Consider the following 55,728-nt stretch of genomic DNA (forward strand, 5'->3'; position numbering starts at 1 on the left):
CGCGGTTCTCCCGCTCCAGCGCCTTCAGGCGTGCCCGTTCGTTATCCGACAACGCCGAGGCATCGTCCCGCTCGCGCTCCGCGCGGCGGACCCACAGCCGCAGCGTCTCGCCCGTGCAGCCAATCTTCGGTGCAATCGACTGGATCGCCGCATGCTGCGACGAATACTCCTCCTGGTGTTCCCACACCAGCCGCACCGCCCGTTCCCGGACCTCCGGGCTATACCGTGTCGTCTCACTCATCGCTCTATCCTCCCAAGGATCAGAGCCTCCGGAAAAGTCGGTACGGTTCAACTTCTTTGCACGAGCAAAGAAGTACCTCGCGGCGCGCTCGCGAGTGAGCGCATGGCAGGCGGTGGACCGAAGCCACCGTAAACTCCAGAGGATGAACCAGGACCAGCCACAAGCTGGCTAATAACCGAGGGTGGCAGCTTGTATATCGGCGCCCCGGCACGCCGGGCGATGAGGGGGAGCGCCGGATGGCGGGATTTGCGAGACTGACGTTATGGCGATGAAAAAGCGAATTACGGTTGGGCTGATCGTGCTGGCAGGGGTGGCCGCGCTGGTATGGGCGCTGCGCCCGCAGCCGGTGCCGGTGTCGCTGACCACGGTCGAGGCCGGCCCGTTCGAGGAGACCGTACGCGAGGAAGGCCGCACGCGGCTGCGCGACACCTTTACGGTGTCGGCGCCGATCGCCGGCTTTCTGCATCGCGTCGAGCTGGAAGAGGGGGACGCGGTCGAACTCGGCGACACATTGTTCCGCATGGAGCCCCTGCCGACCCCGGCGCTGGATGTGCGCTCGCGCGAGCAGGCGCGCGAGAACCTGGCGGCCGCGCGGTCGCGCCTGCAAAGCGCCGAGGCGAATCTCGAGAATCTGCGGGCCGAGGCTCGCTTCGCCGAATCCGAGTACCGCCGGCACCAGGAGCTGTTCGAGCGCGGGGCGGTCTCGGCCACCGAGGTGGAGCGTATGGAGACCGCGCGTGACCGCGCGCGCTCGGCGGTGCGCGCCGGCGAGTCCGCGGTAGAGGTCGCGCGCAGCGAGATCGAGGGGGCCCGGATCGTGCTGGAGATCGCCAGCGGCCAGATGCCGGAATCCGAGGCCGAGACCCTGTCCGTGCGCTCGCCAGCCACGGGTGTGGTGCTGGAGCGCCATCGCTGCTGCGAGGGCACGATCGGGGCCGGCGAGCCGGTGCTGGTCGTGGGCGATCTCGATGATCTCGAGGTGCAGGTGGATCTGCTGTCCATGGACGCGGTGCGCGTGGTGCCGGGCATGCGCGTGCGCCTGACCGACTGGGGCCGCGATGCCGAACTGGAGGGCACCGTACGCCGGGTACAACCGTTCGGCTTTACCAAGATCTCTGCGCTGGGCGTGGACGAGCAGCGCGTGCCGGTGATCGTCGACCTCGACGCGGTGGAGGCCCGCATGGCCGGGCTGGCAGTGGGCTACCGCGTGGAGGCCGAGTTCCTGCTGTGGGAAGGGGATGAGGTGCTGCAGGTCCCGACCAGTGCGCTGTTCCGGGACCGCGGCGAGTGGTCGGTGTTCGTGGTCGAGGACGGCCGTGCCGAGCCGCGCCGGGTCGAGGTGGGGCGTCGCTCGGGCTTCGCCACGCAGATCCTCGAGGGCCTGGAGGCGGGCGAGCGTGTCGTCACCCGCCCGGGGGACCGGGTGCGGGCCGGCACGCGGGTTACCGAGAACTGACCGCTGTAGATGGCCACAGAGTTGAATGAGGCGCCGCAGGCCCGGGCGCTGGAAGATCTGCTAACCCCCCTGGATGCCGCGCTGCAGACGCGCGGTGCCGCCGTGCTGGTGGCCGAACCCGGTGCCGGCAAGACCACCCGCGTCCCGCTGCATCTGGCCGCCTCCAGCCCCGAGGATCGCGTGATCGTGCTGCAGCCGCGCCGGCTGGCCGCCCGCATGGCGGCGACCTACATGGCCGGGCAGCTCGGTGAAGCGGCCGGGCAGACGGTCGGCTACCGCGTGCGCGACGAGCAGAAGGTCTCGGATCGCACCCGGGTGGAGCTGGTCACCGATGGCCTGTTCCTGCGGCGCATCCAGGGCGACCCGCTGCTGGAAGGTGTCGGCACCGTGGTCTTCGACGAATTCCACCTGCGCCGGCCCGAGGCCGAGCTGGCGCTGGCCTTTGCCTTGCAGGTGCGTCGGCTGCTGCGCCCGGAGCTGCGCATCGTGGTGATGTCGGCGACCCTCGACGACGAGGCCGTGGCGCGGCTGCTGGCCGGTCCGGAGGGGGATGCCGTGCCGGTGCTGCGCGCGCGCGGGCGGCAGTTTCCGGTCGAGGTCCGTTATGTCCCGACGGCGAAGGATGCGCCGCTGGCCGACGGCGTGGCGCAGGCGGTGCGGGACGCGCTGGCGGCGGAGACGGGCTCGATCCTGGTCTTCCTGCCCGGCGAGCGCGAGATCCGCGAGGTGGCCACGCGGCTGGGCGAGGAGATGGATACCCCTGCCGGCCCGGCGCAGATCGCGCCGCTGTTCGGCCGGCTGCCGGCGCAGGAGCAGGCCCGGGCCGTGCGCCCGGCGCCCGCGGGCGAGCGCAAGGTGGTGCTGGCGACCGACATCGCCGAGACCAGCCTGACCATCGAGGGCGTGCGCGTGGTGATCGACGCGGGGCTCTCCCGCGAGCCGCGCTTCGATGCGGCGACCGGGCTCTCGCGGCTGGTGACGCTCCCGGCCTCGAAGGCCGCCGCCGAACAGCGGGCCGGGCGTGCCGGTCGCACCGAGCCCGGCGTAGCGATCCGCCTGTGGTCGCGGGTCGACGAGGTCGCGCGCCCGGACTACGCGACCCCGGGGATGCAGCAGGTGGACCTGCTGCCGTTGGCCCTGGAGCTGGCCGGCTGGGGCGAGGCGGTGGCCGAGCTCGACTGGCTGGAGCCGCCGCCCGCGCAGGGCTTGGCCTCCGCGCAGGCCGTACTCGCGGAACTGGGTGCGGTGGATGCCGACGGGCGGATGACCGGGCACGGCCGTGCCCTGCTGCGCCTGCCGACGCACCCGCGCCTGGCCCACATGCTGTTGCGGGGCCGGGAGCGGGGGCTTGCGCGCCTGGCCTGCGAACTGGCGGTGGCCGTGGAAGAACCGGGTGTGGCCGGGCCGGAGGCGCCGCTGGAGCTGGGTGCGCGCCTGGAGCACGCGCGGCGCTCGGGTAGCCGGGTCTGGCAATCCGGCTTGCGGCGTCTGGAACAGGCGCTGGCACGAGTCGGGGAGCGCCCCGCGGGTACGGAGGCGGCACTGGACGAAAGCACGGCGCTGGGCGTGCTGGCGGCGCTGGCCTGGCCGGAGCGTATCGCGCGTCGCCGCGGCGAGGTGGCCGGGCGCTTCGTGATGGGGAACGGCCGCGGCGCGTGGCTGCCGGAGCGCGAGCGTCTGGCGCATGCCGACTACCTGGTCGCGGTGGATTGCACGGATGCCGACCGCGAGGCCCGCATCCGCTGTGCGGTGATGCTGGACCTGGCGGCACTGGAGCAGGAGGCCCCGGAGCTCTTCCACCGCGAGATGCGCTGCGACTGGGTGGAGGATGGCTCGCGGCTGGAAAACGCGCGGGTTCGGCGGATCGGCACGCTGGTGGTGGAGCGGCAGATGGTCGCGCTGGACGATCCCGCCGCCACCATCCCGCGCTGGTGCGAGCGGCTGCGCCGCGAGGGGCTTGCGCTGCTGCCCTGGGATGATGCGGCAACCCAGCTGCACGCCCGCATCCAGTTGCTGCACGAGACCCTGCCGGAGTCTGGCTTTCCGGATCTGCGCGACGCTGCGCTGCTGATGACCCTCGAGGAGTGGCTGGGGCCGTATCTGGCCGGGATCACGCGGCTCCGGGATCTCAAGCGGCTGGATCTGGCGGCGATCCTGCGCGCGCGACTGGACTGGGACCACCAGCAGCAACTGGAGCGGGAGGCACCGGCGCGGATCGAGGTCCCCTCCGGCTCCGCCCACCGGATTGATTACACGCAGGACCCGCCGGTGCTGGCGGTCAAGCTGCAGGAGCTGTTCGGCCTGGACGAGACACCCCGGGTGGCGGGCGGCCGCGTGGCGCTGGTGCTGCACCTGCTGTCGCCGGCGCGGCGTCCGGTGCAGGTCACCCAGGATCTCGCCAGCTTCTGGGAGAACGGCTATCCGGAGGTGCGCCGCGAGCTGAAGGGGCGCTATCCGAAGCACCCCTGGCCGGAGGATCCGTGGAATGCGCCGGCCACGCGGCATACGAAGCGGCGTGGGTAGCAGGCCCGGGTTTGGCGGGGGCTTCGCCTGCAAGCAGGCTCCCACAAGCGTTCTGCCCGCCAGGGTTGCGGGGCAAAGGCGCGGCCGTCATCAGAGAATGCGGAGGGTGGCGTTCTCGGGTAGTGTCGCGTTCAGTGCCGTCCGACGAGGAAGCGAACCGCGATGCTGAAGTTCCTGACCGTGATCCTGATCCTGCTGTTTGTCTGGTGGCGGGTGTCGCGCTGGATGGATGTGCGCCGCCGCCGCGCGCAGGGGGAGGATGTGTCCTACCAGGTGGACGTCAAGGGGTTTCGGCCGATCACGGTGCTCAGCATCATCTTTCTGATCCTCTACGGCGGCTACGTGATCTGGTTTGCCCTGACCGAGTGGGCGGATCTGCTGTAGCGGCGGACTGGTCGCGCCACCGTTACTCGATACCGAGTTTCTTCAGGCGGTAGCGCAGCTGGCGGAAGCTGAGGCCGAGCAGGCGCGCGGCGGCCGTACGGTTGCCGCCGGTCTGTTGCAGTGCGGTGGCGATGGCCTGGCGCTCCTGCGCGGCGAGCTGGTCGTCCAGTGCGCGGTCGGCCTCGTTGCGGGCGCTGTGGTCGGGGTCAGGCGGGCTGTCCGGGGCGCGGTCCATGACGGGTTCGGTGCCCAGGCCAGTGGCGGGAAGGTCGATGTTGTCGGCGTGGATCAGCCGACCCTCGCACAGGGTGGCGGCGCGCTCCAGGATGTTCTCCAGTTCGCGGACGTTGCCCGGGAAGCCGTGCCCCTGCAGGGCCGCGAGGGCATCGGGGGCCAGTTCCAGGTCGCCGGTCTCCCACTGCTCGCTGATGCGCCGCAGGATACGCGCGGCCAGGCGCTCGATGTCCCCGCGGCGGTTGCGCAGTGGGGGGACCTTCAGCTCGATCACGTTCAGTCGGTAGTAGAGGTCCTGGCGAAAGCGCCCCTCGCGTACGGCCTTCTCGAGGTCGTGATGGGTGGCGCTGAGGATGCGCACGTCCACCGGGATCTCGCGGGTGCCGCCGACCGGCTTGATCGCTCGCTCCTGGATGGCGCGCAGCAGCTTGACCTGCATCGGCAGTGGCAGGTCGGCAACCTCGTCGAGGAACAGCGTGCCGCCGTCGGCGGACTGGAACAGGCCGGTGTGGTCCTGGGTTGCCCCGGTAAAGGCGCCCTTGCGGTGGCCGAAGAACTCGCTCTCCATCAGCTCGCCGGGGATGGCGCCGCAGTTGACCGGGACGAACGGCCGCTCGGCGCGCGGCCCGAGGCGATGGATCTCGCGCGCGACCAGTTCCTTGCCGGAGCCGGATTCGCCGGAGATGAACACCGGCGCCTGGCTGCGGGCCAGCTTGTGGATGGTGGCTCGCAGGCGCTGCATGGGTTCGGAATGGCCCAGCAGGGGACTGTCGTCGGGGCGGGCCGGCGTGGTCGCGTCATCGGGCCCTTCTTCCGGCCCGGGGCCACGGGTCTCCAGGCGCAGCGCGGCATCGATCAGTTCGCGTAGCTGTTTCAGGTCCACCGGCTTGCTGACGAAGTCGAAGGCCCCCAGTTTCAGTGCCTGCACCGCCGTGTCCACGCTGCCGTGGGCGGTGATCACGGCCACCGGCAATTGCGGGCGTTCGCACTGGATGTGGCGGACCAGCTCGAGGCCGTCGCCATCGGGCAGGCGCATGTCGGTCAGGCAGAGGTCGAAGTCGCGTTCGGCGAGCAGGGCGCGGGCGGGTTCCAGGCGGGTGGCCGTGGTCGCTTCCAGGCCCATGCGTGCCAGGGTGATCTCGAGCAGTTCGCAGATGTCGGGCTCGTCGTCCACGACCAGCACGTGACGGATACTCATGCGCCTTGTTCCTTTGGCGATTCGTCTTCCAGGGGAGCGAACAGGATCCGGAAGCAGCCGCCGGTGGGCGTCCGGATGTACTCCAGCGAGGCCCCGTTGTTTTCGCACAGCATGCGCGAGATGTACAGGCCGAGCCCGGTTCCGCCGCTGCGACCGGAGACGAAGGGTTCGAACAGGTCCTTTTCCTGTTCCGTGGAGATCCCGGGGCCGGCATCGATGACATCCAGGCTGACCACGCGGGCGACCTGGCCGGCGCCCCCGCGCAACACGATGGGCGGACTGTCGGGTTCGTCGTGACCGCCGTGGATGCGTGCGTTGGTGCACAGGTTCCACAGGATCTGGTTGAGCTGCGAGCGATCGAACTGGATTTCGGAGTCGCCCGGTTCCACCCGGGCATGCAGGGTGGAGCGGGGCAGTTGCAGGGCCCCGCAGAACTCCTCGGCAAAGCGGTCCAGGGTCTCCTGCAGGTTCAGGCGTTCGCGCTCGCCGGTGTCCCGGCGTGACAGGCTGAGGACATTGGAGATCAGTTCGTTCACGCGCTTGCTCTGGTTGTTGATGATGTCGAGCAGGCGCTGGTCGTGAGGCGCGAGGTCCGGTGACTCGCCAAGCAGCTGAGCGCTGTGGCTGATCGCACCGAGCGGGTTGCGGATCTCGTGGGCGATGCTGGCGGTCAGCCGGCCCAGGGCCTGAAGCTTGCTGGCCTGGGCCTGGCGCTGGAGCTCGGCGGCATCCTCCAGGATCAGTAGCGTGCCCTGGTCGCCCCGGTCGCCCAGCGGGGCCAGGCGGATGCGCAGGGCCGGTTGATCGCGATCGCCCGGCAACTGCTGGCTGGTGTTGGGCCTGCCGCTGCGCTGCCACTCGCGGATGACGCGGGCCACCGAGGGCGACAGCGACGACAGGTGGCGCCCCGGCCGTGGCGGCAGCAGGCGGCGGGCGGCCTCGTTGATGGAGCGGATGTAGCCCTCCGGGTCCACCGCGATGACCCCGGCGCTCATGCGCGCGATGATCTGGGCATTCAGCTCGGCCAGATTCGCCAGGTCGGCCTCCTGGCGTTCCACCTGGGCGCGCGTCTCGCCGGCCCGGCGGGCGAAGTGGCGCGCCAGCAGGCCGGCCGCGAACAGGGTGGCGCCCAGCAGCCCGGCCTGGGTGATGGCGCTCTCGCCAGGATGGAGGAGCAGGGCGCTGACCGTCTCGGCCAGCAGCAGCGCCAGGGTGGCGATGGCCGCCAGACTCAGCGCGAAGCGCGCGCTGGATAGCAGTACCGTGGCGACCAGGGCGGGGACCAGCAGGAGGCCGATCCCGGTGCCGACCCCACCGGAGACGAGCAGCAGCCCGATCAGGCCGATGCCGTCCCCGGCGCCCCCGATCAGGGCGATGCGGCTGAGGCTGGTGGTGTTCGGGTTGTGGGTGCAACGCCAGGCGAAGCCGGCCGCGGCCAGCGCGAAGGCGAGGTAGGCCGTGGCGATCACCGCGTAGAACTGGGGGGCGACCGCATGCAGTCCCAGCGGGGTATCCGGGAACAGTCCCAGCAGCAGCAGAACCGCTGCGACAAAGACCCGGTAGAGCGCGAACAGCCAGGCGGAACGCCGGGTGTCGGCGTCGATCGGCGTGTGCGCCCCGTTCTGGCCGTCCATGCGCGCGGGGATCAGTCGTCTTCGCTGTGGGTGTCGGCGTCCGAGCGGCTGCGGTCGACCTCGGCGTGCTGGCGCGAGCAGTACAGGCGGTCCCCGTCGCGGTAGGCCTCGGCCTCCGGAACGTGCACGCCGCAGAAGGCGCAGCGGATCACCGCGCCACCTTCCTTGAGGCGTTCGGGGCGTTCCCCGCGGGAGACCTGCTTGCGGTTGCTGCTGGAGCGCACCAGGGTGCGCACCGCGAGGAACACGGCGACGATGGCAACGATCAGGAGCAGCAGGCGCATGACCGGATTCTAGGGGAAACGCTGGTCAATGTGCACATTGATCAGCGTTTCCCTGACGCGATGATGGTCGCGGACCATCGGACCGGCCAGCTCGCGCTCCCGTAAGGGTCAGCCGGTGTTGCGCATGCCGGCGGCGATGGCGTTGATCGAGCGCAGCAGGGGCGACAGCCAGGGATTGTCGGCGTCGTCTCCGGCCTCGGCGTCGAACTCGCGGGATTCGCGCAGCAGGTGGATCTGGATGCTGTTGAGCGGGTCCAGATACGGGTTGCGCCGTTGCAGCGAGCGCGCCAGCAGGGGGGTCTCGTCCATCAGGGCGTCCAGCTGGGCGACCCGCAACACCTCGGTCACGGTGCGGCTGTGCTCGTCGCGGACCCGGGCATAGATGCGTTCGGCCAGTTCCGGGTCGCTGCACAGGCGGGCGTACTCGGCCGCGGTGCGCATGTCGGCCTTGGTCAGCGCCATCTGGCAGTTGGACAGCAGCGAGCGGAAGAACGGCCACTCCTGGTACATGCGCTGGAGCTGGGCCAGGCGCTCGGGATCGTCGCCACGCCAGCGCTCCAGCGCGGTGCCGATGCCGTACCAGGCGGGCAGGGTGTGGCGCGCCTGGGCCCAGCCGAAGACCCAGGGGATCGCCCGGATCGAGCTCTTGGAACGATCGGTCTTGCGCCGGTGCGAGGGGCGCGAGCCGATGTTCAGGAAGCCGATCTCCTGCACCGGGGTGATCTCGTAGAAGTAGTCGAGCACACCGTCGGTGCGGTCGATCAGCTCGCGATAGGCATCCTCGCCGCATTGCGCGAGATCCTGCATGGTGGCGCGGTAGTCGTCGCGATCCTGGCGCGGTGGCCGGATCAGGCTGCGCGAGGCGAGCATGACACCGGTGGCGCCCATGCCCAGCTCATAGACCGCGGTCTCCACGTTGGAGTACTTGTACGACAGCACCTCGCCCTGTTCGGTGAACTTGATGCGCCCCTGCACGGTGGCCGGGGGCTGGGCGAGGATGGACTCATGGGTCGGGCCGCCGCCACGGCCGACGGTGCCGCCGCGGCCATGGAACAGCTGGCAGCGCACGCCAAAGCGGTCGGTGATGCCGACGATCTTCTTCTGCGCCTCGTAGAGGTTCCAGCTGGAGGCGAGGATGCCGCCGTCCTTGCAGGAATCCGAATAGCCGAGCATCACGTCCTGGATGTTGCCGGAGGCGGCCAGCAGGCGGGCGTAGACCGGGTTGGACAGCAGGCCCTCGAGGACGTCCTCGACATGCAGGAGGTCCTCGATGGTCTCGAACAGCGGCGAGATGCGCAGGTGGCAGAAGGGGTTGCCGTCTTCGTTGTCTCCGGCCAGCCCCGCGAGGCGCCCCAGCAGCAGGACCTCCAGCACATGCGAGGCCGCGTGGGTCATGGAGATCACGTAGGTCCCGATGCCATCCGGGCCGACCTCGCGGCGCATGCCCTGGATGACCTCGAACACGCGCAGGGTTTCGCGGGTGCCTTCGCCCAGGGCGTCGCGGTCCAGTTCCGGCAACTGTTCGGCGGCGATCAGGTCGCTCAGGGCCTGCTGGCGGCCGGTCTCGTCCAGGGCGGCGTAGTCGGTGTCCGGGGCCAGCTGGCCGAGGATCTCGGCGATCGCGTCGGTATGCACGGTGGATTCCTGGCGCACGTCCAGGTGGTGCAGGTGGAAGCCGAAGGTCTCGACCAGGCGGATCAGATCGGTCAGCGCGCCGCTGGCGATATTGCGGTCGCCGTGGCTGATCAGCGAGTCGCGGATCAGCTTCAGGTCGCTCAGGAAGGCCTGGGCGTCGGCATAGGCGCTGTTGGTCGGAAGCACCGCGGCCTCGCCATGTACCCGCCGGACCACCGTGTCCAGGGTTTCGCGCAGGCGATACCGCATGATGTAGAGCTTGCGCCGGTAGGGCTCGCTCTCGAAGCGGTCGGAGGCCCCCTGGAACACCGCGTTCGCGATGTTGGCGTCGGAGTCCAGGCTGTCGAGGAAGGCCTGCGACGGCTGGCACATGAACGACGAGTGGGTCAGCACGTTGCGCAGGTGGTTGACCCGCTTGATGTATTCGCGCAGGACCTGCTCCATCGCCAGGCGACAGGACAGTTCGGTGACCTCGGGGGTCACGTTCGGGTTGCCGTCGCGGTCCCCGCCGATCCAGGAACCGAAGTGCAGGAAGGCCGGGATCCGCACCGGCAGGCTGCCGTCCGGGTGGACGCCGTAGATGCGGCGGATGGCCTTTTCCAGGAAGCGGTAGGACTGCGGGATGGCCTCGAACAGGCTCTCCTCGAAGTAGAACAGACCGTACTTGATCTCGTCCTGGACCTGCGGCTTCTTTACCCGTACCTCGTTGGTGCGCCAGAGGATCTGGATCTGGGTTTCCAGTTCCTCGGTGATGAGGCGGCGTTCCTCCTCGCCCAGACCGGGCTGGTTCAGCCGATCGGCGGTCTCGAACACGCGGCGCTGGTTCTCCATCGTAGTCCGGCGACGGGCCTCGGTGGGGTGGGCGGTGAAGACCGGCTGGTAGTGCAGTTCGCTGAGCAGCCGTTCCAGCTCCTCGGCGGTGACCCCCTCGTCATGCAGCTGGCGCAGGGTCTGGTCGAAGGAGCCGGTCCACAGCGGTTCGCCGCTGGAGACCTGGGCCCGGCGCCAGCGGTAGAACAGGTCTTCCTCGGCAATGTTGACCAGGCTGAAGTAGATGCTGAAGGCGCGGATCACGCGCTCGGTGAGCGCGGCGTCGAAGTGGGTGATGTCCGCCATCAGCTGGCGGCGCAGGTCCGGGTCCTCGTTCTTGCGCAGGCTGACAAAGCCGCGGCGCAGCTTTTCGACCGCGTCGAATACCGCCTGGCCTTCCAGCTTGTGGATCACGTTGCCCAGGAGTTCCCCGAACAGCCGCACGCGGGCGCGCAGTTCCTTGTCCTTGGGCAGGAATCGGTCGTGTTGATCGCTTCGAGTCATATCGGGCCTGTGCGCGCAGGACGACGATCGCCGCTGCCTGGGCTTGCCGGTTGGGGTCGGGAGGTCGCGAAAAGGACGCGATTATAGCGCAGATGCGGCCTTCGCACGCCGGCTGCGGCGCGGGAGCTGTTCGCGGTACAGGGCGAGATAGGCGTCGGCGCTCGCGTTCCAGCCGAAGTCGCGGGCCATGCCGGTGCGCATCAGTTGTTCCCAGCGGCCGTCGCCGCGGGCGGCGTACAGCCCCAGGGCGCGCTCCAGCGCGCCGCCGAGGGCGGCCACGCTGTCCGGCGAGAAGCTGAATCCCGTGGCCGTGCCGGCGTCCAGATGATCGGGTGTGGCGTCGACCACGGTGTCCGCCAGGCCCCCGGTGGCGTGGACCACCGGCGGGGTGCCGTAGCGCAGGCTGTAGAGCTGGTTGAGACCGCAGGGTTCGAAGCGCGAGGGCATCAGGAACAGGTCGGCGCCGGCCTCGATCTGGTGGGCCAGGGGCTCGTCATAGCCGATGTGCACCCCGACCCGGCCGGGATAGGCGCGCGCCAGGGCGCCGGTGGCGTGTTCCAGGTCCTTCTGGCCGGAGCCGACCAGGGCCAGCTGGATGCGCCCGGCCTCCAGCAGCGGGGTGCAGGCGGCATGCAGCAGGTCTACCCCTTTCTGCTCGACCATGCGGCCCACGTGGCCCAGCAGCGGGATGTCCGGGTCCGGTTCCAGGCCCAGGCGGGTCTGTAGCGCGGCCTTGTTGGCGGCCTTGCCGGCGAGGTCGTCGGCGCTGTAGCGCGCGGCGATATGGCGGTCGCGCGCCGGGTCCCAGTCGCGGTAGTCGACCCCATTGAGGATGCCGTGCAGGTCCGCGGCGCGGGCGCGCAGCACGCCGTCCAGGCCCATGCCGGAGGCTGGCTCCTGGATCTCGCGGGCATAGGTCGGCGAGACCGTGGTGATGGCGTCGGCAAAGACCAGGGCCGCCTTCATGAACGACAGCTGGTCGTGAAACTCCAGCGCCTCCGGGTGCCACAGGTCCGCGGGCAGGTTCAGCTCCTGCAGGGTGCTGGCCGGGAATAGGCCCTGGTAGGCCAGGTTGTGAATGGTGAATACGGTCCGCGGGCGCTCGATGCCGGTGCGCTCCGGGTCCAGCAGCAGCGGCACCAGGCCGGTCTGCCAGTCGTTCAGGTGGATCAGCTCCGGGGTCCAGCCCAGCCCGGCCTCGTCGCGCGCGAGGGCGACGATGGCGCGGGCGAAACCGGCGAAGCGCTGGGCGTTGTCCGGCCAGTCCATGCCGTTGCTGGCGCTGTACGGATTGCCGGCGCGCTGGAAGTACTCCGGCCAGTCGATCAGGTAGACCGGCACGCGAGTGCCGGGCAGGCGGCCCTCGAGGAGCTGCCACGGGGCGTTGTCCGGACCCGGGCGCGGTGTGGCATCCACCAGGTTGCGGCAGGCCTCGGGATAACCGGGCAGGACCAGGCGCACATCCTGGCGTCGGCGGCGCAGGGCGGCGGGCAGGCTGGCACTGACATCGGCGAGCCCGCCGGTCTTGACCAGGCTGTAGGCCTCGCTGCTGGCGAACAGGATGCGCATGAAGAGTTCCCCGGGAACGGAACCGGCGGCGCCGGATGGTTTCTATGGATTGTAACGCAGGGGGCCGGGCGGCACTCTGGGGAACAGGACAAGCGGGGGCATGGAATGACGACAGGACGGGATACGGGGATGGAGAGTGCCCTGCGGGTCGAGGCCCGCCGGCTGGAGGGCGAGACCTTGCGCGATCTGTTCGCGCGCGATCCCGACCGGGTGCAGCGGGATGTGCAGGAAATCGCCGGCATGCGCCTGGACTGGACGCGTCAGCGCCTGGACGCCCCGGCCTGGGATGCGCTCTTCGAGCGGGCCGCGGCCTGCGAGGTGCCGGCGGCGCTGCGCGCGCTGTTCGCCGGCGAACGGGTCAACACCACCGAGGGCCGGGCGGCGCTGCACACCGCCCTGCGCCTGCCGCGCGAGGCGCGCTGCGAGGTGGATGGCCACGATGTCGTGCCCCAGGTGCATGCCCAGCTGGACCGGGTCGAGGCCTTCGTGCAACAGGTCCACGACGGTACCCACCGGGGCTACAGTGGACGTCCGATCCAGCGGGTGGTGAACATTGGCATCGGCGGTTCCGACCTCGGGCCGCGCATGGTCTGCCGGGCGCTGGCGCCGCATGCGCGGGCGACGGCCGAAGGCGCGCCGCTGGCGGTCCAGTTCGTCTCCAACGTGGACGGCGCGGCCCTCTCCGCCGTGCTGCGCGAGGCCGACCCGGAGACCACGCTGTTCATTGTCGCCTCCAAGACCTTCGGCACCCAGGAGACCCTGACCAACGCCCGCGCGGCCCGCGCCTGGCTGCTGCGCCATGCACCGGACGACTCGGCCGTGGCGCGCCACTTCGTGGCGGTGTCCACCGCGCGCGAGCGGGTGACCGAATTCGGCATCGACCCGGACAACATGTTCGGTTTCTGGGACTGGGTCGGCGGGCGCTACTCCGTGTGGTCCACCATCGGGCTGCCGGTGGCACTGCTGCTGGGCATGGACGGCTTTCGTGCCTTCCTCGGCGGCGCGCACGCCGTGGACGAGCACGTCCGGCGCGCGCCGATCGCGCAGAACGCCGCGGTGCGCATGGCGCTGGTGGATCTGTGGAACCAGAATCTGCTGGGCGCGCAGTCGCGCGCAGTGCTGCCCTACGACGAACGCCTGTCGCTGCTGCCCCCGTACCTGCAGCAGGCGGAGATGGAGAGCCTGGGCAAGCGCGTGGGGCTGGACGGCCAGGTGGTGACGGACGACACCGGCGCGGTGGTCTGGGGCGCGGTGGGGACCGACGGCCAGCATGCCTTCTTCCAGCTGCTGCATCAGGGCACGCGCTTCATCCCGGCCGAGTTCATCGGCGTGGCGCGCCCCGAGCACGACCTGCCGGCGCAGCATCCGTTGCTGATGGCCAACCTGGTCGCGCAGGCGGAGGCGCTGGCGACGGGCAAGGACGAGGACGTGGTGCGCGCGGAGATGGCAGCGGCGGGACAGACGCCGGAGGCGATCGACGCCCTGGCGCCGCACCGGAGCTTCCCCGGCAACCGGCCGAGCACGCTGATCCTGCTGGAACGCCTGGACCCGGCCACGCTGGGTGCGCTGATCGCGCTGTTCGAGCACAAGATCTACGTGCTGGCCACGCTGTGGGGCATCAACGCCTTCGACCAGTGGGGGGTGGAGCTGGGCAAGCAGTTGGCTGGCCAGATCCTCGCGGATCTGGAGCCGGGGGCGACACCCGCCGCACACGATCCCGCGACCACCGCCACGCTCGACTGGTTGCGCCCGCGGTTACCGCAGCGGGACTGATCCACGTCCGTTCCGACTTGGCTCAGACGGTCAGGGCGTCGTCGGACTCCTCGATAGCGGGGACGTCCGTGGGCAGGGTGATTGTCCGGGTGTCGCCGTCCAGCCAGAAGCGGATTTCGGCCTCCGCGCCATCGGCGGTAGCCGAGACCGCCTCGAGGAAGTCCATCGGGGTGGCGGGCACGCGGCCGTTCACCTCCAGGATCAGGGCCCCGTGGCTCAGTCCCGCGGTGGCGGCCCGCCCGGTCGCGCGGCTGACCAGAACGCCGGGTTCGTCGGGCAGTTGCAGGGCCTCGCGCAGGTCGTCGCGGGCCTCGACTACGGTGATGCCCAGGGCGGTGACGACCTCGTCCTCGCCCGGCGGCGTGTAGTCGAAGGGCACCTCCGCCTCAAGGATCTCCGGGGCGACGTGGATCGCCGCCCCGCTGCGAACGGCCAGGGCGAGCGCGTCGCTGGGGCGGGTGTCGATCATCCGCGGCTCGTCGTCGCCGGCCACACGCACCTCCAGCCAGCCGAGATAGGTGCCGTTTTCCAGGCCGTCGACGATCACCCGCTCCAGGCGGGCGTTCAGTTGCTCCAGCAGGTCGATCATCAGATCGTGGGTCTGCGGGCGCGACAGCGGGACCTCGTGCATCGCGAGCAGGATCGCGCGGGCCTGATCGGTGCCGATCACGATGGGGACCACCTCGCCGGAGGCCGGGTGGCGCAGCAACGCGATGGGGGCGCCGGAGTTGGCGTCCACCCCGACGGTGGCCAGCTCGACCGGCAGCAGGCGATCCGGATCAGTGGCCATCTCTCGCGCCAGGGCATCGCCGGCCAGAGCCAGCAGCAGGACGAGTACGAGGGGCAGGGATAACCGGGAGCGGGGCATCGGCAGGGTGCCTGGGAAAAGGTGTCTCCCGATCATGGCAGTGCGCTCGCGAGGCGTCCAGAATACCCGGCCTGCCTTTCCGGATGGATGGATACGATGGCCAGTGACAAGCCCTATGCCCCGGCGGCGGAACAGAACCGCGCGCCGATCCTGGAGGTGCTGCGCGAGCGCTTTCTTGCCCACGGTCGGGTGCTGGAGATCGGCGCTGGAACGGGGCAGCACGCGGTGCACTTCGCCGCGGCGCTTCCCCACCTGGACTGGCATCCCAGTGACGTTGCGGAGAATCTGCCCGGTGTAGAGGCCTGGCGGCGCGATGCCGCCGTGCCCAACCTGCGGCCGGCACGGCCACTGGACGTGCTGCGGGACCCCTGGCCGGAGGGGCCGTTCGAATACGTCTACAGCGCCAACACTGTGCACATCATGCACTGGCCGGCGGTCGAGGCGCTGTTCGCCGGCGTGGCACGGGTGCTGGCGCCGGACGGGTTGTTCGCCCTGTATGGCCCGTTCGCCCACGACGGGGCCCACACCGCCGAATCCAACGCGCGCTTCGACCAGATGCTGCGGGCGCAGGACCCGGGCATGGGCGTGCGCGACCGCGCCCACCTGGACGCGCTCGCCACCGCCGCCGGTCTCGCACCCGAGGCGGTCATTGACCTCCCCGCCAACAACCAGATCCTCCTCTGGCGTCGTGCCTGAAAAGCCGGGGTATGGTCATTACGGCGTCACGAAAGCCTTGGACAACATTAAGGGATATTCACAGGAAGACGGGAAGTTTGGAAGAAATGCCCTGGTGGGTCGTGGCCTGCCCCAGCCCACCAATCAGTCTTTCTTCCAGCCTTCTCATCTTCCTGTTAGCGCCTTTTAGGGCGCGTGACGAAAGCGGAGGTCAGCAGTCGCCGATGCGTTGGCCGCGCATTTCCATGCGCACGTTCATCGGGCCCATCGGGGTGTCCATCTCGCTGGTCATTTCGCCCTCGGCGCGATCGCCCATGAAGCGCATGCTGCCCTCCATCTGCATCTGGCCGCCCTGCGGGTCGGTGCAGCTCATGGTGTAGTCCATGCGGTCGGCGGTCATGTCCATCTGGTCCAGCGTGCAGCCCTCCGGCGCCTCGATGATGTTCTCGCCGCGATCGATCTCTTCCTGGGTGACGCACTCGGTCGTGGTCTCGGTCTGGTCCGGCATCCCGGCCATGCCTTCCATGATCATGGTGTTCTGGTTCTCCCACAGGCCCGGCTGGATGTTCGGGGTGTCGGCCTGGGCGGCCAGCGGCAGGGCCACGAGGGGCAGGGCGGCGAAAAGGATGCGCAGCATGACAGTCTCCTGAAACGGGGTAAGGCGATCGTTCAATGGTGCCTGCCCCGCCATGACGGGGCAAACGCTGGTCTCCGCGACCGCGCACTGGCACCTTAAGGAAACATTGATCAGTGGTTCTACAAGGGTTCACTCGGAGGGAACGCGATGGCATTGCCGTTGTGGCTGGTCGGGGGTGTCGGCGCGCTCGCGCTGGGGGGTGTGCTGTGGCAGGAGGGGCCGTTGCCGGGCTCGTCCGGCGGGCACGCGCACCTGGCCGCGCCGCGCTGCGAGGTGCCGGTCACCCTGCACCTGGCGGGCGTGGATCCGCGCTTCCGCCTGGAGCGCGACGCGGTGCAGACGGCCCTGGATGCGGCCGTCCGGATGTGGGACGGGCAGACGCCGGACGTGCTCTTCCGCCAGCGTGACGACGAGGGTATGCCGGTGCGGCTGGTGTTCGACGAGCGCCAGGCAGGAGCCGAGAGCCGGGACCGTGCCCGCGCGGAACTGGACCGCCTCCAGCGGGGGATCGCCGAGCGCGAGGAGCGCCTGGATCATCGCCACTCGGCGCTGGCGGCGGATGCCGCGGGCTATCAGCGTCATCTCGAGGATTTCCAGGCGCGCCAGCGTGAATACGAGCAGGCGGTGGCCGCCTGGAATGCCGGTCGCATGGCGCACAGCGCGGGGAACCGCGAACGTCTGGAGCGGCAGCGCCGGGCGCTGGACCGCGCCGGTGACGACCTCGATCAGCGCCGGCGCACGCTGGAACAGCGCCGTGACGAGCTCAACCGCGACATCCGGGCACTGGAGCGCGAGATCGATGGGTTCAACGAGCGGGTCGCGGGGCTCAACCGCGAGATCGGTACGACCGGGGCCTTCGACATGGCGGTGTACGAGCAGCACGGGGCGCGGCGCTCGATCACCGTGTTCAAGGCGAGTGACGCCGATGAGTTGCGCCTGACGCTGGCGCACGAGCTGGGTCATGCCCTGGGGATCGATCACGTGGACGACCCGGCGGCCGTGATGCATGCGATGCTGGGGGAGGCCAATGCCGGACGGCGCGACCTGAGCGAGGCCGACCGCCGCGCGCTGGCGGCGGCCTGCGACGTGGAGCTTGCGCGGTGAGCGCCAGGGTCGGGCGAATGCCCGGCCCCGGTATCGGTGGCGGTACTAGGGAGACGCTGATTGAATCGCACGTCCGCGTTGGTGCCCCCTGTTTTCCGAGACAAGGCGCGTCGTGCAGCGGGTAGTGGTTCTACCCGCAAACGGCGCAACGCAGGATCGGGAAACAGGGGGCACCAACCCCGCAACTCATTGAAAGCAGGGGCTCGGCCGCTTTTGCGCGCGCACGGCGTTGCGGTTCCCTTGTGCAGAATGACTGCACGGCAGTCACCGCGCCTTGTTCGCACGCAAAAGCGACTTGAGCGCGGACGTGCGATTCAATCAGCGTCTCCCTAGAAGTGGTAGCGCATGGCGGCCGACAGCACGTGGACGTGGCCCTTGGTGGTGCCCTGCATGTTGATTTCGGTCCCGTTGAAGCTGCGGGTGATGTCCAGATCCTCGCTGGCGATGTGGATGTAGCTGTAGCCGAGGTCGAAGGTCAGACGGTCGCTGCTGGCATAGCTGGCGCCGAAGGAGAACCAGGTGCGGTCGCCATCCGGAGTGCGTGTGCTGCGGCCGTCGGTCTGGGTCGGGGTCTGGTCATACTGGATGCCGCCGCGCAGGGTCCAGCGCGGGTTCATTTCGTACTCGGCTCCGACCGCCAGGGCGTAGCTGTTGCGGTAGTTCTGTTCCAGCACCTGTTCGTTGCCCTGCGGCAGCTGGATGCGGATCTCGTCGAAGTTCGACCAGTTGAACCAGGTGTACTGAGCCAGGCCGGTCCAGCGGTCATTGAAGCGGTGGCGGATGCCGATGGAGGCGATATCAGGCAGCTTCAGGTCGGCCTGCCCGGGCAGCACGGAGACAGGCCCGCCCGCGGGCTCGGTGATGGTCGCCGTGCCGCTCAGGGTGTGGGTTATGCCGTCGCGGTAATGGATGCCGAGGCGGGTGTCATCGCCCAGATCGAACAGCATCCCGATGTTGAAGCCGATATCCCAGTTGTCGCCCTCGAGCTTGAATTCGCCATCGCTGGCGGGCGTGGGCGGGAAGCCGCCGGGGATGGCGCTGCGCAGGGTCGCGTCGGCGTACTGCAGGTCGAGGCCGCCGCCGATGGAGATGCGGTCGGTCAGGTCGAAGGCGATGCTGGGCTGCAGGTTCAGCACCTGCAGGTCGGATTCCAGCGAGTCGTAGCGGGCGAAGAAGTCATCGTTGTATTCGTTCTTCAGGCCGAAGGGCGCGCTGAGGCCAAAGCCCAGCCAGACGCGTTCGGAGTACTGCTCTGCCCAGTACAGGTTGGGGATCGGGGTCGGGTCGTAGGGGTTGTTGCCGTCGCGGCCCTCGTACGGGGCTCCATTGATGGTGGAGCTGCTGCGCCTGACCTTGGCCTCGGGGGCCAGCAGATACACGCCTGCCTGCACCTCGTTGCGTTCCAGGCGGGTCATGCCGGCCGGGTTGAAGTAGATGGTGCTGGCATCGGAGGCGATGGCGGCCTCTCCGGCATAGGCGCGTCCGAGACCGGAGACCCCTTGCTCCTGCAGGTAAAAGCCCGCGGCCAGCAGGGTCGTGGGTGTGGCGAACAGGACGGTGCTGACTGTGGCGGCAAGCGCCAGACGGCGCGAAGGCTTCAAGGTCATGCGGTCTCCCCCTGGTTGTTTTGTTCTGGAGGGAGGCCGCGGTCGGTCTGGCGCGCGCGGCGCGGACTCCCCGCAGCGGACACTACCGATTCCGGGAAGATGATGCCAACCGCATCACGTTTTTGGGTCAGGTCACCAGGATCAGGCCCACCAGCGCGGCCATGCCGCCGCCGATCAGCAGCGCGAGGGTGCGCCGGGTAAAGCGGCCGAGGATCAGGCGTGCCGCGCGCTCGCGCATGCCGAAGGCATCCTGCAGGCCCACAATAGCGGCGATCAGGCCCCCGACCAGCAGGATGATTCCAAGGATCTGGGTCATCGGTCAGGCCTTGTGGATCAGCCGCAGCAGGCCCAGCAGAAGGACGGCGCCGACGGTGGCGGCGGCGAGGCTGCCGATCAGCCCGCCGGCCTGGACCCCGAGCTGGGTGAACAGCCAGCCGCCGAGGAAGGCCCCGATCACGCCGACCACGATGTTGAGCAGGATGCCCTGCCCGGAGCCGTGCACCAGCAGTCCGGCGAGCCAGCCAGCGATGCCGCCGATGAGCAGGAGGAGGAGAAGGGATTCGATGGCCATGATGTCGCGCTCCTTGCGGGTAACGGAGTGTTGGAGTGTGCCGAGGTCGCTGCGTTCCCCGAATCGCACGGTGACGGAGGCTTCGACTGTACAGGGCACGCGGCTGGGCCGCCCATCAGCGGTGGCCTCCGCAAGGGATGGCAACCCCTTCGTCGTGGGTATTTTTGAGAACCATTCCGCAAAACCCTAGTCTCTGTATCGGACATTCATGGATCCGTCATGGACGGGGTCAGCCAATCCGCGCGGCCTGTCGACGGGAAGGAAACCGGAATGCATGAACCGAATGATCGCGCCGCCGCGGGCTGGCGCCCGTCATCCCGCGGACAGGGCCGCGCGCTGCTGCCCGCCGCGCTGCTGGTGCTGCTCGCGGGTTGTGGCGCCGAGGAGGGGCAATCCGACTCGATGGTCTCGAACGCCAGCGCCAGCGAGCGGCTGGCGCCGGTGGAGGAGACAGGCACGCTGCGCGTGGTGACCCGCAATGCGCCCACCACCTGGTACTTTGACCAGCATCTGGAAGCGGCGGGCACGGAGCATGACCTGGTCGAGGGCTTTGCCCAGGCGCATGGCTGGCAGGTGGAGTGGGTCATGGCCGAATCGGTTTCCGGTGTGCTCGAGGCGCTGGCCTCCGGCGAGGCGCATATGGCCGCGGCGGGGCTGACCCATCTCACCTCGCGCGACGAGCGCTTCCGGCGCGGCCCTGAGTACATGGAGATCACCGAGCAGGTGGTCTGCCATCGCGACTTCGATGCCATGCCCGAATCGGCGGACGACCTGGGGTCGGTCGACCTGGTGGTCTCGGCCGGCAGCAGCTACGTGGAGACCCTTGAGCAGGCGCTTCCGGATTCGGCCGGGTTCGAGGTCCGCGAGATCGGTACCGAGCGGCTGATGGCGCAGGTCGCCCGGCAGGAGATTGACTGCACCGTGGCCGATTCGCATATCGTGCGCTACAACCGTCGCTCCTTCCCGCATCTCGACATCGCCTTCGACCTGTCCGACCCGCGCACCCTGGGCTGGTACGTACAGCCGGACCAGGTGGCGCTGGCTGAACTGGCGGGCGACTGGATGCAGGGTGATGGCGGCCGGGAACTGCGCGAACTCGTGGACGAGCGTTACTACGCCTACATCGATCAGTTCGATTTTGTCGACCTGCGGGCGCTCAACCGCCGCATCGAGGACCGCCTGCCGCAGTTCCAGTCGTATTTCGAGGAAGCGGCCGAACGCACCGATCTGCCGGCCGATCTGCTGGCGGCCCTGGCCTACCAGGAGTCGCACTGGGATCCGGAGGCGCGCAGCCCCACCGGTGTGCGCGGCCTGATGATGCTGACGCAGCGCACGGCCGAGTCCCTGGGAGTGGATCGCCTGGACCCGGTGCAGAGCATCGACGGCGGGGCGCGCTACCTGCAGCGCCAGCACGAACTGCTGCCCGACGATATTGACGAGCCGGATCGGACCTACCTGGCGCTGGCGGCCTACAACATCGGTCGCGGGCACCTGCTGGATGCGCGCCGGCTGGCGCGCGAGCTGGGGCGTGATCCGGATCGCTGGGCCGACATGCGCGAGACCCTGCCGCTGCTGACCGAAGAGCGCTACTACCAGAACCTGCGCTTCGGCTACGCCCGCGGCTACCAGCCGGTGTATTACGTGCAGCGCATTCGCAACTACCGCGACGTGATCCGCCCGGTCTTCGTGGCCGAGGACGAGGTCCCGTCCGACCGGATCGTGGTCAGGCGCGACTGATCCCGGGCCGGCGGACGTCGCCCGCGACCAGTGCATCCAGCGCCTGCTGCCAGCGCGGTTCCAGCCGAGCCGGCAGCCAGGCGCGCACGTCCGGTGCCGGCGGCGTTCCCTGTTGCAGCCAATGTCGCAGGCGCTCGGTCAGGGCCGCGCCATCGCCGGCGGGATAGCGGCAAGTGTCTGGATATTGCTCGCGGTAGGCCAGGGCATCCGGGACCAGTGGCGTCGCCCCGGCGGCCGTGGCCTCCAGTACCGCGAGTCCCTGGAACTCGTGCAGGGCGGTGCTGACGACGATGCCCGCGCGGCCCAGCAGGTCTTCGTATTCCCGGCGCGGCAGCTTGTCATCCGCCACGATGCGGTCCCCGAGGGCGGCGCGCAGTCGCTGCAGGGCCTCGGGGGGTTGCGCGGGCCGCGCCCCCAGCAGGGCGAGCCGGAAGTCCACGCCGGCCTCCCGCAGCCTTAGCAGCGCCTCGACGAACACCTCCGGCGCCTTGTCGTACTCCCAGCGGTGATTCCACAGGATCAGGCGCGGATCGCGCGGGTTGTCCGCCGCGGTGGGTGGCGCGACCGGGACGGGCAGGACCTCGCTGCGTGCCTGCAGCCGGGTGCGCAGGCCTTCAGGGACATGATCCGGCATCCGCGAGAGCAGGGCGTCCATGCCATCCAGGAACGAGGCGCGGTTGAAGGCGGAGTTGAAGGCCACGCGGTCCGCCGCCAGTGCCGCGTAGATCTGCACCATCTGGGGGTCCACGGAATCCACCTGGTCGCGGCCGACCGGGTAGGCGAACTGGTTTTCGTGCACGTAGTACAGCGTGGGTGGCCGGGCGAGTGACGGATGCAGGCCGCGCAAGGTGGCCAGGTCTACCATCGAGGTGGCGATGACCGCATCGGCCTCCACGCCCGCGAGCCGGTCCAGCCAGGAGACCGGGTTGCCGCGGATGCGCCAGCGGAAGTGCCGCCCGGGCAGTTCCAGCACCTCCCAGTCGAATTGACCGAAGGTCGTGGTCAGCCAGTCGACCCAGGCGGCGTGACTGTCGGCCCGGTAGGCGGAGAGCAGGAGGATGCGCGAGCGTGGCGGCATGCAGGCGGGCTGGCGGTCGGGAGAGAGGCCCTACCTTGCCGCTGCGCGGTGCATGCCGCAATCGCATCATCGGCTACGGCATGCGCGGTCAACGCGCGGTTGCGCTCCAGCGTTCGCTGGCCATGGGCGCGTCGACCGGGGTGCCGGCGATGTGGTTGGTGTAGTTGGACAGGGTCTTCAGGCCGATCGCCAGGATGACCTCCAGCATCTGCGCGGGAGTGTGCCCGGCGTCCAGAAAGGCTTGCTGGGTGGGCTCGTCAACCCAGCCGCGCTGTTCGAGCATGGCGCGGGTGAACTGGCGCAGGGCCTCCAGCTGAGGGTCGTCGATCACGCGGTCCTCGCGCAGCGCGGCGATGACGTCGTCGGGTACGCCGGTCATGCGACCGGTCATGCTGTGCGCGGCCATGCAGTAGTCGCATTCGTGGTAGCGGCTGACGGTCAGCAGCAGGACGCCCTGTTCGGTGGGGCTCAGCGACGTCTTCTGCAGCAGGTCGTGGAGCGCCAGGTAGGCCTCGGCCAGGGCCGGCGCGCTGGCCATCTTGCGGATCAGGTTGGGGACCATGCCGAAGGTCTGTTCGGCCCGGTCAAATACGGCTTGCGCCTCCGGGGCGCTGGCGGCGTCGTGCAGGGGGAAGCGTTCATCGCGCATGGGGTACCTCCGGGGGCGAGTGGGTCAGGAGTGTGACCAGCGCCGGGCCCAGGCGCAGGACCGTCGCCGGGTCCTGGTCGGCCTTGGCCATCACCAGGATCCCTTCCATCAGGGCCAGCCACTGTTCGGCCAGCGCCTCGGTGTTGGTATCGCCGGGTAGTTCGCCGTCCTGAACGGCCTCGTCCAATACGGAACGGAAATGGGCGGTGACGGCGTCCAGGTGCCCCCGAATCGCCCGGCGCAGGGGCGGGTTGTGGGTCCCCATCTCCACGGCCAGGTTGCCGAAGGGACAGCCGGGCAACTGGCCGGATTCCGCCTGCATGCGAGCCTCGAAGGCGTGGATCGCATGGACGAACGCCTCGATCCGGGCGTGCAGGCCGTTGGCGCCGGCGAGCCCCGGGATCAGCACCTCGCGCTCGAAGTCCGCGTAGAGGGCGTCCAGCATCGCCAGGGTAAGCGCCTCCTTGCCGGGGAAGAAGTGGTACAGGCTGCCCTTGCGCACGCCGGCATGGGCACAGATCTCGGCAATGCCGACGGCGCTGTAGCTGCGACCGACGATCAGTTCGCGCGCAGCCCTCAAGAGTGCGTCGCGGCTGTCGACGCGGGCCCGGTGGGTCGGGGTTGGGGTTGGGGGCGCTGTCATGCCTTTGCACACTAGTTGACCGGTCGGTAAAGTGCAAGGAGCAATCGTCCAGGAGGGCCCAAGCCGATGTCCCGAATTCCCGACATGCATGCAGCCACTGACGCCGCCGGCGTATCCATTCCCGCGGAGTACGCGGACATCTGGGAGGATGACTTTGGTGTGCGTGGCTGGAAGCTGGATCTGCCGGGGCGTGGCGCGGACGTCATCGCGGCGACCCCGTATACCGGCGAGCGTATCCCGACCTCGGTGTTCGTGCATGACATCGTCGACCATCACCTGTGCGGTTTCGCCCTGTCCGGTTATACCGACGAGGCGGGGGCGCTGATTCAGCTGGCGGAACGTACTGGCTCCGATCCGGTGCCGGACTTCGTGCAGATCATCGACGAGGACCTGCTGACGGGCGCCTTCGAAAGTGATGACTGGCGCGAACTGCTGCCCGCGTCGCTGATGGCGGTGGTGGAGGCGGCGCCGGATCCGCGCTCCGGAATGGCGCGCCTGCGCGAGCAATGGGGCGACGGGGTGTTGCGCGCGCTGTGGCTTGCCGGGTTCGTGGCGACGGGCTGGGGGCTCGCGGCGGGCGCGCGCGAGGCCTGGGGGCGTCACGGGCTGGACTACGCCCGCCGCGCCGCGACCGCGCGCGCACTGCAGCGGCTGTTCGAACGGGTGGATGCCACGGTGCTGGATCAGGGCTGGGTCCGCGCGCGGGGCGTGTTCCGGGTCGCCCCTGCGGGGGTGGGGTTTCGCTTCGAGGAGCCGGCCGCGGGCCGCGACGAGTATCTGCCCATAACGGATGACTGAGGGGGTGTGCGCACCCCATCGGAGTGTTCATGTACGGGCGGTGGGGAGCTCCGGTGACGGGCGGTGCAGGTGGTAGCCCTGGGCCATGTCCACGCCCAGTTCGGCCAGCATCTCCAGGGTCGGGCCGTCTTCCACGCATTCGGCGACGGTCTGCTTGTCGAGGCCCCGGGCGACGTCGACCATCGCGCGGATGAAGGCCTGATTGTCGCGGTTGTTGGGCAGGTCGCGCACGAACATGCCGTCGATCTTCAGGATCTGCACGCCCAGGTACTTGAGGTAGGCGAAGGTGGAGAACCCGGATCCGAAGTCGTCCAGACAGACGGTGCAGCCGGTGTGCTGCAACGCCTCGATGAAGCGCTGGGCATCCTGCATCTCGGAGACCGCCGCGGTCTCGGTCAGTTCGATGATCAGCCGTCGCGGTTCGACCCCCTGCTGTTCCAGCTGCTGGGCGATGTATTGCGGCAGTCCCGGTTCGTCGAAGCTGCGGCCGGAGATGTTGATCGCGATCCCGGGGATGGCCGGGTCCCCGGCCAGTCGGCGGATGCTCTCGCGGATCACCCAGCGATCGATGTCGAGGATCTGCCCGGTCTTCTCGGCAATCGGGATGAACTGGCCGGGCATGGCGATTTCCTCCGGGGACGCCGGGTCGCGCATGCGCACCAGGGCCTCCATATGGTGCAGGTGGCCATCGCCGACCGCGTAGATCCCCTGGTAATGCAGCTCGAAGTGTCCCTGCTCCAGCGCGGTGCCGATGCGCTGGCTCCAGGACATCCGCTCCAGCATGTGCTCGGCGGTGTTGCGGCTGCGGTCGAATACCGCCCAGGTGTTCTTGCCCAGGTCCTTCGCCTGGTACATAGCGGTGTCGGCGTGGGCCACCAGGTCCTCGACGTTGTCGCCATGCTCCGGAAAGTGGGCGATGCCGATGCTGGCGGTGAGCCGGTAGTTCTGGCCGCGGAAGCGGAACGGGATCGCCGAGATCGCGCGGCCCACGCGTTCGGCCAGTTCGATCGGCTCCTGCTCCGACTCGCGATCCACCAGGATCGCGAACTCGTCGCCGCCCAGGCGGGCAAAGATATCCTGACTGCGCACCAGCGCGGCGATCTCGCCGGCGGCGCGCACCAGCACGGTATCCCCGGCCCGGTGGCCGAAGGTGTCGTTGATGGTCTTGAACTCGTCGAGATCGAAGTACAGCAGGGCGAAGCGCCCGTTGCGCCGCCGCTCGCTGTGGATCACGTGTTCCAGGCGTTTCTGGAAGTGATGGCGGTTGTACAGGCCGGTCAGCGCGTCGTGTTCTGCGAGGTAGACCAGTTGCTGGGCGGTCTGGCGCTCGTGGGTCACGTCCTCGTACAGCCACAGTCGACCGATGGAACGCTCGTCGGTGTCGTGGACGGGGTAGGAGACCTGGGTGAGGATGCGCCCGTCGTACAGGTCGACCTCGAAGCGTTCGCTGATCTCGTGGGTATCCAGCACGTGCAGCACGTGGCGCGAGGCGTGATCCGGCCGCGCGAAGCGGTGGGTGGAATGTTCCAGTACCTCGCGCGAGGGACGACCCACCAGTTCCACCTCGCTGCCGATGGCCCACATGCGCCGGAAGGCCGGGTTTACGTATTCCACCCGGCCCTCGCGGTCCTCGAACAGGATGCCGATGCTCATCGCCGAGAGCAGCGCGGCCATGCGCCCCTGCTCCCGCCGGGTCAGTTCCAGCAGGCGCGTTTGCTCGTCGCGCGAGGCTTCCAGTTCGGACAGGGCCTGGAGCAGGGCCTCCTCGTTGCGCTTGCGCTGGGTGATGTCGTGCGAGATCGCCACGTAGCGTGCGGTCTCGCCGCGCGGGGCGACCAGTTGCAGGGAAATCTCGACCGGTACCTCGAAGCCGTCGCGATGGCGATGGCTGGTCTCGAAGCGGAACTGGTCACGCTCGCCGCGGCGCAGCGGCTCGATCAGCTGACGAAAGCGCGGCTCGGGGTAGTCCGGCTTGATGTCATAGGGGTGTAGTTCGAGCAGTTCCTCGCGCGGGATGCCGGTCTGGTCCACCGCGCCCTGATTGACATAGATAAAGCGCAGGGTCTCGACGTCGAACAGGAAGACCGCGTCCAGGGTCAGGTCCAGGGTCGAGCGAAAGGATTCCAGTTCGTCGGTCCGGGCCCGCAGGGTCTCGCCGGTGGTGACCAGTTCGTCGGCATCGATGACATGCCCCTGCAAGTACTTAATGCGCCCGCGATCGTCGAAGATACCGGCGCCGCGCTCGAACACCCAGCGCTCCCCGCCATCGCGTCCGATCAGGCGCCACTGAATCTGGTACTGGCCGGTCCGCTGCAATCCCTCGGATACCTCGCGCCAGACCCGGTCGCGGTCTTCAGGGTGCACCAGATCGTTGAAGCTGAGGCGTTCGGCGAAGAACCTTTCGCGCGAGTAGCCGGTGAGCTCCTCCAGGGCGCCCTCGGCGTTGATCACGTCCCAGTTCGGGTTGTTGCGGCAGCGATAGACGAAGCCGTCGATGGTGTCGAGTACCCGCAGCAGGTCGTCGCCCTGCTGGGTGCCCAGCGAGCGGGTCAGGGTCATCATCCCGATGACGGCGAGGAGGGCGGCGAACATGCGCAGCAGTTGCACCGGTAGTCCGCTTGCCTCCAGGAAGTCGGCATGGGTCGGCAGCCACTCGGGCAGAGCCGGGTCGACAGTGCCCGGAAACGGCGTGATCAGGGCGTACCCGAGGAAGGCTAGGGCGAGGACGGCCAGGGCCGGGTACTGGCTGGCATGATCGTCGGCGTCGGCGGTGCGCTGGAGGGACCCCCGCAGCAGAAGCAAGAACGCCAGGCCGGACAGTACGGCCCCCGGAAGGCCGACCAGGTAGCGCCCGCCATTGGCCAGCCCGCGCGCCGGGTCCTCGGCCATACCGACGAGCAGTAGCACCGCGACGGCGATCAGCGGATAAAGCCACAGGGCGTCAAGGCGCAGGCGCGATGGACTCGCGAGCAGGGCGCGGCGCCCGAACTCCAGAAGCGGCAGGTAGGACAGCAGTTGCCAGGTGGCATTGAGCCACGGGTCGCGCGCCGCCGGATAGTGCAAGCCCGCGGCCTGGAGGAATTCGTAGGCGCCATGGATCAGGCCGAACAGACCCAGCAGCCAGAAATGTCGGGCGAACGGCAGGGATCCGTCCCCGCGGGGCAGGACGAAAGCGACTACGCCAAGGGAGAAGAAGGCCAGGCCATAGACCAGGTACAGGACGGTGAATCCGGCGAGCGAGAGATCCATCAGTGGCAGCCGCTCGCATTGGAGGGTGCCTTACCGGCGGGGATGCGGGTCAGCCGGGTCAATGGGTCGGACACGCAGTTTCCTTTCGGCCATAGGGCGGAGCCCGCCGGAGCCGGTCTACGAAATCAGGTGTCTAGCTTGCGGGGTTGTGTGGCGGGGATGCAAGCCATGGCCGGGGAGGGACATGAGAGGGAGTATCCGGCCCGCGGGCGCGGACCGGATATGCGGGCCGGGATCAGGCTCCGACGTATTCGTCGCACCAGCCGTCGGCGTTCACTTGAACGCCCTGGAAGTCGGCGTGGAAGCACTGACCCCACTGGTCATCACCTCCGCCCCAGAAGGCGCAGTTCTTGCACTTCTCGCCTTCGGAGTAGTCCGCGTGGTCGGCGTCGGCCGCATCGTTCACGTAGTTGTGGGCGTGGCCGTCTTCGGCTTTCGTATCGGCCTTGGCCGAGGAGATGCCCACCATGCTGACGACCGGGATGGCCGCCACGGCAGCGGATGCCTGGCGCAGGAACTTACGACGGTTCGCATTCGGTTGATCGGACATGAGGTCCTCCGTTTGCTTTCTGAATGGATGGTTCTTCTTGTTGCCAGTTGGAGCGAACGACGCACGCTGGATACGTGCGGGCTCAACCCCTTCGAGCCCTCGGGCCCTTGAGGGTTCCCTCGATTTTTGCGGGGATCCCCGAAGCCTTCCGGCGATCGTGGTTCGGCAGAGGGGATGCACCGGGGCCGGGAAAAATTCCATGTCGAGCGCCGGGTCCTGCCTGATGTGATGAAGATCGCGTCAGGCTGGTCTACCATTAGAGTTTTCTTATTCATTCGAATCAGGAGGTGCCCGATGCAGTACCGTAAGACGATGGTGATGTTCGCCCTGGGGGCGCTGGCGGCCATGCCGGTGGCCCAGGCCAGCGCGGTGGATCGCGGCATGGAGCCCAGCGTGGCACTGCTGGGCGGTGTGGTCTCGCCGGACCTGTCGGATGCCAGCAGCGATGGTGCCTACGGGGTCGAGATCGGCGCCAACTGTCAGTTGTTCCAGCCGGCCACCGGCGTGCTGCGCCATCATCTGAGCGTGAGCCGTTACAGCGACGACCCGCTCAAGATGACCAGCGCCGAGGTGAACAGCCACTGGATGTTCGAGCCGAACGAACGGCTGTCGCTGGGCTTTGGTCCCGGCATCGGCTACGTGCGGGCCAAGCTGGATGACGACCGCAATGGCCTGTGGGCGGCCCAGCTGGGTGGCAGCCTGAAGTACCAGCTGGACCGGCAGTGGTTCCTGGGGCTGGAGGCGCGTTACCAGTTCACCGAGAGTGACCGCTTCGACGGCCGTCGCGCCGATGCCGACAACATGCGCGTGATGGGCAAGGTGGGCATGCAGTTCTGATCCGGCGGGTTGCCCGGCGTCCGGGGCCTTGCCGGCCCCCGGGCGCCGGGCGACGATAGGGCGACGTTGACACAGCAGGGCGTTGCCCATGACCGATACCCCCGACCCTACCGATCCGGGTGACAACCGGGAGGCCCCCGCCTGGCACAGCCGGTCCGCGGATGATGCGCTGGAGCACTGGGGCTCCGACCGCGAAGGGCTGTCGGCGGTCGTGGCCGAGGAACGTCTGGCGCACTTTGGCCCCAATCAGTTGCGTCCGCCGGAGCGGGCGGGCGTAGTCCGGCGCTTCCTGCGCCATTTTCACAACGTACTGATCTACATCCTGCTGGTCGCGGCGCTGGGGACGGCGCTGCTCGGGCACTGGGTGGATACCGGCGTGATCCTGGCCGTGGTCCTGATCAATACGCTGATCGGGTTCGTCCAGGAGGGCAAGGCGGAGAAGGCCCTGGATGCCATCCGTCGCATGCTGTCCCCGCGCGCGGTGGTGACGCGCGCAGGCGAGCGTCGCGAGATCCCGGCCGATGAGCTGGTGCCCGGCGATATCGTGCACCTGCAGGCCGGTGACCGGGTGCCCGCCGACCTGCGGCTGTTCGAGACCAAGAACCTGCGCCTGGAAGAGGCGGTCCTGACCGGCGAGTCGGTGGCGGTCGAGAAGGATACCGCCACGGTGGAACGGGAGGCCGACCTTGGGGACCGGCGCGGCATGGCCTTCTCCGGGACGCTGGTGGCCTTTGGCCGCGGTGCGGGCGTTGTCGTGGCCACGGGCGAGCATACCGAGATCGGGCGCATCTCCACCATGCTCGGCGAGGTCGAGGGGCTGGAGACGCCGCTGGTCCGGCAGATGGAACAGTTCGGCCGCTGGCTGGCCGCGGTGATCGTGGTCATCGCGGCGGCAACCTTCGCCTTCGGTTACTGGGTGCGGAGCTATCCGCTGGACGAGATGTTCCTCGCGGCGGCGAGCTTGGCGGTGTCCACCATCCCCGAGGGCCTGCCCGCCATCATGACCATCGCGCTGGCCATCGGGGTGCAGAAGATGGCGCGGCGCAATGCGATCATCCGGCGTCTGCCGGCGGTGGAGACCCTGGGGTCGGTCTCGGCCATCTGCTCCGACAAGACCGGCACGCTCACCCGTAACGAGATGACGGCGCAGACCCTGCGCACGGCCACCCGGGAGATCCTCGTCAGCGGCGTGGGCTATGCGCCGCAGGGGCAGTTCTCCGAGGACGAACGGGATCTGGACCCGGACGAGGACCCGCTGTTGCGCGAGGTGCTGCGGGCGGGGCTGCTGTGCAATGACGCCCGGCTCTACCAGAAGGATGGCGACTGGGTGATGGAGGGCGACCCGACCGAGGGCGCCCTGATTACCCTGGCGCAAAAGGCCGGGCTGGACCCGCGCCTGGAAGGCGAACGCCTGCCGCGCACCGACGTGATCCCGTTCGAGTCGGATCATCGCTACATGGCGACCCTGCACCACGACCACGACGGTCACGCCCGCATCTTCCTGAAAGGGGCGCCCGAGCGCGTGCTGGAGCTTTGCAGCGAGCAGCAGGTAGATGGCGAGACCCGCGAGGCGCTGGATGGCGAGCGCTGGCACGCCGCCATGGAGGCCGTGGCGGCCCGCGGTCAGCGCCTGCTGGCCGTGGCCGTGCGCGACACCAAACCCGATCACGGCGAGCTGCGTTTCGATGATGTCGAGGCCGGTGGTTTTACCCTGCTTGCCCTGCTGGGGATCATCGACCCGCCACGCGACGAGGCGATCCGCGCGGTGGCCGAGTGCCGCGCGGCCGGAATCGACGTCAAGATGATCACCGGCGACCACCTGGCGACCGCCCGGGCGATCGGCGAGCAGCTGGGCCTGGGCCACGATGCCGAGGCGCGGGCCGGTCACGAGCTGGATGCCCTGGACGAGGCGGCGCTGGCCCAAACCGCGGAGCGTACGGACGTCTTTGCGCGGACCTCGCCGGAACACAAGCTGCGCCTGGTGCAAGCCCTGCAGCAGGGCGGGCGTATCGTGGCGATGACCGGCGACGGAGTGAATGATGCCCCGGCCCTGAAGCGGGCGGATGTCGGCGTGGCCATGGGAGGCAAGGGGACCGAGGCGGCCAAGGAGGCCTCCGAGATGGTCCTGGCGGATGACAATTTCGCCTCCATCGCGCATGCGGTGGAGGAGGGCCGGACGGTCTACGACAACATCCGCAAGGCCATCCTGCATATGCTGCCGACCAATGCCGGGCAGTCGCTGACCATCATGATGGCGATCCTGATGGGGCTGGCGTTGCCGCTGACCCCGGTGCAGGTGCTGTGGGTCAACATGGTGACCTCGGTGACCCTGGCCATGGCGCTGGCCTTCGAGAAGGCCGAGCCGGGGGTGATGCAGCGCCCGCCACGGTCCCCCGATGCCCCGCTTTTGTCGGGCTTCCTGCTCTGGCGCATCCCATTCGTGGCCCTGCTGCTGTGGGCCGGGACCTTCGGGCATTTCGTCTACATGGAGATGCTGGCCGGGGTGGCCGACGAGGTCGCGCGTACCGTGGCGATCAATACCCTGGTGGCCGGGCAGGCCTTTTACCTGCTGAATCTGCGTCTGATCCATCAACCGGTGCTGCCGGGCGGCGAGCTGTTCCGCTCGCGCGCGATGTGGCTGGCCATCGGGGTCCTGGTGCTGCTGCAGCTGGCGTTCACCTACGTGCCAGTAATGCACACCCTGTTCGGGACCACCGCCATCGGCGCGGACGACTGGGCGCGCATCCTGGCCTTTGGCCTGGCGGTGTTCGTGATCGTGGAACTGGAAAAGCTGGTGGTGCGCCAGGTGCTGGCACGCCGGCGCGGGGTGTTGCCGCGCGCCGTTTGACCGAACGCGCGCGGGTCGGGCAGAGCGCGTTTCCCGGAGCCCCGGCTCAGTGGGCGGGCCGGGCCGGCAGTTTCCCGCCGAGCAGGGCGGTTGCCTGTGTCGCGTCCACCGGGGGCGAGTAGTAATAGCCCTGCGCCAGCGAGCAGCCGAGGGCGCGCAGCGTGGCGGCGTGGGTGTGGCTTTCCACGCCCTCGGCCACGGCCTCGAGCCCGAGATTGCGGGCCATGTGGATCACGGTCTGCACCAGGCGCTGGCTGTATTCGTCGCGATCCAGGCCGGCTACGAAGCTGCGGTCGATCTTGAGGATATCCAGTGGCAGGCGGTGCAGGTAGCTGAGCGAGGAGTAGCCGGTGCCGAAGTCGTCCATCGCCAGGCTGATGCCCAGGGCCTTCAGCCGGTGCAGGGTCTCGATCAGTTCGTCCAGGTTGCCGAGGGTGGCCGTCTCGGTAATCTCCAGGCGCACCTGTGCGGCCGGGGCGCCGGTGCCTTCCAGGATGGTCTGCACGTCCCCCACGAGTTCCGGGCGGGTGAGCTGACGGGCGGAGAGGTTGGTGCTGATGGTCAGGGGCGTTCTCGCCCCGTCCGCGTTCCACTCCACCAGCTGGCGGCAGGCAGTGTAGAGGACCTGCATGTCGATCAGGTGCACCTGCCCGGTGTCCTCCGCGATCGGGATGAAGTGATCGGGCGGCACCAGTTCCCCGTTGCGCTCCCAGCGTACCAGGGCTTCGAAGCCGGTGATGCGCTCCTCGCCGAGCGACATGATGGGCTGGAAATGGACGCGGAAGTCGCCACGTTCCACCGCCAGGCGCAGGTCGGTCTCCAGCGCCAGGCTTTGCAGGGCCTGGGTCTGCATGCCCGGGTCGCAGAACTCGCACCGGGCCTTGCCGAGTGACTTCGCGCGGTACATCGCCATGTCCGCCTCGCGCATCAGGTCATCCGGTGTGGCCGGACGGGCCGGGTCGTCTGGCTGGCCGGGTCCCTGGACCGGGCAGCTCTGGCCGTAGGGCCGGGTCGCGATGCCGATGCTGACGGTGACGTAGACGTCCTGCCCGGCGATGGAGAACGGCTCGTGCAGCACGGCCTGCAGGCGCTCGGCCACGCGCAGGGCATCCACCGGCTCGTGCAGGCCCTCCAGCAGGATGGTGAACTCGTCGCCACCCAGCCGCGCAAGGGTATCGTCCGGGCGGTTGGTCTCGTCCCCCTTGGGGCGCGAGACCGTGTCGTTCTGGCGCAGCGCGGTCAGCAGGCGCTGGCCCACGCGTACCAGCAGCTCGTCGCCGGCCGGATGGCCCAGGCTGTCGTTGACGACCTTGAAGCGGTCGATGTCCACGAACAGCACCGCGAACAGGTTGAAGGGCTCTCGCGTGGCACGGGCGATCGCGTGCGCCAGCCGGTCGTGGAACAGGCGCCGGTTGGGGAGGCCGGTCAGCTGGTCGTGGGAGGCGTTGTGGAGCAGGCGTTCCTCGTGGCGGTTGCGCTCGATCACGCGGCCGAGCTGCACGCCGATCTGCCACATCAGCCAGAGCAGGTCGGGGTCGGTGGTGGTGGGCTCGGTGGCGAAAAATTCGAGGACACAGGCCACCTCGTGGCCGACCATGACCGGGAAGGCGAAGCCGGAGTGCAGGCCGCTGGCCGTTGCCTGAGGCGCGCGCGGGAAGTTGTCGTCCGCCGCGAGATCCTCGATCCACGCGGGCTCGCCGTGGTCCAGCACCCGGCCGGGCAGCCCCTCGCCGGGGCCGAAGCTCGTGTTCTCGGTGCTGTCGCGAAAGGCGGTGAAGGGCTCCGCGGATGCGAGATGCCAGATGCCGGTGGGGTGCAGTTGGCTGTGGCCACTGCGCTCGTTCTGGCGGGCCAGATAGGCATGCCCCACCGGCCAGTCCAGGTAGCGTCCGATCGCGGCCAGCGCCGCGCGCAGTACATGCGCGATGGAGTCGGACTGGTTCGCGGTGGAGGCAATGGTGTTGAGCAGCTCGATCTGCTGCTGCTTGGCGTAGACGTCCTGCAGGCGGGTCTCGGCCAGCGCCTCGGCGCGGCGGCGAGCCGCGCGTTCCTGCTCGACCAGGGTCTGCAGGCGGTCGCGTTCGCTATCCGTCGCGAAGTCGCGCGCGCGTCGGTTCACGCGCACCCCCCGTGGGCGAGGCAAATTGTGCGCGTCCGAGGCCTGCGCGTCTGGGTGTACTGCATGGGCCACTCCCGGCCGTTATGGTGCGCTGCGTCCCTTGCCAGCCGGTATGCGCGGTGGCGTCTCATCCGGAAGACGCCTCCGAGTCCCGTGCCATTCCGTGCGCATTGTAGGGCCCCGGCATGCGCGCTGCATCATTCGTCGGGATGGGTGACCCAGGGTTCGCCCATGGCCTCCTCCCAGTCTGCCTGGGTGGGGTGGTTGCGGTCGTAGCGTTTCCAGGCCTCGAAGATCTCGTCCGGCCAGTGTGACTGCAGCCAGGCGATGATCGCCTCGACGTCCTCCTCCGACAGGGTGTCCTCGAAGCTGGGCATGGCGCCGCCGCGCGCCTCGGCGCCATAACGGATCATGTCCTTCAGCTGCCAGTAGGGGTGGTGCCAGGTGTGGGCGCTGCCATCCAGCGGGGGCGGCGGCAGGGTACCGTCCGGGTTGCGCTGGCGCCAGTTCTCGGCGCCCTCGCGCTGGGCCCCGTGGCAGGCGATGCAGTGCTCCTGGTAGAGCCGTTCCCCGCGCTGCAGGATCTCCGGGTCGGTGGTGCGTTCGAGGTGGTTGGGGGTGCCGGAGGCCCCGCCGAAGCCGTCGCAGCCCGCCAGCGTGGCAGCGGACAGAAGCAGCACCGCGCCGGCGAAACCGGCACGGAGGGTACGCGGGTCCGGCATCAGTCCTGAACGTCCGGCTCGCCGGCACCGTCGGCCGGCGTGTCGTCCCCGCGGAAGGCGTCGCGTACCGAGCCCCAGGCCTTGCGCGAGCCGTCACGGATGCCGCCCCAGGCGTCGCGGGCGCCATCGCGCACCCCGCCCCAGGCGCCGGAGGAGCGCTCGCGCATCTCGCTCGACCATTCGGCCAGGCGGTCCCGTTCCTCGACCAGGCCGTCATAGGCCCGTTCGCGGCGTTCGCGGGTGGCGTCGCTCAGGTCGTCCCAGCCCTCGCGGATGTTGTTGCCCAGGCGGCTCAGCTCGCGGTCCATCGCGTCCAGGGTCTCGCGGGTACGGGAGCGGGTGGCCTCGCCGGCCTCCTCGCCTTCCTCCTGGAGTTCCTCGCGGGTCTCGGCCCAGGACTCGCGCAGTTCCTCCATCTCGCTGGCGGTGGCATCGTCCTCCATGGCGGCATCCGATTCGTCGCTGGCCGTGGGTTCGTCCCCTGCGTGGGTGTCGTGATCGGCGGCATACAGGGGGCTTGCGGCCAGCATCAGGCCGCACAGCCCGGCGAGCAGGATGGGGCGCAGTTCGAGCAGGTTCATGTCGGGTCCTCCGGGGTGCCGCGGGGCGGCAGACCAATGATGTTGATCTCTCATGGTAGGACGTTTCGCGCTCCGGTATGTTTCCAGGGAGCGGATGATTTGCGAGGCAGTCCACGTGATGTACTGGAGAAGGCAGGTTGCAGGGGGTGTGCTGGCGCTGCTTCTGGCGGGTTGCGCCACGTCGACCCCGGATCCGGGCGATGACGGCACGTCCGCGGTGTTGCCCGAAGGATGGGAACCCGCGCCGACGGCCTTCGAGGCCCAGGCGGTGCCATCGCTTGAGCCGAGGGTGATGCCGGGTTCCGCGGTGATGGAGTGGTTCGCGGCCAGTGGCTGGAAATCCGGCCTGGCCGTCGACTACGCGGGGCTGGAGATCGACCAGCCGCGCCCGGAACGCGCGGAGGTCCGTCTGACCGGACTGCGTGATGATGCCGTCGAGGCCTACGAATTCCGGCTGGAGCTGGACGAGACGGAGGCGGGCTGGGTGGTGCGCACGGTGGAACGCCGGGCCATCTGCCGCCGCGGCCTCGCCGACAGCGGCCTCTGCCTGTAACGCTTCGTGGAGGATATGCGCAGGGAAAAGAATATTCACCACGAAGTGCACGAAGGCACGAAGAAGGGCGAGGGCAACAGCGGTTCGACCACAGAGGGCACAGAGATCACGGAGAAGGACAGGGGGGCGGGGTGATTGTTAAGGAAACACTGATTAATGCACACGCTCGCGTTGGCACCCCAGGTTTTCCGAGACAAGGCGCGTCGCGCAGCGGGTAGTGGTTCTACCCGCCCGTTTTCGATGGATTCGGGGCGCAACGCAGGATCGGGGGAACCTGCGGTGCCAACCCCCACAAGCTATTGAAAGACGGGGCTCGGCCGCCCGTTGTTGATCAAAAACGGGCGCGCGCACGGCGTTGTGGTTCCCTTGTGCAGAATGACTGCACGGCAGTCACCGCGCCTTGTTCGCACGCAAAAGCGACTCGAGCGCGAGCGCGTGCATTAATCAGTGTTTCCTTAAGGCTGACCCGCGGGCTGGAACAAAGCCGTTCGCCACCAGGAACGCTTACATCAAAAGGATTTTCTTCGTGCCTTCGTGCGCTTCGTGGTGAATCAACAGGCCCTTGATTTCTGAGCCTTGAAGCCCCCTCTGTGTACTCCGTGCGCTCTGTGGTGAATCGAAATTTGCGGCGGGTCTAGCGGCGGCGGGCGAGGGTCAGGCCGTCGCCGATGGGGGCCAGCGAGAGGTCGATGCGTTCGTCGTGGTGCAGGGCATCGTTGAAGGCGCGGATCGCGCGGGTGTCTTCGCGCGTGTCGTCCGGGTCGGCGACGCTGCCATGCCACAAGGTGTTGTCGACCAGGATCAGGCCGCCGGCACGGACCAGGCGCAGGCAGTGCTCGAAGTAGTCGGGGTAGCCGGTCTTGTCCGCGTCGATGAAGGCCAGGTCGAAGCGGCCGGTCTCGCCTTCGGCCTCCAGCGCCTGCAGCGTGTTGCGGGCCTCGCCCAGCTCGAGTCGGATGCGACCGCTGACCCCGGCGCGTTCCCAGTAGCGCCGGGCCGTGGTGGTCCACTGCGCGCTCTTGTCCAGGGTGACGACCGCGCCGTCCTCCGGCAGGGCCAGCGCGATCGCCAGCGCGCTGTAGCCGGTGAAGGTCCCGATCTCCAGATAGCGCCGCGCCCCCATGAGCCGCGCCAGTAGTGCCATGAACTGGCCCTGCTCCGGGGCGATCTGCATGTTGGCCTCGGGCAGGTTCGCGGTCTCGGCACGCAGCTCGGCGAGTATCTCCGGCTCGCGCAGCGAGTGCTCCAGGAGGTAGTCATACAGGGGGCCATCGAGTCCGATGGAACGATTGGACATCACGCGCTCCGGGGTTGTGGGTGAGGGATCAGACGGTCCAGCCATCGGCGCAGGACCGGTGTGGCCAGGACGATCAGGATGACCAGGGCGCTCCACTCGAGCCAGGCGGGCAGCATCTCGCCGGCGGTGCCCATCTGCGTGGCGACGTCGATCCCGGTGTGGGCGAGTCCGGCGTCCAGGGCGAGCCCCAGCGCGATGGTGGTGACCGCGATACCGGTCAGGTAGAGCAATAGCGCCGGCGTGCCCAGTTCGCGGCGAAACACGCCCAGGGTCGCCAGGCTGGTGATCGGTGCGGCCAGCAGGAACACCAGCACGGTGCCGGGGGAGGCCCCGGCCGCGATCAGGCCCACGGCGATCGGTGTCGCGGCGGTCGCGCAGAGGTACATGGGGATGCCGATGACGGCCATTACGAGCATGGCCGGCAGGCCCGATCCCCAGGCGGCCAGCGTGGCCGGTGGGACCAGGGCGAGCAGGGCGCCGGCGACCAGCAGGCCGATCACCAGCCACAGGCGGATATCGTCGAGCACGTCGTCAAAGGCATAGGCGAGGCCCGCTCGCAGCCGTGCGGACAAACGCTCCGGGGCCTCGGGTGTGGCGCAGCCGTCGTCGGTCCCGCAGCATCCGCCGCAGCTGTCGGGTTCGCCCCGGGTTGGGTCGGGACGCTCGGTCGCGGAGCGGGTGCGGCCCACCAGCAGGCCTGTGGTGATGGCCGTGACAATGGCGCCCAGGGCCCGGGCCACGGCCATCATGGGGCCCAGCAGGGCATAGCTGATGGCGAGCGAGTCGACGCCGACGCCCGGCGTGCCGATCAGGAAGGCGGTGGTGGGGCCCCGCCCGGCCCCGCCGCGGTGCAGGGCCAGTGCGGTCGGGATGGCCCCGCAGGAGCAAAGGGGCAGGGGGGCGCCGACCACGGCGGCCCGCGCGGTGGCGGGAATTCCCGAGCCGCCCAGCCAGCGCTGCAGGGCAGCCTCCGGAATCAGTGCCTTGACGCCGCCGGCCGCGAGCAGGCCCAGCAGCAGCCAGGGCGCCGCCGTCAACGCGACACTCAGCGTCTGCCTGAGGATGTCGAGGATCATGGCCCGATGTTCCGTCGCGGCGGGGGCAACTGCAAGAAGCCCGCCCGCGGGCGGACGGTTCGGCCGAGGTCTCGGGCGTCAGCCGCGCTGGCGCGAGATGCGCAGGACGTCGGGCAGGCGGCGCAGACCGCGCATGATCTGGGCCAGGTGCTGGCGATCGCGCACGGTCAGCAGGAAGGTCATCGCGGTGGAGTGGCCATCCTGCTCGTTGAAGGAGATGTGCTCGATGTTGGAGCCATGGTCGGCGATGACCGCAGCCATGTCGGCCAGGGCCCCGCGGCGGTTGGCCGTGCGGGTGCGCACCGCGGCGGTGAACTGCAGGGATGGCTCGTGCGACCATTCCAGCGTGATGGTGCGGTCGCTGCGGTCGCGGCTTTCGTGCAGGACGTTGCGGCAGTTTTCCCGGTGGACCACCAGGCCGCGGCCGGCGCTCAGCTGGCCGATGATCGGGTCACCCGGGATCGGGTGACAGCACCGGGCGTAGTTCAGCACCAGGCCCTCGGTACCGCTGACCGCGAGGGTGGTGGGTGCCTCGTCGGCCGCGGGCTCGGGGGCGTCCCTGCCGGCCATCTGGCGGGCGACCAGTGAGGCCATGCGGTTGCCCAGGCCGATGTCGACCAGCAGTGCGTCCAGGTCCTTCAGCTGCATCGCGTCCAGCATCTGGTCCAGGCGTGCCGGCGAGATCCGCGGCAGGCTGGTGTCCAGCGACTCCAGCGCCTTCTCCAGCAGGCGTTCGCCCAGGGTGCGGGCCTCCTCGGACTGCATCGACTTCAGGCAGTGGCGGATGCCGGTACGGGCTTTGCCGGTGACCACGAAGGACAACCAGGCCGGGTTGGGGCGTGCGCCGGGGGAGGTGACGATCTCCACCGTCTGGCCGCTTTGCAGGCGCACCGACAGCGGCGCCAGCTGACGGTCGATCTTGGCCGCCACACAGCGGTTGCCGACGTCGGAGTGCACTGCGTAGGCGAAGTCGATCGGGGTCGCGTCGCGCGGCAGGACCATGATGTCGCCACCGGGGGTAAAGGTGTAGACCTCGTCGGGGAACAGGTCGACCTTCACGTTCTCCAGGAACTCGATCGAGTTGCCCACGCTGTTCTGGATCTCGAGGACATCCTTCAGCCATTCGCGCGCGCGGCTCTGGGCGGTCCGGGTGGATTCGCCCCCGGCCTTGTACTGCCAGTGCGCGGCGATACCACTCTCGGCCACGCGATCCATCTCGGTGGAACGGATCTGGATCTCGATGGGCACGCCCTGCGGGCCGAACAGGATGGTATGCAGCGACTGGTAGCCGTTGGATTTGGGGATCGCGATGTAGTCCTTGAAGCGCCCCGGTACCGGCTTGTAGAGGTTGTGCACCACGCCCAGGGAGCGGTAGCACGTATCGACGTCGTCGACGATGATGCGGATGGCGAAGACGTCGAACACCTCCTCGAACGAGTGGTGCTTGTCGCGCATCTTGCGGTAGATGCTGTACAGCCCCTTCTCGCGTCCGGAGATGCGCCCGACGATGCCGGCGGCCTCCATGCGCGAGCAGATCGCCTGCTCGATATTGCGCATGGGCTCGCGGCGGTTGCCGCCGGCACGGTGCACCGCGCGTTGCAGTACGGCCGCGCGCCACGGGTGTTTGGCGGAAAAGCCGAGGGCCTCCAGCTCGCGGCGCATGGCGTTCATGCCCAGGCGCTGCGCGATGGGGGCGTAGATCTCCAGGGTTTCCTTGGCGATGCGCCGGCGCTTGTCCGGGCGCATCACGCCCAGGGTGCGCATGTTGTGCAGGCGGTCGGCCAGCTTGATCAGGATCACCCGAATATCACGGGTGATCGCCAGCATCATCTTGCGGAAGTTCTCCGCCTGCGCCTCGGCCTTGGTCTGGAACTGCAGGTGGGTGAGCTTGGAGACGCCGTCCACCAGCTCCGCGACCTCTTCGCCGAACTCGGCGTGGATGCGGTCCTTGCTGGTAGCGGTGTCCTCCATCACGTCATGCAGGATGGCGGCGCAGATCGCCTGGTGGTCCATCCGCATCTCGGCCATGGTGCGGGCCACGGCCAGGGGGTGATAGATGTAGGGTTCGCCGGTCTTGCGGGTCTGGCCTTCGTGGGATTCCGCGCCCAGGAGATAGGCGCGATAGACCTCCTCGACCTCTTCCGGCTCGAGATAGGCCTCGAGCTCGGAACACAAATCGCTGATCAGGAATCGGGTCGAATCACCCGTTGCCGCCGAAACGGCCCCGGGCGCGGCTGGCTGCCCAGCGGCCATTGAAAACCCTCGCCTAGCGTTCGTCGGCTTCCAGCTGTTCCAGATGACGGATGGTGCTGAAGTCCAGCATCTGGTTCTGGGGCCGTTCGTCGTGTTCGTCGAACACCTCCGGACCGACCACGCCGGCGGCGATCTCGCGCAGGGCGATCACCGTGGGCTTGTCGTTGTCCTCGGGTACACGCGCTTCCTTGCCGTGGGCGATGTGGCGGGCCCGGCGGGCGGCCATCAGCACCAGCTGAAAGCGGTTTTCGACATTTTCGAGGCAGTCCTCGACGGTAACGCGTGCCATCGGATACTCCGGTCAGTAAATTCTTGAAATCCATGCGGCACAGCCGCAGTTCACTAGCATGTTACGCCGACCCCGGCGCCGCCGCCAACAGATTCCCGATCGTGGGTGCGGCTCGGGTCTCCTGTTCCACGGTGCGCAGACGATTGGCGCGGAAGATACAGGCCAGGTCGCGCACGGCCTCGTCGAAATCGGCATTGACCACGGTGTAGTCGTACTCGCGGAAATGTGTGCAGTCGGATTCGGCGTCGCGCAGGCGGCGCTGGATCACGTCCTCCTCGTCCTGGCCACGGCCGCGCAGGCGGCGCTCCAGCTCGTCGCGCGAGGGGGGCAGGATAAAGATGGAGTGGGCGTCCGGTACCGCCGCGCGCACCTGGCGCGCGCCCTGCCAGTCGATCTCCAGGATCACGTCGACGCCAGCGTCCAGGCGCTCGTCGACGCTGGCGCGCGCGGTGCCGTAGAAGTTGTCGAAGACCTTGGCGTGTTCCAGTAGCTGCCCGTCCTCGATCATGCCGAGGAAGGTCTCGGCGGAGACGAAGTGGTAGTGCTGCCCGTCCACCTCGCTGGCGCGCGGCTTGCGCGTGGTGTGCGAGACCGAGACCTCCACGGCCTCCACCGTCTCCAGGAGCGCCGCGACCAGGCTGGTCTTGCCGGCGCCGGACGGTGCGGAAACGATATAGAGGGTGCCGCGAGCGGCCGGGGTGCTGGCGGTCATGGACGTGTCCGCGGAACCTGAACGTGATCGGGTCCTGGCGGTCTCCCGGGCGGGCCGTTTGCGGCGAGCCACAGGCGGGTAGCCAGGGTCAAAGAAGAAGGTTGGTCGGAGTGAAAGGATTCGAACCTTCGACCCCTGCCTCCCGAAGGCAGTGCTCTACCAAGCTGAGCTACACTCCGAACCGAGCCCGCTATTATGCCGAGCCTCTCCCGGCGTGTCCATGCCCCCGCAGGATGAAAATCGGGTCGGGCGCGGGCGTCAGTGGTTGCGCCCGACGGCGAAGCGGGCAAGGTCGATCAGGGCCTGGCGGTGCGGCGAGTCGGGCAGGGTGGAGATGGCCTCGATCGCGGCGTCGGTTTCCGCCTCCGCGCGGGACCGGGTATAGGCCAGGCCATCCGTGCCGTGCACCACCTGCAGCACCGTGTCGACCCGGTCGCGCCCGCCGTCCTCGATGGCCTGGCGCACGATCGCCTGCTGCTCCGGTGTGCCGACGCGCAGGGCGTGGATCAGCGGCAGGGTGGGCTTGCCCTCGGCGAGGTCATCCCCCATGCGCTTGCCGGTGACTTCGTCATCCGAGGAGTAGTCGAGGACATCGTCGATCAGCTGGAAGGCGGTGCCCAGGTGCATGCCGTAGCGCGCCAGCGCCTGTTCGTCGGCCTGCGGGCGTTCGCCCAGGATCGCGCCCAGCTGGCAGGCCGCCTCGAACAGCTTGGCGGTCTTCGACTGGATCACGTGCATGTAGCGCTGCTCGTCGACGTCGGCGTCGTGGCAGTTCATCAGCTGCATCACCTCGCCCTCGGCGATCACGTTGGTCGCGTGGGACAGGATCTCCATCACCCGCATGGAGCCGACCTCGACCATCATTTCGAACGCGCGCGAGTAGAGAAAGTCCCCCACCAGCACCGCGGCCTCGTTGCCGAAGATGTGGTTGGCGGTCTCGTTCCCGCGGCGCATCTCGGAGGCGTCGACCACGTCGTCGTGCAGCAGGGTCGCGGTATGGATGAACTCCACCACCGCCGCCAGCGTCACGGGGTCCTGGCCCTGCACGTGGCAGGCGCGCGCGGACAGCGTGGCCAGCAGCGGCCGCAGGCGCTTGCCGCCCGAGTGGATGATGTAGTGCCCGAGCTGGTTGATCAGCACCACCGGCGAGCTCAGGCGCTCGCGGATGCACTGATCGACGGCCTGCATGTCGTCGGCCGCCAGTTCTCGGATCGCGTCAATGGACATGGGGGTAGGCAAGCGGGCTCTGAGAGTGGTCGGGAGGGGCGAAGGCATGCTAGGGAAACGCCACCGAATGTACAAGCTCGCGCGGGTGCGGGCGCGGCTCGTCCCCCGGCGTCCCCGTCGTTCGCGCGCGCCGGGGGCAGGCTGGTCCCGGCATTGACCCGCAAGCGAAGCGCTGCTAGCATTTCCGCCCTTTCGCGAGACCAGTCCCGTCGGCTGGTCCACACAAGGTATCGCAACGGAGTCCCAGGGAAATGTACGCGATCATCGCAACAGGTGGTAAACAGTACCGCGTCGCCGAAGGCGACGTGATTCGCATCGAAAAGCTCGAGGCCGAGGCCGGTTCCGAGGTCGAATTCGACCAGGTGCTGATGGTCGGTGCGGGTGACGATGTCCGCGTCGGGGCCCCGCTGGTGGACGGTGGCAAGGTCACCGCCAAGGTCGAAGACCATGGCCGCGCCAAGAAGGTCCACATCATGAAATTCCGGCGGCGCAAGCATTCCCAGAAGCAGATGGGGCACCGCCAGCACTACACCACCGTGCGCATCACCGGCATCGCCGGCTGATCGGCGCAGGCATTCAGGAGAACTGAACCATGGCACATAAGAAGGCAGGCGGGAGTACCCGCAACGGGCGCGATTCCGAGAGCAAACGCCTTGGCGTGAAGCGCTTTGGCGGTCAGGTCGTGCGCGCCGGCAACATCCTCGTTCGTCAGCGCGGGACGCAGTATCATCCCGGCGAGGGCGTGGGTTGCGGCAAGGACCATACGCTGTTCGCCAAGGTCGACGGCCAGGTCGTCTTCAAGGTGGGCGGTCCGCACAACCGTCGTTTCGTGAGCGTCCAGCCGCAGCAGTAAGCCGGCCGGCTAGGGAGACGCTGATTGAATCGCACGTCCGCGTTGGTGCCCCCTGTTTTCCGAGACAAGGCGCGTCGTGCAGCGGGTAGTGGTTCTACCCGCAAGCGGCGCAACGCAGGATCGGGGAACAGGGGGCACCAACCCCACAAGCCATTGAAAGCAGGGGCTCGGCCGCTTTTGCGCGGGAACGGCGTTGCGGCTCCCTTGTGCAGAATGACTGCACGGCAGTCACCGCGCCTTGTTCGCACGCAAAAGCGACTCGAGCGCGGACGTGCGATTCAATCAGCGTCTCCCTAGCGAAGCGTTCGCGAAAAGCCCCGTTCTTCGGGGCTTTTTTTGTTCTGTACTGCGGGAAGCAAGCAATGAAGTTCATCGATGAGGCCACCATTACGGTGAAGGCCGGTGACGGCGGAAACGGCTGTGTCAGTTTTCGCCGCGAGAAATACATCCCGTTCGGCGGCCCGGATGGCGGTGACGGCGGCGATGGCGGCTCGGTGTGGCTGGTCGGTGACGAGGGTCTGAACACCCTGGCCGATTTCCGCTATCAGCGCCGCTTTGATGCCCAGCGTGGCGAGAACGGCATGGGGCGCCAGCGCACCGGGGCCTCCGGCGAGGACCTGGAGATCCCGGTCCCGGTCGGCACCCAGGTGCGTGATGCCGAGACCGACGAGATCCTCGGCGACGTGACCCACGAGGGCCAGCGGCTGCTGGTCGCGCAGGGGGGCTTCCACGGGCTTGGCAACACGCGCTACAAGTCCTCCACCAACCAGGCGCCGCGCCAGAGCAAGCCGGGCACGCCCGGCGAGCTGCGCAAGCTGTCGCTGGAGCTGATGGTGCTGGCGGATGTCGGGCTGCTGGGGCTGCCGAACGCGGGCAAGTCCACGCTGCTCGCGCGCGCCTCCGCCGCGCGCCCGAAGATCGCCGACTATCCGTTCACTACCCTGATCCCGCAGCTGGGCGTGGTGCGCATCGGTGTGAACCAGAGCTTCGTGATCGCCGACATCCCCGGGCTGATCGAGGGCGCGGCCGAGGGGGCCGGCCTGGGCACGCGGTTCCTCAAGCACCTGGCGCGCACGCGGCTGTTGCTGCACGTGGTGGACGTGGCGCCGCCCGACCCGGAGGCCGACCCGCTGGTGGATCTGCGCACCGCGATCACCGAGCTGGAGCACCACAGCGACCAGCTGGCCGCGTTGCCGCGCTGGATCGTGCTGAACAAGAAGGAGCTGCTGGACCCCGAGGATCTGGCGGCCCTGGTCGAACGCGTGCGTGCCGACCAGGGGGCGGAACGTCCGGTGTTCGCCATCTCCGCCGCGACCGGCGAGGGCGTGGATGCCCTGCTCCAGGCCGTGATGCGCCATATCGAAGAGACCGCGCAGGCGGCGGCCGAGGCTGGCCGGCGCGATGCGATCGCCAACCCGGAGGACCCCGCGTGACCGCGGGGGACATGCGTGCGCTCCCGGCGATCCGCCGGGTGGTGGTCAAGATCGGGAGTGCCCTGATCACCGCGGATGGGGCCGGGCTCGACCGCCCGGCGCTGGAGTCCTGGGCGCACCAGATCGCGGCGCTGCGCCGACGCGGTCTGGAGGTCATCCTGGTCTCCAGTGGCGCGGTGGCCGAGGGCATGCGCCGGCTGGGCATGACCGAACGGCCGCACCAGTTGCATCACGTGCAGGCGGCCGCGGCGGTCGGCCAGATGGGGCTAGTGCAGGCCTACGAGCGCGAGTTCGCCAGCCACGACCTGCACGCGGCCCAGGTCCTGCTGACCCACGACGACCTGGCCGATCGCTCGCGCTACCTGAATGCCCGCAGCACCATGCAGGCGCTGCTGGAGATGGGCACGATCCCGGTGGTCAACGAGAACGACACGGTGGCCTACGAGGAGATCCGGCTGGGGGACAACGACACCCTGGCGGCGCTGGTCGCAAACCTGGTGGTGGCCGACCTGCTGCTGATCCTGACCGACCAGGATGGCTTGTTCGATCGCGATCCGCGCAAGCATGCGGACGCCCGCCTGATCGCCGAAGGCCGGGCCTCGGATGCCCAGCTGCACCGCTACGTGGCCGCCGATTTCGGGCACCTGGGGCGCGGCGGCATGGCGACCAAGCTGCTGGCCGCCGAACGCGCGGCGCGCTCCGGTACGCATACCGTGATCGCCTCCGGGCGCGAGGCGCAGGTGATGGGGCGGGTGCTGAAGGGCGAGCCGCTGGGTACCTGGCTGAAGCCGGACCGCGAACCCCTGGCGGCGCGCAAGCGCTGGCTGGCGGATCAGCTGCACTCGCGCGGGCAGTTGCAGCTGGATGCCGGGGCCGCGCGCGTGTTGCGCGAGTCGGGCAGCAGCCTGCTGCCGGTGGGGGTGGTCGGAGTCGAGGGCGATTTCCGCCGCGGCGAGATGGTGACCTGCCTGGACCCGGACGGGGTCGCGGTGGCGCGCGGGCTCACCAACTACGGGGCCAGCGAGATCCAGCGCATCCGCGGCCAGCGCGCCGATCGCATCGAGGCCGAACTCGGCTACCTGCTGGAGCCGGAGTTGATCCACCGCGACAACCTCGTTCTGCTCCCCTGATCGACGCGGTACCGCTGTCCTCGGTGGGTCTGTGAAACCACAGTTGTAGGAGCGTGCTTGCACGCGAAGCCCCTGCCAGAGTCGGACGCGGGCAGGGGCTTCGCGTGCAAGCACGCTCCCACGGCGTTGGGGATGCTGAACAGCTATCCGGGTTTCCGGCGGTGGGGGCGGCATGTTGGAGGTGCGTGTGCGTGAAGCAGGAAGTCCCGGCTCTGCGCCGCGCTCCGGCGGGGCTGGCTTTGTAGCGGCCGACCCTGCGTCGCCCCTCCTGACCCCTTCGCGCGCTTCCCGTCTTCCTGTTACACGCGATGTTCTCGGCGCCCTTTGTGGTTCAAGACCAGGATGTTGAGCGCTTCAGTCGTCGGTGTGGGTGCCGGTGACTTCGAGGTCCAGGCGGCCGCGGGCAAGGCGGGCGCGCAGGTGCTCGCCGCGGGCGGTTTGTTCCGCGCGGCGCAGGACTTCGCCCTCCGCGGTCTGGAGGATCGCGTAGCCCCGCTCCAGTACCGCTTCCGGGTCCAGTGAACGCAGCTGGCGGGCGCTGGCGTCCAGTTGTCGCTGGCGGGTGGCCAGGGCCTGGCGGGTGGCCGTTTCGAGCTGGCGATGCAGGCGGGCCAGGGTGTCGCGGCGTTGTGCGATGTCGTGGTCGGGCCGCACGCGGTCCAGGCGTTGGCGCAGGTGGTCCAGGCGCATGCGGGCGGAGGCCAGGCGATTTCCGGGCGAGGCCCCGGCCAGGCGCAACTGGGCGCGCTGTAGCCGTGCCTGGGCGCGTTCGTACATGCGCGACCAGGCGCGGTTCATGCGTTCGCGCTGGTCGTCCAGGCGTTGTGCGTCGCGTTCCAGGAGCTGGCGCGGGTGGCGGCGCTCCAGCCGGGTGTGTAATGCGGTCAGGGTCTGTTGGTGACGCGCGATGCGCTGGCCCAGCAGGCCGGTCAGGCGTTCCCGGGCCCGCGCCAGTTGGTGGCGCAGGGTTGTGGCATCCGGGCTGACGGCCTCCGCCGCGGCGGTGGGCGTGGAGGCGCGCAGATCGGCGACGAAGTCGGCGATGGTGGTATCGGTCTCGTGCCCGACGCCGGTCACGACCGGGATCGGGCAGGCGGCGATGGCGCGCGCAACGCTTTCCTCGTTGAAGGCCTGCAGGTCCTCCAGCGAACCACCGCCGCGAGCGAGGATGATCACGTCGACCCGGCCCTCGACCGCGGCCTGTTCCAGCGCCGCGACGATCTGGCCAGCGGCCTGCTGGCCCTGCACGGCGGTGGGGTAAAGCGTGACCGGCAGCAACAGCGGGAAGCGCCGCGCCAGGGTGCGCTCGATGTCGTGGCGCACGTCGCCCTGGGTGGAGGTGATCACGCCGAGACGGTGGGTCCAGGCGGGAAGCGGTTGCTTGCGCTCGACATCGAACAGCCCCTCGGCGGCGAGCTTCTCCTTCAGCCGCTGGAAGGCCGCCAGCAGGCGCCCCTCGCCGGCCGGTTGCAGGGCCTCGACGATGATCTGGAACTGTCCGCGCGCGCCATAGATCCCGGCACGTCCCCGGATCTGTACCGCGTCGCCGTCGGCGAAGCGCGCGGCCTGGCGGGCCTTGCCGCGGAACAGCACGCAGTTCACCGAGGCGTTCTCGTCCTTCAGCGAGAAGTACTGGTGCCCGGAGGCGTATTGGCGCAGGTTGGAGACCTCGCCTTCCACACGCACCAGACCGAGCCCATCACGCAGCAGCCCATCCGCACACTGGTTGAGTTCGGTAACCGAAAAGACCGGGGGGCTATCGCTATCGCTCATGCGGGCCTCGCGGGTTACAAGCGGCTGAAGACGCGCTGGAAGACGTCCGTGCCACGTCCCAACGGGTCGACGCGCAGGCGCGCCTCTTCTTCCGAGAGGGCGTGGAACAGCCCGTCCATGGTGTGTTCCAGGACGTGGCCGATCAGATCCAGACGGACATTGGCCAGGAATGGAATGTCCCGCATCTGGGACTCGATCTCGCTGTAGGTACTCAGGGCGTCGACGGTGGCCAGACTGTTCTCCACCGCCGGGCGCATGGCCTCGGTCAGGCGGGGGCGCATCTCCTGTTCGAGGTACCGGGTGGCTGCGTCCTCGGGGCCGAGCAGGATGCTGCGGGCATCCTCAAGATCCAGCGCGAAGATGGCCCGGATGAAGGGCTCCCGCGCCTCCCAGGCGGCCTCTTCGGCCGCGCGGTTCATGCGTTCCTCCAGGGCGCCCAGCGGGGCGGCCATCCCCAGGCGTCCGAGCGATCGCCGCGTGGTCGCCAGCACCTCGGGCAGGGGGATACGGACATCCGGGTTGCCATAGAAGCCGTTGCGCCGGCTCAGCGTCTCGGAGGCCGCATGGGTCGCGATGACCAGGGCCTCGTGTACCGCTTCAATCAACTCCGCGGTGGAAAGCCCGGAGAACTCTGGCGGCCGTGTGATCAGCGCGCGGAACATGTCCTGGCCGAAGCGCCACCAGTCGGCTTGGGCGCTGGACGCGGTGGCCAGGCCGAGGCCGGGGGCCAGCAGCAGGGCCAGCGCGGAGCGGCGGGTGATGCGGGCCGGGGGCGCGCGTTCGGGCATGGGTTCTCGCCTGGCGGAGGGTCCGGAGTGAACCGGCATCCTATCAGGGTGCTCCGGCAGCGTCTGCGATCCGCCCTTCGCAGGCCTGTGTGCGCTTGTCGCGGGAGAATGCGAATTCTATACTGAAGGGCTATTTATCTACCCCCGGGATTTCCTCCCCCTGCGTCCCGGCGGGCCTGTCCTGGAGTGGTGCATGCGGATACTCGGTGAAGCCCTTACCTTTGATGACGTGCTGCTGATCCCGGGACATTCGGATGTCGTTCCGCGCGATGTCGACCTGAGTACCCGGATCACCCGCGAGATCACGCTGTCCGCCCCGGTGGTGTCGGCGGCAATGGATACGGTCACCGAGGCCAGCCTGGCGATCGCGATGGCTCAGGAGGGCGGGCTCGGTATCGTCCACAAGAACATGTCGGTGGAGGCCCAGGCGGCCGAGGTCCGGCAGGTCAAGAAATACGAAAGCGGCGTGATCAGCGAGCCGATCACCATCGGCCCGGGCGCCACCATCGGCCAGGTGGTGGAGCTCACCGAGGCCAATCACATCTCCGGCGTGCCGGTGGTGGATGGCAACGATCTGGTCGGCATCGTGACCTCCCGTGACCTGCGCTTCGAGACGCGGATGGAGGCGCCGGTCACCGAGATCATGACCCCGCGCGACCGACTGGTGACCGTGCCCGAGGGGGCCGACCGCGAGATGGTGCTGGAACTGCTGCACAAGCATCGCATCGAGAAGGTGCTGGTGGTCAACGACGACTTCCAGCTGCGCGGGATGATCACCGTCAAGGACATCCAGAAGTCCACCGAGCATCCCAATGCCTCCAAGGACGAGCGCGGCCGCCTGCGCGTGGGCGCGGCGGTCGGCGTGGGCGATGGCACGGACGAGCGCGTGGCCGCGCTGGTCGAGGCCGGGGTGGATGTGCTGGTGGTGGATACCGCGCACGGTCATTCCCAGGGCGTGCTCGACCGCGTTGCCTGGGTGAAGAAGCACTACCCGGACGTACAGGTGGTCGGCGGCAACATCGCCACCGCCGCCGCCGCGAAGGACCTGGTCGCGGCCGGGGCGGATGGCGTGAAGGTGGGGATCGGGCCGGGCTCGATCTGCACCACCCGCATCGTGGCCGGCGTGGGCGTACCGCAGATCACCGCGATCTCGGATGTGGCCGAGGCGCTCCAGGGCACCGGCGTGCCGCTGATCGCCGACGGCGGCGTGCGCTTCTCCGGGGACCTGGCCAAGGCGATCGCCGCGGGCGCGGACTGCGTGATGCTGGGTTCGATGTTCGCCGGGACCGAGGAGGCCCCGGGCGAGGTCGAGCTCTACCAGGGCCGCTCCTACAAGATCTATCGCGGCATGGGCTCGCTGGGTGCGATGCAGCAGGGCTCCTCGGATCGCTATTTCCAGGACCCGAACGCATCGGCCGACAAGTTCGTGCCCGAGGGCATCGAGGGTCGCGTGCCGTACAAGGGCTCGATCGTCGCGATCATCTACCAGCTGATGGGCGGGCTGCGCTCGTCCATGGGGTATGTCGGCGCGCACAACATCGAAGAGATGCGGACCAAGCCGCACTTCGTCCGCGTGACCGCCGCCGGCATGCGCGAGAGCCACGTGCACGACGTGGCGATCACCAAGGAAGCCCCGAACTACCGAATGGACTGACCGGCCCGACACGGCCCGGTCCCGATACCCCACCGGCCGTCCGGCCGGTATAGCGGATGACCTCATGACCCAGGATCTTCACGCCCACCGCATTCTGGTGCTGGACTTCGGCTCCCAGTACACCCAGCTGATCGCCCGCCGCGTGCGCGAGGCCGGGGTCTACTCCGAGGTACACGCCTGGGACATGCCGGCGGCGGACATCCGCGCGTTCAATCCCACCGGGATCATCCTGTCCGGTGGCCCGGAGTCGGTAAATATCGACCAGCCGCCGCGCGCCGAGGACACAGTGTTCGAGCTGGGCGTGCCGGTGCTGGGGATCTGCTACGGCATGCAGACCATGGCCGCGCAGTTGGGCGGCCGGGTCGAGCCGTCCGAGCGTCGCGAGTTCGGCTACGCCCAGGTGCGCGCCCGCGGTCATACCCCTCTTTTGCGCGACATCGAGGATCACACCACACCGGAGGGCTACGGCCTGCTGGACGTGTGGATGTCGCATGGCGACCACGTGACCGAAATGCCGGAGGGCTTTCGCCTGATGGCCTCCACCGACTCCGCGCCGATCGCCGGCATGGCCGACCCGGAGCGCGGCTTCTACGGCGTGCAGTTCCATCCCGAGGTCACGCACACGACCCAGGGCCAGCGCATCATCGAACGCTTCCTGCACGAGATCTGTGGCTGCGAGGCGCTGTGGACCGCCGACAACATCATCGACGACATGGCCGCGCGGGTGCGCGAACAGGTCGGGGACGACCACGTGGTGCTGGGCCTGTCCGGCGGGGTGGACTCCTCGGTGGTCGGTGCGCTGCTGCACAAGGCGATCGGCGACCAGCTGACCTGCGTGTTCGTGGACACCGGACTGCTGCGCGAGGGCGAGGGCGACCACGTGATGGCGACCTTCGCGCGCCACATGGGCGTGAACGTGATCCGCGTGGATGCCGAGGACCGCTTCATGCGTGCGCTCGCCGGGGTCGAGGACCCGGAGGCCAAGCGCAAGGTCATCGGCGGGCTGTTCATCGACGTGTTCGACGAGGAGGCCGCGAAGCTGAACAACGTGCAATGGCTGGCCCAGGGCACGATCTACCCGGACGTGATCGAGTCGGCCGACTCCAAGACCGGCAAGGCGCATGTGATCAAGTCGCACCACAACGTGGGCGGGCTGCCCGAGAACATGAAGCTGGGGCTGGTGGAGCCGCTGCGCGAGCTGTTCAAGGACGAGGTGCGCAAGATCGGCGTGGAGCTGGGCCTGCCCACCGAGATGGTCTACCGCCACCCGTTCCCGGGGCCGGGTCTGGGCGTGCGCATCCTGGGCGAGGTGAAGAAGGAATACGCCGAGCTGCTGCGCCGGGCGGATGCGATCTTCATCGAGGAACTGCGCAAGGCCGATCTGTACGACAAGACCTCGCAGGCATTTGCGGTGTTCCTGCCGGTGAAGTCGGTCGGGGTGATGGGCGACGGCCGGCGCTACGACTACGTGGTCGCGCTGCGTGCGGTGGAGACCATCGACTTCATGACCGCCCGCTGGGCGCACCTGCCGTACGACTTCCTCGACCACGTTTCGCGCCGGATCATCAACGAGATCCCCGGTATCTCGCGCGTGACCTACGACATCTCCGGCAAGCCCCCCGCCACTATCGAGTGGGAATAGGGCCTCGGCGCCCGGCCGGATCGGCAGGCATGCCCCGCCCCGGCCGGGGGTGGGCGCGATCGCGTTATCCCGCGAGCAGGAGCCAGGCGGCGGCCCCGATCACGCCCGCTACGATGGCGGCTGCGGCCAGTCCGAGTCCGAACAACGCACGGTTGGCACCTCGCGTGGCATCTTCCGCCTTGCCGCCCGTCGATCCCGCTCCCTCGGCAGGTGCGTTGTCCCGGCCCTGACGCAGCAGGTCCAGCATCGCGTCGATACGGTCATCGTCGAAGGCGAAGGGGTCGAACTGGCGCTGGCCAAAGCGCTGCAGCAGCTGACGGACGTCCCCCGCTGCCGGGACGTATTTCATCGACCATTCGCCAAATCCCGGGCTGTCCAGTGACTGCTCGCGTAGCACCCGGACCTCCTCGTGGCGATCGTCACGCCGGATCCGCTCCAGGGTGTCGCGTACGGCCTCGGGCTCGCCCTCCAGACACTGGAAGAAGTGTCCATCCCCGTAATAGAGCGCGCCGACAATCCCGCTGCGCGGGTTGTTCTGGCGTGACTGCATCAGGATGCGGCTGACTTCGGGCTCGATGCCCTGGCTGGAGGTGTTCTCGCGGAAGGTGGCGCGAGAGGCGTAGACGAGCTGGAGAATGGCGGGCATGCGGGCGTCCGTTCCGGGGCGATATGAAGAAGACCGCCCGCGCCCCGCGGGGTTCATTCGATCATCTGGTTGACGTGTTCCAGGCCGATTGCGTCGTCTTCCCAGTTCAGGCGGGTGGTGCCGGGCTTGGCCGCCAGACGGCGGATGGAGGCGACCGAGCTGCGGTCGATATGGGCCAGTCGATGCCGGGTGGCGTTGTGGCTCTCGATGTTGGCGGCCTGCAGAATGTCGCTGTAATTGACCGGTTCGCCTTCCTCCGGCTCGCGCTTGAGGTTTTCGTGTTCGGCCACGGCGCGGATGATCTCCGGCTCGAAGTTCCAGTTCTTCAGCATCGCGCGGCCGATGGCGACGTGCGCGGCATCGGCCGCGGCCTGCAGGGCGCGTGGATCCTCGTAGATCTCCTGGGTCTTCTCGGCGCGGCGCAGGATCGGGATCATGCCGATATCGTGGACCAGCCCGGCGAGCAGGGCGGTGTCCGGGTCCAGATGGGGGTGGCGACGGGCCAACAGGTAGCTGATGATCGCCACCTCCAGGCTGTGGTTCCACAGCTCCTCCATCCGGATGCGGATGGCCTCGTTCCCGCTCTGGAAGACCTCCTTCATGGACAGCGCGATGATGGTCTGGCGGGCGCGCTCCATGCCCAGGCGGGTGACCGCGGAGCGGATGGTGGCGCAGCGGGTCAGCCCCCGGTAGGCCGGGCTGTTGGCATGGCGCACCAGGCGCGAAGCCAGGGCCGTGTCGCGCGAGATCAGGTTGACCAGATCGGCGATGGAGCTGGATTCGTCCTGGGTGATGAACAGCGCCTGCACCGAGACATCGGGCAGGGTCGGGATCTCGATCTGGTGACGTTCGAGGTCCTCGCGCAGGCGCTCCAGGAATTTTTCGACTTCCGCTCGGGTGGCCAAGGGCAATCCGTGTCCGGCTGGGTAAAGACGCGCCGATTATGCCACAGGCGTTGGCGTGGGCGGGGTGTCGCGGGCCGGTTGACGGGCCGCCGGCCCCTGCCGATGATGAAGGGAGCCGACAGGAGGTCGTGATGCGCCGATTCGTGCTGGATACCAGCGTCTTTACCAACCCGCATGTAGCCGGGCAGTTCGGCGAGGACCCCGAGGACATCCTGCGGACCTTTCTCAATCTGGCGCGCCACTGCCCCGCCGAGTTCTACATGCCGCTGTCGGTGTACGAGGAGTTTCGCGGCATGCGCGACCTCGAGGCCCTGGCGGCCGACTTCGAGACCGTGGTCTGGGTGCGCTCCCCGCGCCGTTTCGCCCTGACCCTGCCGAGCGACATCCTCTACGAGTTCATCGACGAGGTGCGCACCCGCATCGACCGCGGCCTGCGCATCGCCGAGGAGCACACGCGCCAGGCGGGGGCGGCCGAGTCGCTGCGCCCGGAGCTGATCACGCAGCTGCGCGAGCGTTTCCGCGAGGCCATGCGCAAAGGCCTGGTGGACTCGCGCGAGGATGTCGATGCCGTGCTGCTGGCGATGGAGCTGGATGCCGAGCTGGCCAGCGCCGACGAGGGCATGCGCAAGCTGGGCAACCGCATGGGCATCAAGCTGGTCACCGCCGACTACCTGCGCCAGGTGATGGAGAACCTCTCCGAGTCGGGCATCCCCGGTCAGGGCGGCGCCTGAGGCCGCAAGTCGGGGCCTTTCCCGTGTTCGCCTGCAAGCAGGCGAAGGGCTCAGTCGTATTGCCGGTCACCCGCCAGGGCCGAGGCGAGGGTGCCGGTGATGCGGTCGAACAGGCGTTCGAACTCCAGCAGCCAGTAGCCACTTTCTTCCTGACGCGGGGTGCCCGGCAGGAAGCGCACGTGGCGCCCGCCGGTTGCCTGCATGTGGTCGACAAAGCGCTGCGCCCCCGCGCGCTCGCGAAAGCGGCAGCGGTAGGTGTGGCCGACGCGTCCCTCGCGCCGGCTCTTGTCCACTGCGGTCGCCAGCCCGGACAGCAGGGCCTCGCCCAGTTCCCGTTCCACGGCGGCACGTTCACTGGGCGGGTGCTCCGCTAGGAACACCGCCAGGCGGGTCAGGCGATTGGTGAAGTACTCCGGCGGGAGGTCCAGCAGCTGCTCGGAACACACGCGGATGTCGTTGATGCAGGAGCCCCCGGCCACGTACTTGGCGCGGTGCTGGCCGTCCGCGGTCTTCAGTACCAGCCCCTCGGCCCCTTCCGCATCCAGTTGCCGGATCAGCTGCCCGAGGGCTGCGCTGTCCGTGGGCGTGAACCGTCCGTGCAGGGGTGCCGGGGGTAGCTGGTGGCGCTGCATCAGGGCAAATTTCTCGTCCTGCGGCACGAAGCCGGGGCGCCCGAGCCGCATCAGGTCGAACACGAACAGGCCGACATCCTGTGCGACGCGCGGCGTGGAGCCTTCCAGGTAGGGGGTGTCCGGTCCGGCGATCTCCGCGCACAGCACCAGGTCGGGCTCGGCGTCGAACACCCCGAGGTCCACGAAATCGGGCACCCGGTCGGTGCTGAAGGCGCAGACAAAGCCGCCCCGACTGAAGGCGTAGACCCGGCCGTCCCGGCGCAGGATGCGCACGTTGAAGCCGTCGATCTTCTCCTCCGCCCAGAACGGCTGCTCGAACTGGCGCGGCAACCCGGCCTCCAGTGACTGGATCCGTCCGATGGCCGGGTAGCCGGGTACTACCGCACCGTCCGTCAGCACCACGGAGCCCCGGGGGTAGTGGTTCACCGGCTCCAGCAGACGGGCGTATTCCAGCCCGTCAAAGGTCAGGGCCTCGGCTCGGTGGTTCGCGATCGCGTCCTGCAGCGTGTCCCGGTCGATCATGCGTTCTCCATTGCCAACGCGAGCGTGTACATCAATCCGTGTTTCCCTTGCGCAGCCCCCGGATCTGGTCTTTCAGCGCCTCGGTGTGGTGACG

The 55,728-nt window shown here is 68.7% G+C and carries 49 protein-coding genes and 1 tRNA gene (1 of these 50 only partly in view); 18 read left to right on the plus strand and 32 right to left on the minus strand.

The features are described 5' to 3' along the window. Positions 1–241, minus strand: a 241-nt coding sequence (locus tag F793_RS0110545) for a transposase (protein WP_026333049.1), incomplete at its 3' end; no start/stop codon positions are given. A 262-nt stretch (positions 242–503) separates the two neighbouring features. Here F793_RS0110545 and F793_RS0110550 point away from each other — a divergent pair. The 3 genes from F793_RS0110550 to F793_RS0110560 all read left to right on the plus strand — a co-directional run bounded on the left by F793_RS0110550 (position 504) and on the right by F793_RS0110560 (position 4,604). Beyond that, a complete protein-coding gene (locus F793_RS0110550) occupies positions 504–1,697 on the plus strand; it encodes an efflux RND transporter periplasmic adaptor subunit (protein ID WP_018879783.1) in 1,194 nt (397 codons plus the stop codon). Between the two features lie 9 nt (positions 1,698–1,706). Further along, positions 1,707–4,220, plus strand: coding sequence for an ATP-dependent helicase HrpB (gene hrpB, locus F793_RS0110555; protein WP_018882832.1), 2,514 nt, complete (start codon positions 1,707–1,709; stop codon positions 4,218–4,220). 162 nt (positions 4,221–4,382) lie between these two features. After that, positions 4,383–4,604 (plus strand): hypothetical protein, encoded by a 222-nt coding sequence (locus tag F793_RS0110560; protein ID WP_018867901.1) that lies wholly within the window; start codon positions 4,383–4,385, stop codon positions 4,602–4,604. A 22-nt stretch (positions 4,605–4,626) separates the two neighbouring features. Here F793_RS0110560 and F793_RS0110565 read toward each other — a convergent pair whose 3' ends face one another. The 5 genes from F793_RS0110565 to glgA all read right to left on the minus strand — a co-directional run bounded on the left by F793_RS0110565 (position 4,627) and on the right by glgA (position 12,472). Next, a complete protein-coding gene (locus F793_RS0110565; RefSeq protein ID WP_018879785.1) occupies positions 4,627–6,036 on the minus strand; it encodes a sigma-54 dependent transcriptional regulator in 1,410 nt (469 codons plus the stop codon). Continuing rightward, entirely contained in the window at positions 6,033–7,670 is a 1,638-nt protein-coding gene (locus F793_RS0110570) for a PAS domain-containing sensor histidine kinase (RefSeq protein ID WP_018882833.1), read from the minus strand. The genes F793_RS0110565 and F793_RS0110570 overlap by 4 nt, the downstream gene beginning before the upstream one ends. An 11-nt stretch (positions 7,671–7,681) precedes the next feature. After that, positions 7,682–7,954 (minus strand): PP0621 family protein, encoded by a 273-nt coding sequence (locus F793_RS0110575; protein ID WP_018867898.1) that lies wholly within the window; start codon positions 7,952–7,954, stop codon positions 7,682–7,684. Positions 7,955–8,062: 108 nt separating this feature from the next. After that, positions 8,063–10,903, minus strand: a complete 2,841-nt coding sequence (gene ppc, locus F793_RS0110580; RefSeq protein ID WP_018867897.1) for a phosphoenolpyruvate carboxylase — start codon at positions 10,901–10,903, stop codon at positions 8,063–8,065. Between the two features lie 81 nt (positions 10,904–10,984). Then, positions 10,985–12,472: a glycogen synthase GlgA gene (gene glgA / locus F793_RS0110585; RefSeq protein ID WP_018882834.1), complete on the minus strand. Its 1,488-nt coding sequence runs from the start codon at positions 12,470–12,472 to the stop codon at positions 10,985–10,987. Between the two features lie 129 nt (positions 12,473–12,601). Here glgA and pgi point away from each other — a divergent pair, with 129 nt between their 5' ends. Continuing rightward, on the plus strand, positions 12,602–14,245 hold the full coding sequence (pgi, locus tag F793_RS0110590) for a glucose-6-phosphate isomerase (protein ID WP_018882835.1): 1,644 nt from the start codon (positions 12,602–12,604) through the stop codon (positions 14,243–14,245). Between the two features lie 22 nt (positions 14,246–14,267). On the opposite strand, the gene F793_RS0110595 is transcribed toward pgi, so the two are convergent. Next, a complete protein-coding gene (locus F793_RS0110595) occupies positions 14,268–15,113 on the minus strand; it encodes a bifunctional nuclease domain-containing protein (protein WP_018882836.1) in 846 nt (281 codons plus the stop codon). A 96-nt stretch (positions 15,114–15,209) separates the two neighbouring features. Between F793_RS0110595 and F793_RS0110600 the strand changes: the two genes are divergently transcribed. Beyond that, positions 15,210–15,809, plus strand: a complete 600-nt coding sequence (locus F793_RS0110600; protein WP_018882837.1) for a DUF938 domain-containing protein — start codon at positions 15,210–15,212, stop codon at positions 15,807–15,809. 190 nt (positions 15,810–15,999) lie between these two features. Here F793_RS0110600 and F793_RS0110605 read toward each other — a convergent pair whose 3' ends face one another. Beyond that, positions 16,000–16,425, minus strand: coding sequence for a DUF3617 domain-containing protein (locus tag F793_RS0110605; RefSeq protein ID WP_018875580.1), 426 nt, complete (start codon positions 16,423–16,425; stop codon positions 16,000–16,002). 147 nt (positions 16,426–16,572) lie between these two features. Here F793_RS0110605 and F793_RS0110610 point away from each other — a divergent pair, with 147 nt between their 5' ends. Next, a complete protein-coding gene (locus F793_RS0110610; protein WP_038037193.1) occupies positions 16,573–17,529 on the plus strand; it encodes a matrixin family metalloprotease in 957 nt (318 codons plus the stop codon). Between the two features lie 329 nt (positions 17,530–17,858). Here F793_RS0110610 and F793_RS0110615 read toward each other — a convergent pair whose 3' ends face one another. From F793_RS0110615 to F793_RS0110625, 3 genes are all read right to left on the minus strand, one after another. Beyond that, complete coding sequence (locus F793_RS0110615; RefSeq protein WP_018882839.1) at positions 17,859–19,136, minus strand: OmpP1/FadL family transporter; 1,278 nt, start codon at positions 19,134–19,136, stop codon at positions 17,859–17,861. Positions 19,137–19,263: 127 nt separating this feature from the next. Beyond that, positions 19,264–19,452 carry a DUF3185 family protein gene (locus tag F793_RS0110620; protein WP_018881259.1) on the minus strand — a complete coding sequence of 63 codons (189 nt, stop codon included), beginning with the start codon at positions 19,450–19,452 and terminating at the stop codon, positions 19,264–19,266. Between the two features lie 3 nt (positions 19,453–19,455). After that, positions 19,456–19,707 (minus strand): GlsB/YeaQ/YmgE family stress response membrane protein, encoded by a 252-nt coding sequence (locus tag F793_RS0110625; RefSeq protein WP_018879795.1) that lies wholly within the window; start codon positions 19,705–19,707, stop codon positions 19,456–19,458. A 270-nt stretch (positions 19,708–19,977) separates the two neighbouring features. Between F793_RS0110625 and mltF the strand changes: the two genes are divergently transcribed. Then, positions 19,978–21,444, plus strand: coding sequence for a membrane-bound lytic murein transglycosylase MltF (mltF, locus tag F793_RS0110630; protein WP_018882840.1), 1,467 nt, complete (start codon positions 19,978–19,980; stop codon positions 21,442–21,444). Here the strand turns inward: mltF and F793_RS0110635 are convergent. From F793_RS0110635 to F793_RS0110645, 3 genes are all read right to left on the minus strand, one after another. After that, positions 21,431–22,522, minus strand: coding sequence for a DUF3524 domain-containing protein (locus F793_RS0110635; RefSeq protein ID WP_018879797.1), 1,092 nt, complete (start codon positions 22,520–22,522; stop codon positions 21,431–21,433). The genes mltF and F793_RS0110635 overlap by 14 nt on opposite strands. Positions 22,523–22,610: 88 nt before the next feature. Then, entirely contained in the window at positions 22,611–23,171 is a 561-nt protein-coding gene (locus F793_RS0110640) for a carboxymuconolactone decarboxylase family protein (protein WP_018882841.1), read from the minus strand. Beyond that, on the minus strand, positions 23,161–23,814 hold the full coding sequence (locus F793_RS0110645) for a TetR/AcrR family transcriptional regulator (RefSeq protein ID WP_026280921.1): 654 nt from the start codon (positions 23,812–23,814) through the stop codon (positions 23,161–23,163). Before F793_RS0110645 ends, F793_RS0110640 begins: the two co-directional genes overlap by 11 nt. Positions 23,815–23,898: 84 nt before the next feature. Between F793_RS0110645 and F793_RS0110650 the strand changes: the two genes are divergently transcribed. Further along, on the plus strand, positions 23,899–24,612 hold the full coding sequence (locus F793_RS0110650) for a hypothetical protein (RefSeq protein WP_018882843.1): 714 nt from the start codon (positions 23,899–23,901) through the stop codon (positions 24,610–24,612). Positions 24,613–24,639: 27 nt separating this feature from the next. On the opposite strand, the gene F793_RS0110655 is transcribed toward F793_RS0110650, so the two are convergent. Then, positions 24,640–27,861 (minus strand): EAL domain-containing protein, encoded by a 3,222-nt coding sequence (locus tag F793_RS0110655; RefSeq protein WP_018882844.1) that lies wholly within the window; start codon positions 27,859–27,861, stop codon positions 24,640–24,642. Between the two features lie 235 nt (positions 27,862–28,096). After that, positions 28,097–28,411, minus strand: a complete 315-nt coding sequence (locus F793_RS0110660) for a high-potential iron-sulfur protein (protein WP_018867881.1) — start codon at positions 28,409–28,411, stop codon at positions 28,097–28,099. A 294-nt stretch (positions 28,412–28,705) separates the two neighbouring features. Here F793_RS0110660 and F793_RS0110665 point away from each other — a divergent pair, with 294 nt between their 5' ends. Together F793_RS0110665 and F793_RS0110670 are read left to right on the plus strand one after the other, a co-directional pair. Then, the gene (locus tag F793_RS0110665) at positions 28,706–29,248 is read left to right on the plus strand and encodes an outer membrane beta-barrel protein (RefSeq protein ID WP_018875589.1); all 543 of its coding nucleotides are present in this window, start codon (positions 28,706–28,708) and stop codon (positions 29,246–29,248) included. A gap of 88 nt (positions 29,249–29,336) precedes the next feature. After that, the gene (locus tag F793_RS0110670) at positions 29,337–32,096 is read left to right on the plus strand and encodes a cation-transporting P-type ATPase (protein ID WP_018882845.1); all 2,760 of its coding nucleotides are present in this window, start codon (positions 29,337–29,339) and stop codon (positions 32,094–32,096) included. 46 nt (positions 32,097–32,142) lie between these two features. On the opposite strand, the gene F793_RS0110675 is transcribed toward F793_RS0110670, so the two are convergent. The 3 genes from F793_RS0110675 to F793_RS0110685 all read right to left on the minus strand — a co-directional run bounded on the left by F793_RS0110675 (position 32,143) and on the right by F793_RS0110685 (position 35,518). After that, a complete protein-coding gene (locus F793_RS0110675; protein ID WP_196799901.1) occupies positions 32,143–34,221 on the minus strand; it encodes a bifunctional diguanylate cyclase/phosphodiesterase in 2,079 nt (692 codons plus the stop codon). Positions 34,222–34,412: 191 nt separating this feature from the next. Next, on the minus strand, positions 34,413–34,937 hold the full coding sequence (locus F793_RS0110680; protein WP_018878030.1) for a cytochrome c: 525 nt from the start codon (positions 34,935–34,937) through the stop codon (positions 34,413–34,415). Then, positions 34,937–35,518, minus strand: a complete 582-nt coding sequence (locus F793_RS0110685; protein WP_018882847.1) for a hypothetical protein — start codon at positions 35,516–35,518, stop codon at positions 34,937–34,939. The genes F793_RS0110680 and F793_RS0110685 overlap by 1 nt, the downstream gene beginning before the upstream one ends. A gap of 148 nt (positions 35,519–35,666) precedes the next feature. On the opposite strand from F793_RS0110685, the gene F793_RS14265 reads away from it, so the two are divergent. After that, positions 35,667–36,071: a hypothetical protein gene (locus tag F793_RS14265; RefSeq protein ID WP_018878028.1), complete on the plus strand. Its 405-nt coding sequence runs from the start codon at positions 35,667–35,669 to the stop codon at positions 36,069–36,071. Positions 36,072–36,705: 634 nt separating this feature from the next. Here the strand turns inward: F793_RS14265 and F793_RS0110700 are convergent. From F793_RS0110700 to ispB, 7 genes are all read right to left on the minus strand, one after another. Continuing rightward, positions 36,706–37,368 (minus strand): class I SAM-dependent methyltransferase, encoded by a 663-nt coding sequence (locus F793_RS0110700; protein WP_018882849.1) that lies wholly within the window; start codon positions 37,366–37,368, stop codon positions 36,706–36,708. Further along, positions 37,368–38,444, minus strand: coding sequence for an SO_0444 family Cu/Zn efflux transporter (locus F793_RS0110705; protein ID WP_018879807.1), 1,077 nt, complete (start codon positions 38,442–38,444; stop codon positions 37,368–37,370). Before F793_RS0110705 ends, F793_RS0110700 begins: the two co-directional genes overlap by 1 nt. Before the next feature lie 78 nt (positions 38,445–38,522). Then, the gene (gene spoT, locus F793_RS0110710; protein ID WP_026280922.1) at positions 38,523–40,697 is read right to left on the minus strand and encodes a bifunctional GTP diphosphokinase/guanosine-3',5'-bis pyrophosphate 3'-pyrophosphohydrolase; all 2,175 of its coding nucleotides are present in this window, start codon (positions 40,695–40,697) and stop codon (positions 38,523–38,525) included. Positions 40,698–40,710: 13 nt separating this feature from the next. Further along, on the minus strand, positions 40,711–40,986 hold the full coding sequence (gene rpoZ, locus F793_RS0110715; RefSeq protein WP_018867870.1) for a DNA-directed RNA polymerase subunit omega: 276 nt from the start codon (positions 40,984–40,986) through the stop codon (positions 40,711–40,713). 61 nt (positions 40,987–41,047) lie between these two features. After that, entirely contained in the window at positions 41,048–41,698 is a 651-nt protein-coding gene (gmk, locus tag F793_RS0110720) for a guanylate kinase (RefSeq protein WP_018867869.1), read from the minus strand. A gap of 102 nt (positions 41,699–41,800) precedes the next feature. Then, positions 41,801–41,877 (minus strand) — tRNA-Pro (locus F793_RS0110725). 79 nt (positions 41,878–41,956) lie between these two features. Then, positions 41,957–42,925, minus strand: a complete 969-nt coding sequence (gene ispB, locus F793_RS0110730; protein WP_018867868.1) for an octaprenyl diphosphate synthase — start codon at positions 42,923–42,925, stop codon at positions 41,957–41,959. A gap of 251 nt (positions 42,926–43,176) precedes the next feature. On the opposite strand from ispB, the gene rplU reads away from it, so the two are divergent. The 4 genes from rplU to proB all read left to right on the plus strand — a co-directional run bounded on the left by rplU (position 43,177) and on the right by proB (position 46,341). After that, the gene (gene rplU / locus F793_RS0110735) at positions 43,177–43,488 is read left to right on the plus strand and encodes a 50S ribosomal protein L21 (RefSeq protein WP_017941885.1); all 312 of its coding nucleotides are present in this window, start codon (positions 43,177–43,179) and stop codon (positions 43,486–43,488) included. Between the two features lie 29 nt (positions 43,489–43,517). After that, positions 43,518–43,778: a 50S ribosomal protein L27 gene (gene rpmA / locus F793_RS0110740; RefSeq protein ID WP_018867867.1), complete on the plus strand. Its 261-nt coding sequence runs from the start codon at positions 43,518–43,520 to the stop codon at positions 43,776–43,778. A 362-nt stretch (positions 43,779–44,140) separates the two neighbouring features. Next, positions 44,141–45,211: an Obg family GTPase CgtA gene (cgtA, locus tag F793_RS0110745; protein ID WP_018879809.1), complete on the plus strand. Its 1,071-nt coding sequence runs from the start codon at positions 44,141–44,143 to the stop codon at positions 45,209–45,211. Further along, on the plus strand, positions 45,208–46,341 hold the full coding sequence (gene proB / locus F793_RS0110750) for a glutamate 5-kinase (protein WP_018881766.1): 1,134 nt from the start codon (positions 45,208–45,210) through the stop codon (positions 46,339–46,341). Before cgtA ends, proB begins: the two co-directional genes overlap by 4 nt. Before the next feature lie 354 nt (positions 46,342–46,695). On the opposite strand, the gene xseA is transcribed toward proB, so the two are convergent. Together xseA and F793_RS0110760 are read right to left on the minus strand one after the other, a co-directional pair. Next, positions 46,696–48,114, minus strand: coding sequence for an exodeoxyribonuclease VII large subunit (gene xseA, locus F793_RS0110755; RefSeq protein ID WP_018881765.1), 1,419 nt, complete (start codon positions 48,112–48,114; stop codon positions 46,696–46,698). A gap of 14 nt (positions 48,115–48,128) precedes the next feature. Then, positions 48,129–48,902, minus strand: coding sequence for a DUF4197 domain-containing protein (locus F793_RS0110760; RefSeq protein WP_018881764.1), 774 nt, complete (start codon positions 48,900–48,902; stop codon positions 48,129–48,131). Positions 48,903–49,095: 193 nt separating this feature from the next. Between F793_RS0110760 and guaB the strand changes: the two genes are divergently transcribed. Then, entirely contained in the window at positions 49,096–50,556 is a 1,461-nt protein-coding gene (gene guaB / locus F793_RS0110765; RefSeq protein WP_018866382.1) for an IMP dehydrogenase, read from the plus strand. Positions 50,557–50,620: 64 nt separating this feature from the next. Next, positions 50,621–52,198: a glutamine-hydrolyzing GMP synthase gene (gene guaA / locus F793_RS0110770; protein WP_018878018.1), complete on the plus strand. Its 1,578-nt coding sequence runs from the start codon at positions 50,621–50,623 to the stop codon at positions 52,196–52,198. Between the two features lie 64 nt (positions 52,199–52,262). Here the strand turns inward: guaA and F793_RS0110775 are convergent, their stop codons facing one another. Both F793_RS0110775 and F793_RS0110780 read right to left on the minus strand, forming a co-directional pair. Further along, a complete protein-coding gene (locus F793_RS0110775) occupies positions 52,263–52,844 on the minus strand; it encodes a BLUF domain-containing protein (protein ID WP_018881763.1) in 582 nt (193 codons plus the stop codon). A 53-nt stretch (positions 52,845–52,897) separates the two neighbouring features. Continuing rightward, the gene (locus tag F793_RS0110780) at positions 52,898–53,749 is read right to left on the minus strand and encodes an HDOD domain-containing protein (RefSeq protein ID WP_018876981.1); all 852 of its coding nucleotides are present in this window, start codon (positions 53,747–53,749) and stop codon (positions 52,898–52,900) included. Between the two features lie 131 nt (positions 53,750–53,880). Here F793_RS0110780 and F793_RS0110785 point away from each other — a divergent pair, with 131 nt between their 5' ends. Next, entirely contained in the window at positions 53,881–54,480 is a 600-nt protein-coding gene (locus tag F793_RS0110785) for an RNA ligase partner protein (RefSeq protein ID WP_017941871.1), read from the plus strand. 50 nt (positions 54,481–54,530) lie between these two features. Here F793_RS0110785 and F793_RS0110790 read toward each other — a convergent pair whose 3' ends face one another. Both F793_RS0110790 and F793_RS0110795 read right to left on the minus strand, forming a co-directional pair. After that, positions 54,531–55,634: an RNA ligase gene (locus F793_RS0110790; RefSeq protein ID WP_018881762.1), complete on the minus strand. Its 1,104-nt coding sequence runs from the start codon at positions 55,632–55,634 to the stop codon at positions 54,531–54,533. Positions 55,635–55,665: 31 nt separating this feature from the next. Further along, positions 55,666–55,728 carry the 3' portion of a Na/Pi cotransporter family protein gene (locus F793_RS0110795; RefSeq protein ID WP_018881761.1) on the minus strand. Its footprint extends 1,608 nt past the window's final position, so the window shows 63 of its 1,671 coding nt (coding positions 1,609–1,671); its start codon lies off the right edge, out of view; the stop codon is at positions 55,666–55,668.

The organism is Thioalkalivibrio sp. ALE22 (genome assembly GCF_000381445.1).
Taxonomy (GTDB): domain Bacteria; phylum Pseudomonadota; class Gammaproteobacteria; order Ectothiorhodospirales; family Ectothiorhodospiraceae; genus Thioalkalivibrio.

What these genes read in the sequence shown, in the direction of transcription:
- F793_RS0110785 (WP_017941871.1), top strand. Translation starts at nt 53,881, where the DNA reads ATGCGCCGATTCGTGCTGGATACCAGCGTCTTTACCAACCCGCATGTA.
- F793_RS0110775 (WP_018881763.1), bottom strand. Translation starts at nt 52,844, where the DNA reads ATGCCCGCCATTCTCCAGCTCGTCTACGCCTCTCGCGCCACCTTCCGC.
- F793_RS0110700 (WP_018882849.1), bottom strand. Translation starts at nt 37,368, where the DNA reads ATGTCCAATCGTTCCATCGGACTCGATGGCCCCCTGTATGACTACCTC.
- F793_RS0110575 (WP_018867898.1), bottom strand. Translation starts at nt 7,954, where the DNA reads ATGCGCCTGCTGCTCCTGATCGTTGCCATCGTCGCCGTGTTCCTCGCG.
- F793_RS0110760 (WP_018881764.1), bottom strand. Translation starts at nt 48,902, where the DNA reads ATGCCCGAACGCGCGCCCCCGGCCCGCATCACCCGCCGCTCCGCGCTG.
- F793_RS0110665 (WP_018875589.1), top strand. Translation starts at nt 28,706, where the DNA reads ATGCAGTACCGTAAGACGATGGTGATGTTCGCCCTGGGGGCGCTGGCG.
- ppc (WP_018867897.1), bottom strand. Translation starts at nt 10,903, where the DNA reads ATGACTCGAAGCGATCAACACGACCGATTCCTGCCCAAGGACAAGGAA.
- F793_RS0110685 (WP_018882847.1), bottom strand. Translation starts at nt 35,518, where the DNA reads ATGAACCTGCTCGAACTGCGCCCCATCCTGCTCGCCGGGCTGTGCGGC.
- mltF (WP_018882840.1), top strand. Translation starts at nt 19,978, where the DNA reads ATGCATGAACCGAATGATCGCGCCGCCGCGGGCTGGCGCCCGTCATCC.
- F793_RS0110655 (WP_018882844.1), bottom strand. Translation starts at nt 27,861, where the DNA reads ATGGATCTCTCGCTCGCCGGATTCACCGTCCTGTACCTGGTCTATGGC.
- F793_RS0110600 (WP_018882837.1), top strand. Translation starts at nt 15,210, where the DNA reads ATGGCCAGTGACAAGCCCTATGCCCCGGCGGCGGAACAGAACCGCGCG.
- guaB (WP_018866382.1), top strand. Translation starts at nt 49,096, where the DNA reads ATGCGGATACTCGGTGAAGCCCTTACCTTTGATGACGTGCTGCTGATC.
- xseA (WP_018881765.1), bottom strand. Translation starts at nt 48,114, where the DNA reads ATGAGCGATAGCGATAGCCCCCCGGTCTTTTCGGTTACCGAACTCAAC.
- rpmA (WP_018867867.1), top strand. Translation starts at nt 43,518, where the DNA reads ATGGCACATAAGAAGGCAGGCGGGAGTACCCGCAACGGGCGCGATTCC.
- F793_RS0110595 (WP_018882836.1), bottom strand. Translation starts at nt 15,113, where the DNA reads ATGCCCCGCTCCCGGTTATCCCTGCCCCTCGTACTCGTCCTGCTGCTG.
- F793_RS0110550 (WP_018879783.1), top strand. Translation starts at nt 504, where the DNA reads ATGGCGATGAAAAAGCGAATTACGGTTGGGCTGATCGTGCTGGCAGGG.
- guaA (WP_018878018.1), top strand. Translation starts at nt 50,621, where the DNA reads ATGACCCAGGATCTTCACGCCCACCGCATTCTGGTGCTGGACTTCGGC.
- F793_RS0110615 (WP_018882839.1), bottom strand. Translation starts at nt 19,136, where the DNA reads ATGACCTTGAAGCCTTCGCGCCGTCTGGCGCTTGCCGCCACAGTCAGC.
- F793_RS0110620 (WP_018881259.1), bottom strand. Translation starts at nt 19,452, where the DNA reads ATGACCCAGATCCTTGGAATCATCCTGCTGGTCGGGGGCCTGATCGCC.
- F793_RS0110670 (WP_018882845.1), top strand. Translation starts at nt 29,337, where the DNA reads ATGACCGATACCCCCGACCCTACCGATCCGGGTGACAACCGGGAGGCC.
- F793_RS0110645 (WP_026280921.1), bottom strand. Translation starts at nt 23,814, where the DNA reads ATGACAGCGCCCCCAACCCCAACCCCGACCCACCGGGCCCGCGTCGAC.
- gmk (WP_018867869.1), bottom strand. Translation starts at nt 41,698, where the DNA reads ATGACCGCCAGCACCCCGGCCGCTCGCGGCACCCTCTATATCGTTTCC.
- rpoZ (WP_018867870.1), bottom strand. Translation starts at nt 40,986, where the DNA reads ATGGCACGCGTTACCGTCGAGGACTGCCTCGAAAATGTCGAAAACCGC.
- F793_RS0110650 (WP_018882843.1), top strand. Translation starts at nt 23,899, where the DNA reads ATGCATGCAGCCACTGACGCCGCCGGCGTATCCATTCCCGCGGAGTAC.
- F793_RS0110560 (WP_018867901.1), top strand. Translation starts at nt 4,383, where the DNA reads ATGCTGAAGTTCCTGACCGTGATCCTGATCCTGCTGTTTGTCTGGTGG.
- F793_RS0110570 (WP_018882833.1), bottom strand. Translation starts at nt 7,670, where the DNA reads ATGGACGGCCAGAACGGGGCGCACACGCCGATCGACGCCGACACCCGG.
- F793_RS0110790 (WP_018881762.1), bottom strand. Translation starts at nt 55,634, where the DNA reads ATGATCGACCGGGACACGCTGCAGGACGCGATCGCGAACCACCGAGCC.
- glgA (WP_018882834.1), bottom strand. Translation starts at nt 12,472, where the DNA reads ATGCGCATCCTGTTCGCCAGCAGCGAGGCCTACAGCCTGGTCAAGACC.
- F793_RS0110705 (WP_018879807.1), bottom strand. Translation starts at nt 38,444, where the DNA reads ATGATCCTCGACATCCTCAGGCAGACGCTGAGTGTCGCGTTGACGGCG.
- cgtA (WP_018879809.1), top strand. Translation starts at nt 44,141, where the DNA reads ATGAAGTTCATCGATGAGGCCACCATTACGGTGAAGGCCGGTGACGGC.
- F793_RS0110625 (WP_018879795.1), bottom strand. Translation starts at nt 19,707, where the DNA reads ATGGCCATCGAATCCCTTCTCCTCCTCCTGCTCATCGGCGGCATCGCT.
- F793_RS0110640 (WP_018882841.1), bottom strand. Translation starts at nt 23,171, where the DNA reads ATGCGCGATGAACGCTTCCCCCTGCACGACGCCGCCAGCGCCCCGGAG.
- pgi (WP_018882835.1), top strand. Translation starts at nt 12,602, where the DNA reads ATGGAGAGTGCCCTGCGGGTCGAGGCCCGCCGGCTGGAGGGCGAGACC.
- F793_RS0110610 (WP_038037193.1), top strand. Translation starts at nt 16,573, where the DNA reads ATGGCATTGCCGTTGTGGCTGGTCGGGGGTGTCGGCGCGCTCGCGCTG.
- rplU (WP_017941885.1), top strand. Translation starts at nt 43,177, where the DNA reads ATGTACGCGATCATCGCAACAGGTGGTAAACAGTACCGCGTCGCCGAA.
- spoT (WP_026280922.1), bottom strand. Translation starts at nt 40,697, where the DNA reads ATGGCCGCTGGGCAGCCAGCCGCGCCCGGGGCCGTTTCGGCGGCAACG.
- F793_RS0110660 (WP_018867881.1), bottom strand. Translation starts at nt 28,411, where the DNA reads ATGTCCGATCAACCGAATGCGAACCGTCGTAAGTTCCTGCGCCAGGCA.
- F793_RS0110605 (WP_018875580.1), bottom strand. Translation starts at nt 16,425, where the DNA reads ATGCTGCGCATCCTTTTCGCCGCCCTGCCCCTCGTGGCCCTGCCGCTG.
- F793_RS0110565 (WP_018879785.1), bottom strand. Translation starts at nt 6,036, where the DNA reads ATGAGTATCCGTCACGTGCTGGTCGTGGACGACGAGCCCGACATCTGC.
- F793_RS0110680 (WP_018878030.1), bottom strand. Translation starts at nt 34,937, where the DNA reads ATGCCGGACCCGCGTACCCTCCGTGCCGGTTTCGCCGGCGCGGTGCTG.
- F793_RS0110635 (WP_018879797.1), bottom strand. Translation starts at nt 22,522, where the DNA reads ATGCCGCCACGCTCGCGCATCCTCCTGCTCTCCGCCTACCGGGCCGAC.
- hrpB (WP_018882832.1), top strand. Translation starts at nt 1,707, where the DNA reads ATGGCCACAGAGTTGAATGAGGCGCCGCAGGCCCGGGCGCTGGAAGAT.
- ispB (WP_018867868.1), bottom strand. Translation starts at nt 42,925, where the DNA reads ATGTCCATTGACGCGATCCGAGAACTGGCGGCCGACGACATGCAGGCC.